The sequence below is a fragment of the Pseudomonas sp. SAS7 genome, assembly GCF_052112345.1.
In the GTDB taxonomy this organism is placed as follows: Bacteria; Pseudomonadota; Gammaproteobacteria; order Pseudomonadales; family Pseudomonadaceae; genus Aquipseudomonas; species Aquipseudomonas putida_Q.
On sequence record NZ_JBEGGO010000022.1, the window covers coordinates 1 to 57,671 of the forward strand.

41 protein-coding genes and 1 pseudogene are annotated in these 57,671 nt (G+C 64.7%); 22 read left to right on the forward strand and 20 right to left on the reverse strand.

Annotation, left to right across the window (positions count from 1 at the left end; all coding sequences use genetic code 11):
* Nucleotides 1–618 (reverse strand): electron transfer flavoprotein subunit beta/FixA family protein (locus tag ABI582_RS26410; RefSeq protein ID WP_442120737.1); only part of this gene is annotated, 618 nt, incomplete at its 3' end.
* A gap of 532 nt (nt 619–1,150) precedes the next feature.
* Here ABI582_RS26410 and ABI582_RS26415 point away from each other — a divergent pair.
* The gene (locus ABI582_RS26415) at nt 1,151–2,833 is read left to right on the forward strand and encodes an electron transfer flavoprotein-ubiquinone oxidoreductase (RefSeq protein WP_442120738.1); all 1,683 of its coding nucleotides are present in this window, start codon (nt 1,151–1,153) and stop codon (nt 2,831–2,833) included.
* 71 nt (nt 2,834–2,904) lie between these two features.
* Here the strand turns inward: ABI582_RS26415 and ABI582_RS26420 are convergent, their stop codons facing one another.
* The 5 genes and pseudogenes from ABI582_RS26420 to ABI582_RS26440 form a co-directional block, all read right to left on the reverse strand.
* Nucleotides 2,905–3,306 (reverse strand): type II TA system antitoxin MqsA family protein, encoded by a 402-nt coding sequence (locus ABI582_RS26420; protein WP_138737678.1) that lies wholly within the window; start codon nt 3,304–3,306, stop codon nt 2,905–2,907.
* A 1-nt stretch (nt 3,307) separates the two neighbouring features.
* Nucleotides 3,308–3,604 (reverse strand): annotated as a pseudogene (locus ABI582_RS26425) (type II toxin-antitoxin system MqsR family toxin).
* A gap of 94 nt (nt 3,605–3,698) precedes the next feature.
* Nucleotides 3,699–5,024: an MFS transporter gene (locus ABI582_RS26430; protein WP_442120739.1), complete on the reverse strand. Its 1,326-nt coding sequence runs from the start codon at nt 5,022–5,024 to the stop codon at nt 3,699–3,701.
* 73 nt (nt 5,025–5,097) lie between these two features.
* Nucleotides 5,098–5,577, reverse strand: coding sequence for a histidine kinase (locus ABI582_RS26435; protein WP_442120740.1), 480 nt, complete (start codon nt 5,575–5,577; stop codon nt 5,098–5,100).
* A 168-nt stretch (nt 5,578–5,745) separates the two neighbouring features.
* Nucleotides 5,746–6,222 (reverse strand): sigma-70 family RNA polymerase sigma factor, encoded by a 477-nt coding sequence (locus ABI582_RS26440; RefSeq protein ID WP_442120741.1) that lies wholly within the window; start codon nt 6,220–6,222, stop codon nt 5,746–5,748.
* A gap of 241 nt (nt 6,223–6,463) precedes the next feature.
* On the opposite strand from ABI582_RS26440, the gene ABI582_RS26445 reads away from it, so the two are divergent.
* The 3 genes from ABI582_RS26445 to ABI582_RS26455 are packed head-to-tail and all read left to right on the forward strand — an operon-like array spanning nt 6,464 to nt 11,020.
* Entirely contained in the window at nt 6,464–7,636 is a 1,173-nt protein-coding gene (locus ABI582_RS26445) for an efflux RND transporter periplasmic adaptor subunit (RefSeq protein WP_442120742.1), read from the forward strand.
* Nucleotides 7,637–9,601: a MacB family efflux pump subunit gene (locus ABI582_RS26450; protein WP_442120743.1), complete on the forward strand. Its 1,965-nt coding sequence runs from the start codon at nt 7,637–7,639 to the stop codon at nt 9,599–9,601.
* A 3-nt stretch (nt 9,602–9,604) separates the two neighbouring features.
* Nucleotides 9,605–11,020 (forward strand): efflux transporter outer membrane subunit, encoded by a 1,416-nt coding sequence (locus ABI582_RS26455; RefSeq protein WP_338744698.1) that lies wholly within the window; start codon nt 9,605–9,607, stop codon nt 11,018–11,020.
* A 35-nt stretch (nt 11,021–11,055) separates the two neighbouring features.
* On the opposite strand, the gene pvdP is transcribed toward ABI582_RS26455, so the two are convergent.
* Nucleotides 11,056–12,675 carry a pyoverdine maturation tyrosinase PvdP gene (gene pvdP, locus ABI582_RS26460; RefSeq protein WP_338744699.1) on the reverse strand — a complete coding sequence of 540 codons (1,620 nt, stop codon included), beginning with the start codon at nt 12,673–12,675 and terminating at the stop codon, nt 11,056–11,058.
* Between the two features lie 186 nt (nt 12,676–12,861).
* Between pvdP and ABI582_RS26465 the strand changes: the two genes are divergently transcribed.
* Nucleotides 12,862–14,208, forward strand: a complete 1,347-nt coding sequence (locus ABI582_RS26465; RefSeq protein ID WP_442120744.1) for a dipeptidase — start codon at nt 12,862–12,864, stop codon at nt 14,206–14,208.
* Between the two features lie 17 nt (nt 14,209–14,225).
* On the forward strand, nt 14,226–15,518 hold the full coding sequence (gene pvdN, locus ABI582_RS26470) for a pyoverdine-tailoring periplasmic protein PvdN (RefSeq protein ID WP_258653432.1): 1,293 nt from the start codon (nt 14,226–14,228) through the stop codon (nt 15,516–15,518).
* A 49-nt stretch (nt 15,519–15,567) separates the two neighbouring features.
* Here pvdN and ABI582_RS26475 read toward each other — a convergent pair whose 3' ends face one another.
* Nucleotides 15,568–16,536: an alpha/beta hydrolase gene (locus ABI582_RS26475; RefSeq protein WP_338744701.1), complete on the reverse strand. Its 969-nt coding sequence runs from the start codon at nt 16,534–16,536 to the stop codon at nt 15,568–15,570.
* A 141-nt stretch (nt 16,537–16,677) separates the two neighbouring features.
* Between ABI582_RS26475 and ABI582_RS26480 the strand changes: the two genes are divergently transcribed.
* Complete coding sequence (locus ABI582_RS26480; RefSeq protein WP_442120745.1) at nt 16,678–17,799, forward strand: cupin-like domain-containing protein; 1,122 nt, start codon at nt 16,678–16,680, stop codon at nt 17,797–17,799.
* 73 nt (nt 17,800–17,872) lie between these two features.
* Nucleotides 17,873–18,841: a siderophore-interacting protein gene (locus tag ABI582_RS26485; protein WP_442120746.1), complete on the forward strand. Its 969-nt coding sequence runs from the start codon at nt 17,873–17,875 to the stop codon at nt 18,839–18,841.
* 40 nt (nt 18,842–18,881) lie between these two features.
* Here ABI582_RS26485 and ABI582_RS26490 read toward each other — a convergent pair whose 3' ends face one another.
* From ABI582_RS26490 to ABI582_RS26525, 8 genes are all read right to left on the reverse strand, one after another.
* Nucleotides 18,882–20,273 (reverse strand): aspartate aminotransferase family protein, encoded by a 1,392-nt coding sequence (locus ABI582_RS26490; protein WP_258908103.1) that lies wholly within the window; start codon nt 20,271–20,273, stop codon nt 18,882–18,884.
* Between the two features lie 214 nt (nt 20,274–20,487).
* Complete coding sequence (locus ABI582_RS26495) at nt 20,488–21,810, reverse strand: ATP-binding protein (protein WP_442120747.1); 1,323 nt, start codon at nt 21,808–21,810, stop codon at nt 20,488–20,490.
* Nucleotides 21,807–22,490, reverse strand: coding sequence for a response regulator (locus ABI582_RS26500; protein WP_258653437.1), 684 nt, complete (start codon nt 22,488–22,490; stop codon nt 21,807–21,809). Before ABI582_RS26500 ends, ABI582_RS26495 begins: the two co-directional genes overlap by 4 nt.
* Nucleotides 22,491–22,892: 402 nt before the next feature.
* Entirely contained in the window at nt 22,893–23,456 is a 564-nt protein-coding gene (locus tag ABI582_RS26505; RefSeq protein WP_442120748.1) for a nucleotidyltransferase family protein, read from the reverse strand.
* Complete coding sequence (locus ABI582_RS26510; protein ID WP_442120749.1) at nt 23,453–24,424, reverse strand: XdhC family protein; 972 nt, start codon at nt 24,422–24,424, stop codon at nt 23,453–23,455. Before ABI582_RS26510 ends, ABI582_RS26505 begins: the two co-directional genes overlap by 4 nt.
* A 2-nt stretch (nt 24,425–24,426) precedes the next feature.
* Nucleotides 24,427–25,653: a c-type cytochrome gene (locus ABI582_RS26515; protein ID WP_442120750.1), complete on the reverse strand. Its 1,227-nt coding sequence runs from the start codon at nt 25,651–25,653 to the stop codon at nt 24,427–24,429.
* Nucleotides 25,654–25,655: 2 nt separating this feature from the next.
* Complete coding sequence (locus tag ABI582_RS26520) at nt 25,656–26,192, reverse strand: (2Fe-2S)-binding protein (RefSeq protein WP_016488319.1); 537 nt, start codon at nt 26,190–26,192, stop codon at nt 25,656–25,658.
* A complete protein-coding gene (locus ABI582_RS26525) occupies nt 26,185–29,016 on the reverse strand; it encodes a xanthine dehydrogenase family protein molybdopterin-binding subunit (protein WP_442120751.1) in 2,832 nt (943 codons plus the stop codon). The genes ABI582_RS26520 and ABI582_RS26525 overlap by 8 nt, the downstream gene beginning before the upstream one ends.
* Nucleotides 29,017–29,265: 249 nt before the next feature.
* On the opposite strand from ABI582_RS26525, the gene dsbD reads away from it, so the two are divergent.
* Genes dsbD through dsbG form a run of 3 tightly spaced genes read left to right on the forward strand, consistent with a single transcriptional unit; the run spans nt 29,266 to nt 32,577 of the window.
* The gene (dsbD, locus tag ABI582_RS26530) at nt 29,266–30,981 is read left to right on the forward strand and encodes a protein-disulfide reductase DsbD (protein ID WP_258653441.1); all 1,716 of its coding nucleotides are present in this window, start codon (nt 29,266–29,268) and stop codon (nt 30,979–30,981) included.
* A complete protein-coding gene (locus tag ABI582_RS26535; RefSeq protein WP_442120752.1) occupies nt 30,981–31,817 on the forward strand; it encodes a prolipoprotein diacylglyceryl transferase family protein in 837 nt (278 codons plus the stop codon). The genes dsbD and ABI582_RS26535 overlap by 1 nt, the downstream gene beginning before the upstream one ends.
* A gap of 1 nt (nt 31,818) precedes the next feature.
* Entirely contained in the window at nt 31,819–32,577 is a 759-nt protein-coding gene (gene dsbG / locus ABI582_RS26540) for a thiol:disulfide interchange protein DsbG (protein ID WP_028613381.1), read from the forward strand.
* 134 nt (nt 32,578–32,711) lie between these two features.
* On the opposite strand, the gene ABI582_RS26545 is transcribed toward dsbG, so the two are convergent.
* A complete protein-coding gene (locus ABI582_RS26545) occupies nt 32,712–45,665 on the reverse strand; it encodes a non-ribosomal peptide synthetase (protein ID WP_442120753.1) in 12,954 nt (4,317 codons plus the stop codon).
* Between the two features lie 304 nt (nt 45,666–45,969).
* Between ABI582_RS26545 and ABI582_RS26550 the strand changes: the two genes are divergently transcribed.
* Nucleotides 45,970–46,500 (forward strand): RNA polymerase factor sigma-70, encoded by a 531-nt coding sequence (locus ABI582_RS26550; RefSeq protein WP_442120754.1) that lies wholly within the window; start codon nt 45,970–45,972, stop codon nt 46,498–46,500.
* A gap of 165 nt (nt 46,501–46,665) precedes the next feature.
* Here the strand turns inward: ABI582_RS26550 and ABI582_RS26555 are convergent, their stop codons facing one another.
* Both ABI582_RS26555 and ABI582_RS26560 read right to left on the reverse strand, forming a co-directional pair.
* Nucleotides 46,666–47,679 (reverse strand): GNAT family N-acetyltransferase, encoded by a 1,014-nt coding sequence (locus ABI582_RS26555; protein ID WP_442120755.1) that lies wholly within the window; start codon nt 47,677–47,679, stop codon nt 46,666–46,668.
* Nucleotides 47,680–47,742: 63 nt separating this feature from the next.
* The gene (locus tag ABI582_RS26560) at nt 47,743–48,543 is read right to left on the reverse strand and encodes a substrate-binding periplasmic protein (protein WP_442120756.1); all 801 of its coding nucleotides are present in this window, start codon (nt 48,541–48,543) and stop codon (nt 47,743–47,745) included.
* A 171-nt stretch (nt 48,544–48,714) separates the two neighbouring features.
* Between ABI582_RS26560 and ABI582_RS26565 the strand changes: the two genes are divergently transcribed.
* Both ABI582_RS26565 and ppnP read left to right on the forward strand, forming a co-directional pair.
* Nucleotides 48,715–49,266, forward strand: coding sequence for an exonuclease domain-containing protein (locus ABI582_RS26565; protein ID WP_338744715.1), 552 nt, complete (start codon nt 48,715–48,717; stop codon nt 49,264–49,266).
* A 74-nt stretch (nt 49,267–49,340) separates the two neighbouring features.
* Nucleotides 49,341–49,625 (forward strand): pyrimidine/purine nucleoside phosphorylase, encoded by a 285-nt coding sequence (ppnP, locus tag ABI582_RS26570; protein WP_016498651.1) that lies wholly within the window; start codon nt 49,341–49,343, stop codon nt 49,623–49,625.
* Nucleotides 49,626–49,767: 142 nt separating this feature from the next.
* Here the strand turns inward: ppnP and ABI582_RS26575 are convergent, their stop codons facing one another.
* Nucleotides 49,768–50,463 carry an alpha/beta family hydrolase gene (locus ABI582_RS26575; RefSeq protein WP_442120757.1) on the reverse strand — a complete coding sequence of 232 codons (696 nt, stop codon included), beginning with the start codon at nt 50,461–50,463 and terminating at the stop codon, nt 49,768–49,770.
* A 50-nt stretch (nt 50,464–50,513) separates the two neighbouring features.
* Here ABI582_RS26575 and ccoN (ABI582_RS26580) point away from each other — a divergent pair, with 50 nt between their 5' ends.
* The 8 genes from ccoN (ABI582_RS26580) (at nt 50,514) to ccoP (ABI582_RS26615) (ending at nt 57,378) form a co-directional block, all read left to right on the forward strand.
* Complete coding sequence (gene ccoN, locus ABI582_RS26580) at nt 50,514–51,938, forward strand: cytochrome-c oxidase, cbb3-type subunit I (protein WP_016498649.1); 1,425 nt, start codon at nt 50,514–50,516, stop codon at nt 51,936–51,938.
* Nucleotides 51,939–51,951: 13 nt separating this feature from the next.
* Nucleotides 51,952–52,560, forward strand: coding sequence for a cytochrome-c oxidase, cbb3-type subunit II (gene ccoO, locus ABI582_RS26585; protein ID WP_016498648.1), 609 nt, complete (start codon nt 51,952–51,954; stop codon nt 52,558–52,560).
* Between the two features lie 5 nt (nt 52,561–52,565).
* Entirely contained in the window at nt 52,566–52,769 is a 204-nt protein-coding gene (locus tag ABI582_RS26590; RefSeq protein WP_442120758.1) for a cbb3-type cytochrome oxidase subunit 3, read from the forward strand.
* Nucleotides 52,766–53,707, forward strand: a complete 942-nt coding sequence (ccoP, locus tag ABI582_RS26595) for a cytochrome-c oxidase, cbb3-type subunit III (protein WP_016498646.1) — start codon at nt 52,766–52,768, stop codon at nt 53,705–53,707. Before ABI582_RS26590 ends, ccoP (ABI582_RS26595) begins: the two co-directional genes overlap by 4 nt.
* A gap of 446 nt (nt 53,708–54,153) precedes the next feature.
* Nucleotides 54,154–55,596, forward strand: coding sequence for a cytochrome-c oxidase, cbb3-type subunit I (ccoN, locus tag ABI582_RS26600; RefSeq protein ID WP_019473374.1), 1,443 nt, complete (start codon nt 54,154–54,156; stop codon nt 55,594–55,596).
* Nucleotides 55,596–56,204 (forward strand): cytochrome-c oxidase, cbb3-type subunit II, encoded by a 609-nt coding sequence (ccoO, locus tag ABI582_RS26605; RefSeq protein ID WP_019473375.1) that lies wholly within the window; start codon nt 55,596–55,598, stop codon nt 56,202–56,204. The genes ccoN (ABI582_RS26600) and ccoO (ABI582_RS26605) overlap by 1 nt, the downstream gene beginning before the upstream one ends.
* A gap of 5 nt (nt 56,205–56,209) precedes the next feature.
* Complete coding sequence (locus ABI582_RS26610) at nt 56,210–56,401, forward strand: CcoQ/FixQ family Cbb3-type cytochrome c oxidase assembly chaperone (RefSeq protein ID WP_024718181.1); 192 nt, start codon at nt 56,210–56,212, stop codon at nt 56,399–56,401.
* On the forward strand, nt 56,398–57,378 hold the full coding sequence (gene ccoP, locus ABI582_RS26615) for a cytochrome-c oxidase, cbb3-type subunit III (protein WP_016498644.1): 981 nt from the start codon (nt 56,398–56,400) through the stop codon (nt 57,376–57,378). Before ABI582_RS26610 ends, ccoP (ABI582_RS26615) begins: the two co-directional genes overlap by 4 nt.
* The last annotated feature ends 293 nt before the right edge of the window (nt 57,379–57,671 follow it).

The window sequence follows — 57,671 nt, forward strand, 5'->3', positions numbered from 1 at the left end:
ATCGTCAGGCTTGACGGTCTCCAGCGGCTTCTTCTTGGCCTTCATGATGTTCGGCAGCGACGCATAGCGTGGCTCGTTCAGGCGCAGGTCGGTGGTGACGATGGCTGGCAGGTTCAGCGACACGGTCTGCAGGCCGCCATCGATTTCACGGGTCACGTTCAGCTTGTCGCCTGCCACTTCGACCTTGGAGGCGAAGGTGCCCTGGGCGTAGCCGGTCAGCGCAGCCAGCATCTGGCCGGTCTGGTTGTTGTCGCTGTCGATGGCCTGCTTGCCAAGGATGACCAGCTGAGGCTGCTCCTTGTCGACAACGGCTTTCAGGGCCTTGGCTACAGCCAGGGAGTTCAGCTCGTCAGCGGCTTCTACCAGGATGGCACGGTCGGCACCCAGGGCCAGGGCGGTACGCAGTTGCTCCTGGGCAGTGGTCGGGCCGACGGAAACGACGACGATCTCGGTCGCAACGCCTTTTTCCTTCAGGCGTACGGCCTCTTCCACGGCGATTTCGCAGAAGGGGTTCATGGACATCTTGACGTTAGCAAGGTCGACGCCGGAGTTGTCCGCCTTGACGCGAACCTTGACGTTGTAGTCGACCACTCGTTTGACAGCTACAAGAACCTTCATGGATTCCTCGTTACTCTCCGGTGAATAGATAGTCGCCTGGGGCTGAGCCCGGCGATGCGCGTGGGTACAAGGGCACCTCTAAAAACGTACCGGGAGCCAGCATCTTCACTGTGACCGAACAGTCTTGTCCGGACTCTTGCGACAAATACTCACGGGTCATTTTCTGTCGTGGCGTGTAAACTCCACTACAAACCGGCCGAAGGCCGCAAAACCCTGCTCCACACCTGGTCTTTAGAGGTGTACCTGCGCCCGGCTGCAAGCCTACGGCGAACGTAAAACCGCTCGTATCTTGACCGTAACACCCCATCCGGTCAATACGGCAAATCGGTCACCCTCCAGCCGTGTTCCTGTGATTTTACTGGCCTGCGGCAAATTCAAACAAACGTTTGTATTGGACCCGCCAAGTGGTGTAGATATAATGCGCGGCCAAGACAAAACGGTGTAGTCCGTCATTTGCGCAGCTACAGTTTCGCTCCCGTGATGAGCCACTGTGCGCAAGCACCCATAAGACAAAGCAACAGCACGAGCCTTGATGAGTAGGAGAGAACCAGTGGAACGCGAATACATGGAATTCGACGTGGTCATCGTCGGCGCCGGCCCGGCAGGCCTGTCCGCCGCCTGCCGCCTGAAGCAGAAGGCCGCCGAAGCCGGTAGCGAAATCAGCGTCTGCGTGGTGGAAAAAGGCTCTGAAGTCGGCGCCCACATCCTCTCTGGTGCGGTGTTCGAACCCCGCGCCCTGAACGAACTGTTTCCCGACTGGAAAGAGCTCGGCGCACCGCTGAACACCGAAGTGAAGCGCGACGACATCTATGTGCTCAAGGATGCTGGCAGCGCCACCAAGGTGCCTGACCTGTTCGTGCCCAAGACCATGCACAACCATGGCAACTACATCATCTCGCTGGGCAACCTGTGCCGCTGGCTGGCCCAGCAGGCCGAGAACCTGGGCGTTGAGATCTACCCGGGCTTCGCCGCCCAGGAAGCGCTGTTCGACGACAACGGCGTGGTCCGCGGCATCGTCACCGGTGACCTGGGTGTCGACCGCGAAGGCAACCCGAAGGACGGCCTGTACACCCCGGGCATGGAACTGCGCGCCAAGTACACCCTGTTTGCCGAAGGCTGCCGCGGCCACATCGGCAAGCAGCTGATCAAGCGCTTCAACCTCGACAACGAGTCCGATGTTCAGCACTACGGCATCGGCCTGAAGGAAATCTGGGAAATCGACCCGGCCAAGCACGAGCAGGGCCTGGTGGTGCACACCGCCGGCTGGCCGCTGGACGTGGTAGCCAAGGACAACACCGGTGGCTCGTTCCTCTATCACCTGGAAAACAACCAGGTGGTGGTCGGCCTGATCGTCGACCTGTCCTACGCCAACCCGTACCTGTCGCCGTTCGACGAATTCCAGCGCCTGAAGCACCACCCGGTGATGAAGCAGTACCTCGAAGGCGGCAAGCGCATCAGCTATGGCGCCCGCGCCATCTGCAAAGGCGGCCTGAACTCTCTGCCGAAAATGGTATTCAACGGCGGCGCACTGATCGGCTGCGACCTGGGCACCCTGAACTTCTCCAAGATCAAGGGCAGCCACACCGCGATGAAGTCCGGCATGCTTGCCGCTGAAGCGGTGGCCGATGCCTTGGCCGCTGGCCGCGAAGGCGGTGACCAGCTCGACGGTTATGTCAGCGCCTTCAAGGCAAGCTGGCTGTATGAGGAGTTGTTTGCCAGCCGTAACTTCGGCCCCGCCCTGCACAAGTTCGGGCCACTGCTGGGCGGTGCGTTCAACTACGTCGACCAGAACTGGTTCGGCGGCAAGCTGCCGTTCACCCTGCACGACACCAAGCCGGACTACGCCTGCCTCAAGCTGGCCGCGGATTCGAAAAAGATCGACTACCCGAAACCGGACGGCAAGCTCAGCTTCGACAAGCTCAGCTCGGTATTCCTCTCCAGCACCAACCACGAAGAAGAACAACCCTGCCACCTGAAGCTGACCGACCCGAACGTACCGATCGCCAGCAACCTGCCGCTGTACGACGAGCCGGCCCAGCGCTACTGCCCGGCGGGCGTGTACGAAGTGGTCACCCAGGAAGACGGCAACAAGCGCTTCCAGATCAACGCGCAGAACTGCGTGCACTGCAAGACCTGCGACATCAAGGACCCGGCCCAGAACATCACCTGGGTCACCCCTGAAGGCGCTGGCGGGCCGAACTACCCGAACATGTAATGGCCCTGCCCTTGTGGTAACCAAAAGCCCCCGGTTCTCATGAGCCGGGGGCTTTTTGTTAGCTGCCAAAATCAGGCAGTACGCACTTCCTCGAAGAGCTCTGGATGGCGATCCAGCAGCTTGAGCAGTTTCACCAACGCCACGGGTGGTGTGGTCTTGCCGTTTTCATATCGGGAGAACGCGTTGACCCCACCACCGAAGATTTCCCCCGCTTCACGCTGGTCGAGGTCGAACTTCCTGCGCATGGCAGCAATGAAACCCGGATCGACAACGGCCGCATTAACTGTGCGCTCGAACGCCGTCATCAGGTCACTCATACGCTGCGCCTCGTCCATGCCCAGCACTGCCTCACCACACGCCGGGCAGTAGTCACCAAAGATGTCCGGGATGACGGTCAACTCACCTTTGTAGCGATACGGCATGTCTCGCGACTGCGCAACCAACTCCGCTCCTCCACACAGGGGACATTTCATTTCAAAGCTCCTTGAAAGATAGTATGAGCAGATCGTCAACCACCGTCAGCTTGAGGTAAACCCTGCCAACGGCGGTTTGCGCCCGATAGACATCCTGCCAAACACGATGATCGTTGTAGCTCGTCATACTTTTATGGAAGTCGCCTGGCGATAGCCCGCGGACAACATCCAACATGTCTTAGGGACCTAGCCCAAGCGACCGCGCTCCCAGGGTCGCCGCCTGGGTAGTACGTACCTTCCCTTGGCTCAATAGCACTTGCAGCCGATGCAAAGGGCAGTGAGGCGTTCTCTTTTCCATGAGAAATTAACCTTCCAGGTTAAATTTGGCCAATAGGTTATTCCAATAACCCCCGCCCGGAAGTCTGCCTCAGCGCCTCAATAGCGTTACCCTCTCATTTGTCACCACACATGATCGGCATCGGCTCTGCCGTAAACGCCAATGGCTCGCGGCGCCCGAAATACAAGGCCGTCAGCAGCCCCACCGTGCCCATGATCAGACAAAACCCGACACACACCCACGGGCTCCACGGCATCAGCGCAATCAGCGCCAGCGGCGTGGTGCTGGCCCACAGCGCATAGGCCACGTTGTAGGTGAAGGAAATGCCCGAAACCCGGATCTCGGCCGGGAACAGCCCGACCATCACCGACGGCACCACCCCCACCACACCGCAACTCAACCCCGCCAGCGCGTAGGCCAGCCAGGTCATGCCCCACTGCCCATTCAGGCTGGCGTACAACGCGCCGATGCCCAGCGGCAGCAGCAAGCTGTAAAGCATCAGCGCACGCCAGGCGCCCACGCGGTCAACCAGCAAGCCGGCGAGCACGCAGCCGATATTGAGGAAGACAATACCCACACTGCTCAGGGCAAAGGTGTGCCCGGCGCTCATGCCGAAGCGCTGCTGCATCACCGTCGGGGTTATCACCACCAACACCACCACGGCAGAAGTCAACACGCAAGTCAGCAGCGCCGCCGGGATCAGCGCACGGCGGTGCTCGCCCAGTACCCGTCGCAGCGGGAACTTCACCGGCTGTTCCTGACGTGCGCGCAAGGCAAGAAACACCGGTGTTTCGCTCAGCCAGCGGCGTAGCCACACGCCAATCACGCCAAACACCCCACCCAACAGGAACGGGTAACGCCAGGCGTAGTCGAGGATTTCCTGCGGTGTGAATACTTGCGCCAGCAAGGTCGCGGTCAGCGCCCCCAGCAGGTAGCCGAAGGTCAGCCCGGCCTGCAGGAAGCCCAAGGCATAACCGCGTCGGCCGGCCGGCGCGTGCTCGGCAACGAAGGTCCAGGCGCTCGGCACTTCGCCCCCAACGGCCGCGCCCTGCAGGATACGCAAGGCCAGCAGAATCAGTGGCGCGGCATAACCGATGTCGGCATAGGTCGGCATCACGCCGATCAGCAGGCACGGCAGGGCCATCATCAGGATGCTCAGGCTGAACACCCGTTTACGCCCCAGGTGGTCCGCAAAGTGCGCCATCAGGATGCCGCCCAGCGGCCGCGCCAGGTAACCGGTGACGAAGATGCCGAAACTTTGCAGCAGGCGCAGCCACTCGGGCATTTCGGGCGGGAAGAACAGCTGGCTGAGGGTCAGCGCAAAGAACACGAAAATGATGAAGTCGTAGATTTCCAGCGCGCCGCCCAGTGCCGCCAGGCCCAGGGTCCGGTGATCGCCGCGGCTGAACCGGGGTGGGCGAGCGGTATCGATGGCAGTCATGGCAGGGGTCCGCAAATCGGCAAAGGGCAAGAGGATACCAAATAGCTGCCCCGTTGCCCTGCCCGCTGCGCCGCTAGCGGTTGAACACCGTGTGCGCGAAGTTGGCCCGCGGCCGTGGGCGCGCCGCGGTAGCCGGCATGCTGCCCGGCAGCGGCAACTTGCCGACCAGCAGTGGCGCGTCGATGATCGCCATGAACGACTCCAGCGCCTCGTTATCAGGCACCTGCGGCAGGCTCAGGCTGACCGCCTGGCGTTCGGTCTGCGGTACTGAAGGCACTTTCAACTGACTGGAGTGGTAAAGCAGGGCGTGCTGGATCTGGGTGCTGACGCGGCAGAAGCGCTCAAGGTCAACCCCTGCATGGTTTGCCAGCTCGATATTGCCCAACAGCAGATGAAAGGGCTGCAAGGCGCAATGCACCAAGCGCTGCAGCTCCTCGAAGCTCTCCACGGGGGCTATCCGGTAATAGCCCAGGCCATTGAGCAACCGTTCCAGCTGCAGGCGCTGGCACGGGTGTGCGTCGGCGATGAGGATGCGCAGGGTCTTGTTTGCCATGGTGGGACCTGGGCAGTTGGGTAATGGGTACGCTCCATGACCATACTGCGCCGGTAAAGGCTACTGCCAAGGCCATGCCTGGCAGCGGTCTTCTTTGATAGAAGTCGGGAAAGGCGCATAAATCAAGTGATTGACTGACGGAATTTGCATTTGCCTTTAAGCCGGCCTTCACGATTCCCACTCGCGCATGCGTAGCCGGCAGTGCTTCATCGCATTGACGATGTGCTTCTCCACCATGCTGCGGGATATGCCCAGGTGCTCGGCAATCTGCGGGTGCGACAGGCCATCGAGCTTGCGCAGCAGGAAGCAGTCGCGACACACCTTGCTCAGCTCATCCAGTGCACGCTGCATCAACGCCAGCCGCTGATCACGCTGCAAATCATGGGCCGGCGCCGCCGTGTGCCAGCGCTCGTCGCTATCCAGTACTTCCAGCGGCTCGGCTTGGCGCACCTGGTATCGCCGGTGGCGGTCAACCACCAGATTGAGCGCCGTGCGGTAGAGGAAGGCGCGCGGGTGCTCGATACGCTCGGTGTCGGTACGCTCCAGCACCCGCAGGTAAGCATCGTGCGCCACATCCTCGGCGGCCTGACGACTGCCCAGGCGTGCGGAGAGGAAACCCACCAGTTCGCGATAGTAATGTTCCACGACGATACCTGAGATGTCCTGCCAGCGTTTGCCAGAAAGCCCTTTCAGGCAGCAACGCAGGACCGAGTGATGTCAACGTGCGATCTTACAAATTATAATTATTCTCAGCAACAAGCGCGGCGGGCCACGTGCTCGCCCGCTCCCCCTCGCTAAATCCCCCGCTACCGCTTTCGTCTATCTGGCACCCGGTCCGCGCCCGCCACTTGTTGCGCGTACCCACACCCCTTGGCTGGATGTCTGCATGAGACCTTTAACCAACACCCGTCGCCGTGCCCTGTTCACTGGCCTGGGCTTGCTCGGCCTCGGCAGCCTGCTGGCCTGGAAGGCCCTGCCCTATGGTGCCCAGCCGTTGAGCACGGTCGCCGTGACCCGCGCTGATATCGAGAGCAGCGTTACCGCGCTGGGCACTTTGCAACCGAGACGTTACGTGGATGTTGGCGCCCAGGCCTCCGGCCAGATCCACAAGCTGCACGTTGAAGTTGGCGACACCGTGCGCAAGGGCCAGCTGCTGGTCGAGATCGACCCCTCCACCCAGCAAGCGCGTCTGGATGCCGGGCGCTTCTCTATCGACAACCTCAAGGCCCAGTTGGCCGAACAACGCGCGCAATACTTGCTGGCCCAGCAGCAGCTCAAGCGCCAGCGCGACCTGGCCGCCGCTGGCGCCACCCGCGATGAAGACGTGCAAACGGCCGCCGCGCAGATGAAGGTCACCCAGGCGCGCATCGACATGTTCCTGGCGCAGATCCGCCAGGCCCAGGCCAGCCTGAGAAGCGACGAAGCCGAATTGGGCTACACGCGCATCTATGCCCCCATGGACGGCACGGTGGTGGCGGTTGATGCCCGCGAAGGGCAAACCCTCAACGCCCAGCAGCAAACCCCGTTGATCCTGCGCATCGCCAGGCTCTCGCCGATGACCGTGTGGGCACAGGTGTCCGAGGCCGACATTGGCAAGGTCAAACCGGGCATGACCGCCTATTTCACCACCCTGGCAGGCGGCAAGCGCCGCTGGACCAGCACCGTGCGGCAAGTGCTGCCAATCCCGCCCAAACCACTGGAGCAGACCAGCCAGGGCGGCGGCAGCCCAGCCAGCGTCAGCAATGGCAGTGCCGGCAGCCAGGTTGTGCAATACAGCGTGCTGCTGGATGTCGACAACCCGGACGGCGCGCTGATGGCCGAGATGACCACGCAGGTGTTCTTCGTCGCTGGCAAGGCCAGCCAGGTGCTGACGGTGCCGCTGGCTGCGCTGGATGACGGTGACGGCCTGCGCCTGGCGCACGTGCTGACGGGGGACGGCAAGGTGGAACAGCGCCAGGTGCGCACCGGGCTCAGCGACCGGCTGCGGGTACAGGTGCTGGACGGCCTCAACGAAGGCGAGCGCCTGGTCATCGGCGCCCCCGCCGTGAGCGGAGGCTGAATGAGCACACCTTTGATCGAGCTGATCGACATCCGCAAGTCCTACGGCGGTGTGGGTACCCCCAAAGTCGATATCCTCCATGGCATCAGCCTCAGCATCCACCCCGGCGAGTTCGTCGCCATCGTCGGAGCCTCAGGCTCGGGCAAGTCGACCTTGATGAACATCCTTGGTTGCCTCGACCGCCCAACCTCTGGCAGCTACCGCTTTGCCGGCAAAGATGTGGCTGAACTGGATAGCGATGAACTGGCCTGGTTGCGCCGCGAAGCATTTGGCTTCGTGTTCCAGGGCTACCACCTGATCCCCTCGGGCTCGGCCCAGGAAAACGTCGAGATGCCGGCCATCTATGCCGGCATTGACGCCAGCGAACGCCACGCCCGCGCCAGCGCCCTGCTCGGCCGTCTGGGCCTGGCCAGCCGCACCGGCAACCGCCCGCACCAGCTGTCCGGCGGCCAGCAGCAACGGGTTTCGATTGCTCGCGCACTGATGAACGGCGGCCATATCATCCTCGCCGACGAACCCACCGGCGCCCTCGACAGCCACAGCAGCACCGAAGTGATGGCACTGCTCGACGAGTTGGCCAGCCAGGGCCATGTGATCATCCTGATTACCCATGATCGCGAAGTAGCCGCGCGGGCGCAGCGGGTGATCGAGATCCGCGACGGCTTGATCATCGGTGACTCGGCCGGCGAACAGCCGGCGATCGACCAGGGCCAAGGCCTGCAAGCCGAACAGTTGCGCCAGCGCCTGGACCGCGGCGCTACCCTGCGCGGGGCATGGAAGGGTGAACTGCTCGAAGCCCTGCAAGCCGCCTGGCGGGTCATGTGGGTCAACCGCTTCCGCACCGCCCTGACCCTGCTGGGTATCGTCATCGGCGTGGCCTCGGTGGTGGTGATGCTGGCCGTGGGCGAAGGCAGCAAGCGTCAGGTCATGGCACAGATGGCCGCCTTCGGCTCCAACATCCTCTACCTCAATGGCAAGCCGGCGACGCTTGGCGAGCCTGCTGGCACCATCACCCTTGATGATGTGGCAGCCATTGGCGAACTGCCGCAGGTCAAGCATGTGATGCCGGTGATTGGCGAAAAGCTGATGGTGCGCCATGGCAACAACAGTCAGAGATTCTACGTGGGCGGCAATAACACCTTTTTCCCGGAGATCTTCAACTGGCCGGCGGCCCAAGGCAGCTTCTACAGCGAAAGCGACGAACCCAATGCGGCCGCCGTGGCAGTGATCGGCCAGAAAGTGCGGGAGAAAATGCTCGACCCAGGGCGCGATCCGCTGGGGCAGTACATCCTGATCGGCAATGTGCCCTTCCAGGTGATCGGCATCCTGGCTGGCAAAGGCGCAAGCTCTGGCGACCAGGACAGCGATGGGCGCATCGCCGTGCCGTACTCTGCCGCCGCTATCCGCCTGTTCGGCCAGCGCGATCCGGACTACATCGCCGTCGCCGCTCTTGACTCTACCCGGGTCAACCAAGCCGAAGCAGCCATCGACCAGCTGCTGCGCCAACGCCACAATGGCCGCCAGGACTTCGAGCTGACCAATGACGCGGCACTGATCCAGGCCGAAGCACGCACGCAGAACAGCCTGTCGCTGATGCTGGGGGCGATCGCCGCGATCTCGCTGCTGGTAGGCGGCATCGGCGTAATGAACATCATGCTGATGACCGTGCGCGAGCGCACCCGGGAAATCGGCATCCGCATGGCCACCGGCGCGCGCCAGCGCGACATTCTGCGCCAGTTCCTCAGCGAGGCGGTGATGCTGTCGATGGTCGGCGGCCTGGCTGGCATCGTACTGGCCCTGGCCATCGGCGGCGGCCTGATGCTGGCCGAGGTGGCAGTAGCCTTTGCCCTGCCAGCCATGCTCGGTGCCTTTGCCTGCGCCGTCATCACCGGCATCGTGTTCGGCTTCATGCCCGCGCGCAAGGCCGCCCGCCTCGATCCGGTCAAAGCCCTTACCAGCGAATAGCCCATGAAATTGCCTAGCCGCATCAGCCTGTTGACGTTGTGCCTACCCCTTTGTGCAACCATTGCCGCCTGCAGCACACCCCCCACGCCTACCAGTGGAATCGTCGCGCCACCTGCCTGGCAAGGCGATGCCGCAGCGCCTTCGGCCCACCTGCCCGCAGCACAGTGGTGGCACAGCTTCGCCAGTCGCGAGCTGGACCGCCTGGTACAGCACGCCCTGGTCAACGCCCACGACCTGGCTGCTGCCACGGCGCGCGTTCGCCAGGCCCAGGCCCGCGCGCTCATTGCAGGCGCACCCTTGTTGCCAGAACTGCAACTGGACCTGAACGGCAGCCGCCAGCGCCTGCTGCATGGCGAAGGCAATGACCAGTTGGACGTAAGCCGTAACGCGCCCACCAGCACATCGTTCGACGCGCAGCTTAGCGCCCGCTACGAAATCGATTTCTGGGGTGGCCTGCGGGCAACCCGCGACAACGCCCTGCGCAGCCTCGACGCCAGCCGCTTCGACCGCCAGACGGTGGAGCTGACCCTGGTCAGCGCAGTCGCCGACAGTTACCTGCAGGGCCTGGCCCTGGAAGAGCAGCTGCGCATTGCCCGGCTCAACCTGCGCAATGCCCAGGACGTGCTAGGCCTGGTTGAGACGCGCCAGCGTAGCGGCTCCGCCACGCGTCTGGAACTGGCCCAGCAGCGCAGTCTGGTGGCCACTCAGCAACGCCAGCTGCCATTGCTGGAACAGAAATGGCAAGACAGCCGGGTTACTCTGGCGACGCTGCTCGGGGACCCCGTGCAGTCGCTGCCCGCCAGCCCGGAAGCGATCGATGCGTTGCAATGGCCGACCATTGGCAGCGGCCTACCCAGCGAACTGCTCACACGCCGCCCGGACATTGCCGCAGCAGAAGCGCGGCTGGCCGCGGCCAGCGCCAATGTGCAGGTCGCCCGCGCTGCCATGCTCCCCAAGCTGACCCTGGGGGCCAATCTGGGCGCTGGCGCCAATACCTTTGCCCACTTGTTCGACAGCTCGTACTACACACTCACCAGCGGCCTGGTCGCGCCGATTTTCAACAACGGCCGACTACGCGCTGCCCGAGAGCTGGCCGAGGCTGAACAGGAAGAATTGCTGGAGACCTACCGCAGCAGCATCCTGGCGGGCTTTGCCGATGTCGAGAAAGCGCTCAATGCGATCCACGGTGTGGACCAGCAGCGGCAGTGGCAGGATGAAGAGGTGCAGCAGGCACGGCTGGCATTCGACCTTGCTCAGCGGCGTTACGGCGCGGGGGCCGAGACCTTGTTGAGCGTGCTCGAAACCCAGCGCACGTTGTATGTCGCGCAGGACCAGCAGGCGCAACTGCGCCTGGCCCGGTTGCAGGGTAGCGTGGCGTTGTACAAGGCATTGGGTGGGGGGTGGCAGGTCGAACGTTAGTCCCAGTCGCCTTGGGGGGGCTGCTGCGCAGCCCGTCAGCCCGACCGCTGCACCACCCTGAGGTTACGCGCATACCAAGGCCGCTTCGGTACTTTGGGTTGCAACTTGTCGAACAGGTCTTCATCGCTGTAAATGATGCGCAACGCCAGCTTCATGGTCTCCGGGTCCATCTCCACGCTGCGCCCGGGCCGTAGCCCCGGTACGGTCGAGCAGCCGTGGGTGTCCGGCCCCAGCCACGGGTCTGCCACCTCGACCCAACGCCCCGGCGCAAACCACTGCACACCGTTGACCTCCAGCCGCCGCACCTCGCCCGGGTGCAGCCGCTCATGGGCACGGAACCAGTCCTCGATACGGTCGTCGATCCAGCCGTGAAAATGCCAGAACACCGGATTCACATGAGAAGAAAACGGGTCTCCGAGGAAGTCGTTGTCCGCCGCGAACCAGCGTTCGGCAAAATCGTCCGGGGTGCGCGCCGTCGGCACCGGCATGCCGTTGGAAGGGTCCCGTGGCACCGATGCCCAGCGCATGTGCAACCAGTCGTGCAGGCCCAGTTCCACCTCCGAGCCGAACTGGCCCAGGGTCAGGCTGCTCAGGTAATCCGGGTCGGTGTAGCGCGACTCCCAGACCTGGAAATTGCCGTGGAAGGTATCCGGTGACTTGATGTCACGCACCCACTGGGTGTACTCCTCGTCACCACTGGCCAGCCAGGTGGGTGGCAGGGCATTGCCGTCGTGGTTGTCGAAGTAGCGGGCAAAGCCTGCACGGTCACGCTCCAGCTCCGGTTGTGGCAGCGGAAAGCGCGGCCAGGAAGGCAGGTCTTGGAGGGCACGTGCGCTGCCAAGCATGTGCCGGTGCATGAAGAAGAAGTCCTCACCCGAACCGTTGCGGTCCTTGTGCCGCCCGCGTGCGTCACGCTCGCGGTCACGCGGCCCCGGTTGCCAGCCAAGGCCACGCAGGGCCTTCTGCTTGCTCTTGTCCAGCTTGTGCCATTTGTCCCGCGAGGAGTGCCACAACTGATGAAAAAGGCGATGCTCCGGCGCAATGAGCCAGGCCAGCAGTCGAGGGTTCAGCGGGGTTCGTTCGCGCGCTTCGGGGAAGGTGCGTTTCAACGCCAGGAAGTGGTTGTCCTCCACCGGCAATGTCAGCGCACGGTCCATGCGCGCAATGTGCCCGTTGAGGGTTGCCGGACCGGCATTGCCGAAGCGCCCCCAGACTTCATCGAGCACGATGTGGCATTCATAGCGCGCCTGGGCCGAAAACAGCCGCCAGCGCACGGTGCCCGGCTTGTCCGCCAGCAGGTCGCCGACCACCCGGTAGCGCGGCTCCTCGTCCCCACGCAGGCGCTCTGGGGTGTCCAGGTAACCGCGCAGTGCACGACCGCTGGCTGCCACGTCCAGGAACAACTCCAGTTCACCTCCCGGCAGGCCATCCAGCCCCGCATCCTTGCCCTGCAGGGTCCAGCGCCAGATGCCGCGCAGGGTATCGCCCAACTGCTGCAAGGCGGTGTCGGCCAGCTCGACCACGGCCTCGCCAGGGGTTTGCGGAAACGCTTCGGCTTCCCGCTGGCGCTGCACATACAGTGCACCCAGCGCGCCAGGTACCACCACACCCGTCAATGCCACACCGGCGATGAAACCGCGTCGGGAAATCGTCATTGCTTACCTGTGCATTCATTGCGGCCATGGAGCACGGCCCGTCCAAGGCTAGAACGTTGCACGGACAGCGAAATTTAACGGCGCATGGCCAAGGACGCTGGCTAAATTTTACGGGTGCGAGCTCGTTCATTGCAGGTAGCGGCGGCCTCTGTGCCCATCCCTGACGGTGAACCTACTGAGACCAAGATGACGACTCCACGCTGGAAGAAAGCCCTGTTTATCAGCCTGGCCACGGCGATTGCCGGCGGTGCCGGGTTTGCCGCCTGGCACTATCTGGCCACCCCAGCCGGCTATTCCCGCGAGGTGACCCGCCAAGCCAACGACCTGCAGGAACGCATCATCTCGTTCGACAGCCACATCACGTTGCCCCTGACCTTCGGGACCGAAGGCAGCGAGGCCGACAAGGATGGCAATGGCCGCTTCGACCTGGCCAAGGCCGCACAGGGGCGTTTGTCCGGCGCCGCCCTGACCATCTTCGCCTGGCCAGAATCCTGGACCGGCAACGATGGCCCGCACCGCCCTACCCCAGGCTTCGTCGAGGCCGCGCGCCACACCCAGGAGGTGCGCTACAACGCCATCACCGCCATGGTCCGGGACTTCCCGCAACAGGTCGGTATTGCCTATACCCCGCAAGACATGCGGCGCCTGCATGGCGAAGGCAAGTTCGCGGTATTTCTCAGCATGCTCAACGCCTATGCCCTGGGTGACGACATCGGCCAGCTCGATCGCTGGGCCGCGCGCGGCGTACGTATGTTCGGCTTCAGTTACGTGGGCAACAACAGCTGGGCCGACTCTTCGCGCCCGCTGCCGTTCTTCAATGACACCGTCGATGCGCTGGAAGGCTTGTCAGCAACCGGCAAGCGCGCCGTGCAACGGCTTAATGACCTGGGCGTGATCATCGACGTGTCGCAGATGTCGAGCAAGGCGCTGGCCCAGGTTGCCGCCCTTAGCCGCGCGCCGCTGGTAGCCTCGCACTCGGCGCCACGGGCGATGGTCGACATCAACCGCAACCTATCCGACAAGGAGCTGCAACTGATCAAGGACAGCGGCGGGGTAATCCAGTTGGTGGCCTTCTCCACCTACCTCAAGCCACTGAGCAGCAAGACCCAGGACAAACTCGACGCCCTGCGTGCCCGCTACGGCCTGCCGCCCTTGGCCAACCTCAACTACGCGCTGATGCCTGGCGACCCGGTGATCGCCGGCTGGCCCGAGCAGAAGGTCGGCCAGTACGCCAACGAGCTGTACGGCATCCTCGACGAAGAACCACCTGCCACGCTCAAGGACTATGGTGACGCCATCGACTACACCGTGCGCAAGGTCGGTATCGACCACGTCGGCCTGAGCTCGGACTTCAACGAAGGCGGCGGCATCGAGGGCTGGCAGAACGCCGGCGAAGCACGCAACGTCACAGCCGAACTGATCAGCCGCGGCTATTCCGAAGCAGATATCGCCAAGCTCTGGGGCGGCAACTTTCTGCGCGTGTGGGAGCAGGTGCAGCGCGCAGCGCAACCCGTCGCCACTTCCTCCCCATGACCCTTGCGAGCACCTTGATGAACGACCGTCGCACATTCCTCAAGCAGGCCGGCCTGCTGGCTGCCGCCTTGCCACTGACCGGCCCCGGCCCGCTGCTGCCTGCCGCCCACGCTGCACCGGCGAAGCCCGCCACGGCCGATGACTGGGCCGCGTTTCGCGGCCTGTTCGAGCTGGACCCGACCTATGCACACTTTGCCAACTTCCTGATCACCTCGCACCCAAGGCCCGTACGCGAAGCCATCGAAGCCCTGCGCGCACAGTTCGACCGCCAACCGGCCTACATGGTCGACTGGGACAGCCAGTCGGAATGGAAGCACGAAGCTGCCGTGCGTGAATGGGCTGCGCGTTACCTTGAAGTGAAACCGCGGCAGATCGCCTTGACCGGTAGCACCACCGAAGGCCTCGGGCTGATCTATGGTGGGCTGAAGATTGCGCCGGGGCAGGAAATTCTTACTACCGTGCACGAGCACTCGGCGGCCCGCCATACCATGGGCTTTCGCACCGCGCGCGATGGCACGGCTGTGCGGCGCCTGCGCCTGTTCGACGACCCTGCCAAGGTTAATACCGACCAGGTGCTGAGCACGATTTCGGCCGCGATCGGGCCGAGAACCCGGGTTCTTGGCATGACCTGGGTGCATTCGGGCAGCGGCGTGAAACTGCCCGTGGGCGAGGTCGGCAAGCTGGTGCGCGAGGTCAATCGCCAGCGTGACGAGCAGGACCGGATCATCTACGTGATCGATGGGGTGCATGGCTTTGGCGTCGAAAATATGCACTTCGCCGATTTCAACTGCGATTACTTCATCGCTGGCACCCACAAGTGGATGTTCGGGCCCCGCGGTACAGGGATCATATGCGCAGCCTCCACCGAGCTGAAACAGCTGACCCCGACCATTGCCACGTTTTCCGAAAATGAAGACTTCGCCACGGTGATGACCCCAGGCGGCTACCATGCGTTCGAGCACCGCTGGGCGTTGGGCAAGGCCTTCGAGTTGCACCTGCAACTGGGCAAGGCAGCCGTACAGGCGCGTATCCACGGGCTTAATGACTTCCTCAAGCAGCGCCTGGAGGCACTGCCGGGGATCGAACTGGTAACACCGCGCAGCGCTCACTATTCGGCGGGCTTCACCTTCTTCAGGGTCAAGGGGCAGGATGCCGATGAGGTGGCCAGGCACCTTAACAGCCAGCGCATTGTGGTGGACGCTGTATCGCGGGATGCGGGGCCCGTGGTGCGCACCGCGCCTGGGTTGTTGAACACCGAGGCCGAGATCGAGCGATTGGTGGATGTCTTGAAGCGCTATCGCCGCGCTTGAGGGCTGGCTTGTCGGCGATGGGGCGCGCGGCGCCCCTGGCAAGCCTGAGTCATGACTGGCCGGCAATCCCTTCCAACCACTGCCCGACATCGCGGTAAATCTCCTCCACCTGCCCCACGATCCCCGACATGCGCAAGAAGTCATGGGTCAGCCCTTGCACTCGCGCAAACGTCACAGCCGTCCCGCCGGCCAGCAACCAGTCACGGTAGGCAATGCCCTCGTCATGCAACGGGTCATACTCGGCCACAAACAGGTAGGCCGGCGCCAGCGGCTCACACAGCGTCGACAGAAGCGGCGACACCCGCCAGTCCCGGCGCTGCTCCGGCTGCGGCGCATAGTGCTGGTAGAACCACTCCAGGGTCGGCGTCTCCAGCAGGTAGCCCTCGGCATGCTCGCGATGCGAGCCCCGCTGGCAGGAAATATCGGTCACCGGGTAGAACAGCAACTGTGCCAGTGGCTTGAACGCCAACACTTCGGGCTGCTCGACCGCCGTAATCGCCAACACCGCTGCCAGGCTGGCGCCCACGCTGTCCCCCGCCAGCACCACGCGGCGGTTGTCCAGGCCCAGGGCCGCTGCCTGTTCGGCCAGCCAGTTGGCAACATCCAGCACATCGTGCAGGGCGACCGGGAACTGCTGTTCCGGTGCCAGCCGATAATCCGCCGCCAGCACCGCGAACTCGCCAAGGGCCGCAAGGCGGCGGCACACCGAGTCGTGGGAGTCGAGGCTGCCAACCACATAGCCGCCACCGTGCAGGTAGAAAATCACTGGTTGCAAGGCTGCGCCCGCTTCGCCCTGGCGATACAGGCGCGCAGCCAGGCTGGCACCGTCGCGCGCGCTAACCTGCAACTCCCTGACCGTGACATTGCCCGGAGGGCTCGGGTCGAGCACCTGCGAGCTGCCGGCGAACTCGGCCCGGGCCTGGGCCACGTCCATCGCGTGCATGGGCAGGCTCCTGCCCGTCAGCCGGCCAAACTCGACCAGTTCCAGAAATGCCGCCAGATCAGGGTGCAGTGCCATGTGGGTTCCTTGGGTAAACAATGTGACTCAAGCATCCCTACGGGACGTAGCAGCACGCCGAAAAATTACCCGCCCTACGGCTAAATCGTTGGCGCAGGCGCTCGTTATCCCTGCACAACGAAACACCGCCCGAGGCACACCGTGGACCTTCAGAGCATCCTCAGCAAACTGTTCGCCAACGCCCATGCCGTCGGCATCGAAGGCGTATTCCAGTTCGTCTTCGCCCAGGACCTGGCCTTCTGGTCGGAGGTACGAGACACCAGCCGCACCGGCCCCGGCCGGCACAGCGCCCCCGATGTCACCATCGAGGTGGCCGAGCGCGACTTTCTCGGCATCATGGGCGGTACGGCCAATGTCGAGGAACTGTTCGCCAGCGCACGATTGAAGATTACCGGCAACATGGGCCTGGCCACCCTGCTGCCGCAGATCATCAGCAACGCCCGTCGGGGTGCCGCAGCGGCCAAGGTGTCGATGAACCAGCGCTACCCGACCCCTGCCCGCCTCAGCGAACGGGTGTCGATCGCGCAGTCAGTGCAGCGTGAGGTGGTACGCATTGCCCACACCGACATGCCAGTGGCACGCTTCAAGAGCGAGTATTTGCAGCACGGCACACCGGTGGTCATCAGCGATGCCTTGCAAAACTGGCCGCTATTCACCATGGGCCGCGAGGCATCACTGGAGCACTTCGCCGAATTGCAGGGCATCACCCGACACGGTGATTACGTGAAGAAGACCTTCTCCACCGACCGCGATTTCCGCTCAACCTCCATGGCCGCGTTCATCGCCTCGCTGGACACCCCGGCCAAACCGGGGGACACCCCGGCCTACATGGGCAACAACATCGTGCCGGAAAAGCTGCTGAAACTGATCAACTACCCGCAATACTTCAGCCGCGACAAATTCATCGCACCGCGCATCTGGATCGGGCCAAAAGGCACCTTGACGCCCCTGCACCGCGACGACACCGACAACCTGTTCGCCCAGGTGTGGGGGCAGAAGTCGTTCATCCTCGCCGCGCCGCATCACCGCCCTGCCCTGGGCACGTGGTCAACCAGCCCCAAAGGCGGCCTCGACGGCTGCGATTTCAATCCTGACGCCCCGGATTACCAGCGCTTCCCCGCAGCGCGCGACGTGCCGTTCTTGCGCGTAGTGCTGCAGGCCGGCGACCTGCTGTTCCTGCCGGAGGGCTGGTTCCACCAGGTGGAGTCGGTGTCTACCTCGCTGTCGGTGAACTTCTGGGTGAACTCCGGGCGCGGCTGGTAATGGCCGATGCGGGGTTAATTTGCAGCGCCAGCGGCTCGTCCCTAGAGGAAACCGCTTGCAAGAGGCCCATCGCATGTCCAGCTCCGCCAGCATCACCCATGCGCTGCAGCAAGGGCTGCGCCGCCTGATCAAAGGCCGCGCCCCCGCCACCGGCGCCTACCGCATCTTCGATCTGGTGCTTGCCCGGCGCATCCACCTCAGCCCCTCGCTGGCTCGCCTGGTATTCACCGGCCCGGATGTCGCCCAGATGGTCACCCTGGCGCCGGACCAGCGCGTCAAGCTGCTGTTTCCCGCCCCCGACGGCTCATTGCCAAACCTGAGCAACGAGCGGCACTGGAAGGCTGCACACAGCGCCTTGCCGACAGACCAGCGCCCGCCCATGCGCACCTACACCATCCGTGCCCTGCGCCGCGAGGCGCTGGAGGTGGATATCGACTTCGTGCTGCATGGCGTCAACGGCCCCGCTTCGGCCTGGGCCACGCACGCGCAAGTGGGTGACAGATTGCAGATGGTCGCGCCCAATCTGGCCCATGAAGGCGACCCCGGCGGGTATGAATGGAAACCGCCGCAGGGTGTACGCAACGTGCTGTTGGTTGGTGACGAGACGGCATTGCCGGCCATTGCCGGCATTCTTGAGCAACTGGCCGACGACCAGCCCGAATTGGCGGTGCAGGCATTCATCGAGGTACCGCTGGAAGCGGACTGCCTGCCTTTGCGCCATGGCAATGCTACCGACCTTCACTGGTTGCCGCGCGAGTTGCTCAATTGCGAGCATGGCCAGGCCATGCAGCAGGCGGTGCGCGAACTGGCCAGCCTGCCGCAGGGGCAAGCCGCGCCGCAGGTAAAGCTGGAAGCGGTGGATATCGACACGCGGATACTCTGGGAGCAGGCCAGTAGCGCCAACAGTGCGTTCCATGCCTGGGTGGCGGGGGAATCGGCGACAGTCATGGATATTCGCCGCTACCTGATCAAGGAGCGCGGGCTGCAGCGCGAGTGCCTGACCTTGATGGGCTATTGGCGGGCCGGGCGGACCTTTGACTGAGTGGAAATAACCGGGGCCGCGTTGCGGCCCCCGCCAGGGTTCAGACCGCCGCGATCAATGCCTCGGCAAAACGCTGCGCCACTTCATCAACCTGCTCGGCGCTGATGATCAATGGCGGCAGGAAGCGCACCACCGCACCATGCCGCCCGCCCAGCTCCAGGATCAGGCCGCGCTTGAGACACTCACGCTGCACCTTGGCCGCCAGCTCGCGGTTGGCCAGCGGGCGACCCAAGGCATCCGTTTTGCCCTGTGGGTCCACCAGTTCGACCCCAAGCATCAAGCCACGCCCGCGCACATCACCCAGTTGCGGATAATCGCGCTGCAACTGCAGCAGGTGCTGGCGCAAGCGCTGCCCCATGGCCTCGGCATGCTCGGCCAGGCGATGCTCGACCAGGTAGTTGATTACCGCCGACCCCGCCGCCATGGCCATCTGGTTGCCACGGAAGGTGCCGGCATGTGCGCCCGGCTTCCAGGTATCCAGCCAGTCGCGGTACACCACCACCGCCAACGGCAGGCTGCCGCCAATGGCCTTGGACAAGGTGACCACGTCCGGCACGATGCCGGCATGCTCGAAGGCGAACATGCGCCCGGTGCGGGCAAAGCCGCTCTGGATCTCGTCGATGATCAGCGCCACACCGGCCTGCTCGGTGATACGGCGTACACCCCTGAGCCATTCGATGTCGGCCGGGATCACCCCACCTTCGCCCTGCACCACCTCAAGGATCACCGCCGCCGGCAGTGGCACGCCGCTTTCCGGGTCGAGCAGCAGGTTTTCCAGGTAATGCAGGTTGGCCTTCACCCCAGCTTCGCCGCCCAAGCCGAACGGGCAGCGGTAGTCGTAGGGGTATGGCATGAACTGCACGCCGTTGCCGAGCAAGGCGCCCAGCGGCTGTTTCGGCCCATTGCTGCCCATCAGGCTCAGCGCGCCCTGGCTCATGCCGTGGTAGGCGCCATGGAAGGCCAGCACCGTGCTGCGGCCGGTAGCCGTGCGTACCAGCTTGAGCGCCGCCTCCACGGCATCGGTGCCGGTCGGGCCGCAGAACTGCACCTTGGCCTCGCGGCGCAGCGCCTCGGGCAGGATGCCGAACAGGTCCTGGACGAAGCGGTCCTTGACCGGCGTGGTCAGATCCAGGGTGTGCAAGGGCAGCTCATCAGCCAGCACACGCTGAATTGCCTCGACCACCACCGGGTGGTTGTGGCCCAACGCGAGCGTACCGGCGCCGGCTAGGCAATCGATGAACTGGCGGCCTTCGACGTCCTCCACGTAGATGCCACGGGCGCGCTTGAGCGCCAGCGGAATGCGCCGCGGGTAGCTGCGGGCGTTGGACTCCTGCTGTTGCTGGCGTTGCAGCAGGGGTGATTCGGTAAACTCGTACAAAGGTTGCGACGCGCTGACCGGTGCAACCTGGGCAAGGCTGGAAGCGGTGGACATGGGTAAATCCTCGCAAGCAAGCGAATGGGCAGTTATCGCTTGGAAAACGCTTGAGTGGCGGGAGGATTTAGCGGTTGTTACTGGATTTTACTTTGCCTGCACCGGCCCTTTCGCGGGTAAACCCGCTCCTACAGGAATCGCACCGCTCTGGAAGCCTGTGCAGTACCTGTGGGAGCGGGTTCACCCGCGAAGAGGCCCGCACAGACGATAAAGATCAATGCCCGGAGCGCGCCGGTACTTGCAAGAGCACCCGCAACCCATCACTACGGCTGTCAAAGCGCAGGCTACCGGCACACCGTTGCACGATCGCCTGGACAATCGCCAACCCCAACCCGCAGCCCCCACTCTGCCCATTGCGCCAGAAGCGCTCGGTCAGGTGCTCCAGGTCGCCTTCGGCAATCCCTGGCCCGTGGTCGCGCACCATGAAGCCCACCTGGCCGTCGTCCATCTGCACCTCCAGCTCTACCGCCTCGTCGCCGCCATGGCGCAGTGCGTTGTCCAGCAGGTTGCGCAGCGCGGCCACCGCCAACGGTGCGGGCATGCCCAGGTAGATCTGCGTGGCTTCTTCAGGCAAACGCAGCACGATGCGGCGGTTGTCACCCCCACCGGCGTCCTGCACCGCTTGGCGGGCCACCTGCTCGGCGCTGCACTGCACGCCGTCCTCGAACGACAGGCTGCCTTCGACCCGCGCCAGCATCAGCAACTGCTCCAGCGTGCGGTGCATGCGGTCGGTGCCCTGCTCGGCATGCTCCAGCGCTTGCTCGCGCACCGCGCCATCGGTCATGCGTGCCACCTGCAGGTGGGTCTTGATCGCGGTCAGCGGGCTGCGCAGTTCGTGGGCGGCATCGTCGGTCAGGCGCCGCTCGCGCTCGATGGTCTGGGCAATGCGCAGGAACAGCTGGTTCTGGGTTTCCAGCAAGGGCTGCAACTCGCTGGGCATGCCCGCCACCTGCAACGGCTCGACACTGTCCGCTCGCCGTCGGCGCAAGGCGTCGCGCATGCGGTTGAGGGGTTCCAGGCCTTTGCCCAGGCCGATCCACAACAGGCCCAGGCTGCCGAGCAAGGCCATCAGCACGGGTGCCGAAGCCGCCAGCAGAATCGACTGGTTAAGCGCCTCGCGCTCCATGTGCCGGTCGGCAGTGGTGATGCGCACATCACCGTGGTTGTAGGTGAAGGTGCGCCACAGGGCATCGTCGATGGTCTGGTCACGGAAGCCGCTGCGCTCGTCGTCCATGGCGCCGTCGTGCTTGTGATTGCTGGCGAGGATCTCGCCACGCAGCGAACTGACCTGGCAGGCCATGCCGTCCGGCACACTGAACTGGTCGGCAGAAAAGTGCGCCTCCCCGCCCTTGGCGGTCAGCGGTTGCGGCAACTGGTCGATCAGCCCGGCGACCATGCGCGCCGATGCCACCAGGCGCTGGTCGAGGGAAAACATCATCTGCTGGCGCAGGTCACGCAGCATCCACGCGGCAGCCAGTACCCAGATGATCACGAAAACACTGCCCAGGATCAGGCTCAGGCGTACCCGCAGGCTCATGATGCGGCCTCCTCCGGTGCCTGCGCGGGGCCCAGCCGGTAACCCAGGCCACGCACGGTCTCGACGATGCCGTTGCCCAGCTTGCGCCGCAGGTGGTGGATATGGACGTTCAGGGCGTTGCTTTCGACTTCGTCGCTGAAGCCGTACACGCAGTCTTTCAGTTGTTCGCTGGACAGCACCCGCCCGGGGTTCTGCAGCAGAGCCTGGAGCAAGGCCTGCTCACGGCGGGACAGGTCGACGGGCTGCCCGGCCAGGCTCGCCTCGCAGCTGCTGGGGTCATACCGCAACGGTCCGTGCTCGATCACATTCACCGCCCGCCCGGCCACCCGCCGCAGCAGGGTATGCAGGCGAGCGGCCAGCTCGCGCAGGTCGAACGGCTTGAGCAGGTAGTCGTCGGCGCCGGCCTGCAGGCCATCGACGCGGTCGGTGACGGCATCGCGGGCAGTGAGCACCAGCACTGGCAGGTCCACCCCCTGCTGGCGCAGGCGACGCAGCAGCTTGAGGCCGTCTTCGTCGGGCAGGCCGAGGTCGAGGATCATCACGTCGAACTGCGCGGCCTGCAGCATCGCCCGCGCATCGGCGGCGTTGCCCACCCGGTCCACGGTCAGGCCCTGGGCGGTGAGGCCGGCGCAGATGCCGGCGGCGATCAGGTCGTCGTCCTCGCAGAGCAGAACGTGCATGGTGGGGCTCCCGGAGTGGTGTGGCTGGCATTGCACCTTGGGCGGATTAAGGGGGCATTATGGACCTTTGTGGGGGGTCAGGGTGCCCGTCTTGGGTGCAGGGGTGGCCCTGATGCTCGCCACAACATTTTCAGCGCCTGGCATATCGAGCGCCGCCCGCGCGGCGCTTCGCAGCACAAGGCTGCTCCTACATCTGTTTCGGGCCAATTTTGTCTGGGAGAGCGGCGCGCGCCCTCTCGGAGCACACCTCTACATCGTGGCGGGTGAAAAAGGCGGTCGCATACCTTGGCACAGGCGTTACTGGCCCGAAACAGATGTAGGAGCAGCCTTGTGCTGCGAAGCGCCGCGCGGGCGGCGCTCGATCTGCCAGGCGCTGAAAATGTTGTGGCAAACCCTTAGGCCCTACATCAACCCCTGTGGCGTATCGACATCCAGCAAGACCCCGGCATCTCCCAGTTCGATTAGCACACAACTGCCCCGATTAGCCCGCACCACCGCCCGCGCCCCTTCATCGCCGCCCAGTTGCCCCAGCGCAGGCCAGAAATCACGCCCGAAAATCACCGGATGCCCCTGCTGCCCCGCATGGCGTGGCAACACGATGGTGGAAGCCGAGGCCGCCGCGGCCAGCTGGCGCAAGGTTGCCGACTCGATCCACGGCATGTCACCCAGCAAGATCGCCACCGCCTGGGCCGGGCTGTCGAGCAACGATCGAGCGCCGGCCGCCAGGCTGTGCCCCATGCCCGAGGCAGCGTCGGGGCTGACGATGACCCGGCAATCGCCTGGCAAGCCAAAATCCTCCCCCCGTTCACCCTCGCGCAACACCACACGCACGTCATCGAACACCGCCCGGGCCCGCTCCACGCTATGCGCCAGCAAGCTGCGGCCATCGGCCAGGGTCGCCCGGCGTTTGTCGGAACCGAAACGCGTGCCGCGCCCAGCCGCCAGCACCAGGGCCACCACGCTCACAGCGCCACCCGCGCAATGCCGTTGCGCACCCGCAGGATATCGGCCAATACCGCCAGCGCGATCTCGGCCGGGGTCTTGCTGCCCAGGTTGAGGCCGATCGGGGCATGGATACGGCCCAATTCCACTTCACCCAGGCCGCCGATGCGCTGCAAGCGCTCGCGGCGCTTGTCGGAGGTTACCCGGGAGCCCATCACACCGATATAGAACGCCTCGGTGCGCACCGCCTCGAGCATGGTCAGGTCATCGATCTTCGGGTCGTGGGTCAGCGCGACCACTGCCGTATCGGCATGGCAACCACCATTGAAGATGAACTCCGACGGCAGCTCGCGGCGCACTTCGATGCCGTCCAGCCGCACGCCATCCAGCACTTCGTCCCGCGGCTCGCAAAGGATGACTTCAAACCCCATGCCCTTGCCGAACTCGGCGCAAAAATGCGCCACGCTGGAATAGCCGGCCAGCAGCAGGCGCTGGGCGGCGCCGACACGCAGGCGAACACGGGCGTTATCCCGCTCGACGCGTGGCCCCTGGCAATGGTCATCGGCCAGCTGGCGGGTACCGTCCGGCAGGCTCACTTCACGCAGCACCCGGCGCTGGCCCAGCAGCGCGCTTTCCAGCGCACGCAGATGCGACTGCACCTCGCACTCGGCCGGCAGGTTCTCCACCAGCACCTCAAGCACGCCACCACACGGCAAGCGGATACTCGAACGCGGGTCGCTGTCGTCACCGTAGCGCACGATGGCAACCGGCTCCGGGAACTCACCCAGGGCCACACGCTCGAGGAAGTCGTCTTCGACGCAGCCACCCGACAGCGACCCCAGCCACTGGCCACTGGCATTGACTGCCAGCAGGGAGCCCGGCGCACGAGGCGCCGAGCCGTAGGTGGCGAGCACCGTGCACAACCACACCCGCTGACCGTTGCACGACCACTGCAAGGCCCGGCGAACCACCTGTAGATCGAGATGCTGCACGTTTACTCCGCCTTCAGCTCGGCGAGCTGCTGTACGTTCAGGTCACCAGGCAATCCACCCCAGGCCTGGCGCAGGTAGTTGACCATATCCGTCACCTGTTGGTCATCGAGCTTGTCGGCAAAACCCGGCATCGGCTGCATGCGCTCGAAGCCGGTGAACTGCTGTTCACGGATGCCTTCGAGGATGACCTTGACCAGGTTGCGCGAGTCACCCTGGCGCAGCACGGTGTTGCCCTGCATGGCCACGGCAATGTGCGGCTTGCCCTCGCCGTCGACACCATGGCAACCGGCGCAAACGTTGAGGTACTGCTGGTGGCCGCGCTTGGCGCTGTCGCTCATCTGCTCCAGGGCAACGGCCTGGATGGCCTTGGCCGGCGGTGGCTGGTCGCCCAGCAGGTAGGTGGCCATGGCCGCCAGGTCGGCATCTTCCAGGTGTTGGGTGCTGTGGTGCACCACCGGGAACATCTCGTTGAACATGCTGCCCTGGGCGCTGATGCCGTGCTTGAGGAAGGTGGTCAGGTCTGGCTGGGTCCAGCCGCGCTCGGCCAGGTCCTGGGCCAGCAAGCTCGGCGCCAGGTAGCCGCCAAGCAGGCCGCCGGTCATGCGCTTGTCCTGCTGCAACGCGCCGATGGGGTTGCGCGGGGTATGGCATTCGCCGCAATGGCCCATGACTTCGACCATGTACTGGCCACGCTGCCAGGCCGGGCTTTTGCCTTCGGTTGGCTGCAGCTGCACGCTCTTGCCATACAGCATGTTCCAGCCACTCAGGCCCATGCGTACATTGAACGGGAAGCGCAACGCGGTTTGCGGTGCCGGGCGGTTGATCGGCGGTATGGTCATCAGGTAGGCGAGGATCGCGTCCGAATCTTCACGCTTGATCAGGTGGTACGAGGTGTAAGGCATCGCCGGATACAGATTGGCGCCGTCCTTGCGCTTGCCCTGGGTGACTGCGGCGAAGAACTCGTCGGCGCTGTAGTTGCCGATGCCGTACTGCTTGTCCGGGGTGATGTTGCTGCCATAAATGGTGCCGAACGGCGAATGAATCGGCAGGCCGCCGGCATACGGCGCGCCGCCTTCGGCGGTATGGCAGGCCATGCAGTCGGCCGCGCGTGCCAGGTACTCACCGCGCTTGACCTGAGCCTCGTCGGCCGCTTGGGCAACCGAGCTGACGGCCAGGGCCATTGAGCTGACGGCCAAGGCCAATGCCAGTGCGTTACGAACGAAGCCCATGCTCACCCCTCCTTGACCAGGCCAAGATCGTTGAGCACCTTGCGGGTGGCGTCGTAATAACGCACGTAGCCGGTGCAGCGGCAGATGTGGTGCCCGAGGCTGGCCTCGATGCGGTCTTCCACTTCGCTCTTCTTCAACGGCTGGCGCTGGGCGGTTTCCACCAGCACGGTAGCGGCGTTGACGAAGCCCGGCGCGCAGTAGCTGCACTGGAAGGCGAACAGGTCGACGAACTTCTGCTGGATCGGGTTCAGCGTGAGGTTGCCGGCCTCGTCCGGTTTGGCGTGGCCCTCGATGGTGCGTACCTTCTTGCCCTCAAAGTAGTGGGCGCCGGTGATGCAGGTGCGCACTTCTTCGCTGGTGCCGTCGGGGTTGTCGACGATCACCACACAGGCATGGCAGATGCCCTGGCCACAGCCCAGGCGCGAGCCGGTGAGGTTCTGGTGTTCGTGCAGGTAGTCGATCATCGCCAGGTCAGCAGGGACCTCGACCGGGCCGACCGGTTGACCGTTGAGGGTCAGTTGCAGTGGACGGTTAGCCATTGAGGGCCTCCTTGATACGGGCTGGGGTGATGGGAAGATCGCGCACGCGCTTGCCGATGGCATGGGCAACGGCATTGCCGATGGCCCCAACGACCGGGATCATCACCACTTCGGCGATGCCCTTGGACGGGTCGGTCGGTGACAGCGGCGGGAGGATTTCGCTGGTCTGCTGCCACACCGCCACGTCGCGCGCATGCGGCAGGCGGTAGCGGTTGAAGTTCCAGTCGCCCTCCCCGGGCCCACCCTCGTACATCGGCATTTCTTCGGTCAGCGCGTGGCCGATGCCCATGGCGATACCGCCCTCAAGCTGGCCCTTGACCAGCTCCGGCACCAACACTCGGCCGCACTCGACCCAGCTGTGGTGGTTGAGCACCTGCACTTCATGGGTGCCCTTGTTGACCTTGACTTCAACGATGGTCGCCACCGGGCTGTAGTAGGTAACCATGGCGTTGTTCAGCTGGGTGTCGGGATAGGCAGCGTTCTGCCGGTCGAGCAGGTGGTAACCGTGGCTGTTCATCTGCGCCTTCTTGGCGTTCACCGCGCCATCGCCGTATTTCACCGCCACGGCGTCAAGCGGGAAGCGCTCGCGCACGCCGTCGATGACGAAGTCGGCCTCGGCCCAGCTCCAACGGTTGAAGCCGTGCACACTGGCGCCGGTAACCAGGCCCATGTCGTGGGCCGTCTGTGCCAGCTGGGCGAACGGGATCGGCTGCAGGCCGTTACCGGTCAGCTCACCATTGACCCACACCGCGTTCTCGCGGCGCACCACCAGCGGGTTGGCCTGGCCGCCATGCGGGCCCTGGCTCCAGATGGCCATGGCCGCCGGCCACAGGCCGTGGTTGAACAGCACGCGCGCCGCTTCGCGGGTGGCATGGCTGAAGTAGAAGGCCGAGTTGGTCGCCGACGATGGCGACGCCAGCTTGCCGACCCAGCGCGGGTTACGCAGCGCAGCGTCCTGCTCGGGCTGGCTGATCAGGTACGGGTTGCCGCTGGTGCTCAGTTGCAGCTCTGGCCATTCGGTAACCGCAGTCCTGACCTCGTCAGCCGAGCGCCCCAGGAAGTCGCTGACCACCAACGCCTGGGAGGTAGACATGCCGGTGCCCAGCTCGGTGCCGATATGGCGCAGGCTGATGCGGCCGTCGCGGCTGAACTCGATGCTGGCCATCGGTGCCTCGGAGCCGGTGCCGAAGTCCTTCTGGCAAATCGCAAAGCCCACGCCGTACCAGTGGTCCTGGTCTTGCGCATCCATCTGCTGCTTGCGTGCGTCGCGGTTGCGCCACCAGTCGTGCACGGCGGCCTTGTCGAGAATCTCGTACAGACGCAGCGCGCCCGCCGGGACCGCGCCCTGGGTGTTCTTCATGCCCGATTTCAGCGCGTTGGCACGGCGCAGGTCGATGGCATCGACGCCCAGGCGGCCTGCGATCTCGTCCACCATCATCTCGGTGGCCGCCATGCTCTGCAAGGTGCCGTAGCCGCGCATGGAGCCGGCCTCGACACCGCGGGAATGGTAGGCGGTGACCGACAGGTCGTTCTGCGGCATGTAATAGATCGACTGCGCGGCGGTGGCGCCTACCGCGGCTACGGACGGGCTGTAGTTGATGCGCCCGCCGCCGTCACAGCTCATGTCGGCGCGGAAGATCTTGAAGCTGTTGTCTTTTTTGTCGACGGCCAGCTGGTAGCGGATATCGAAGGCATGGCGCTTGATACCGCTCTGGAACTGCTCGTAACGGTCGTTGGCCAGGCGGATCGGCACGCCGGCGCCATACAGAGCGGCCACGGCGGCGTAGAAGACGAAGATGTTGTTGTCTTTCGAGCCGTAGCCCACGGTGTAGCCGGGGTGCATGTTCAGCGTGTTCAGGGCGAAACGCGACGGCTTGATCATGTGCACGCATTCCTGCGCCACTTCGAACGGGCACTGGGTGGCAACCACGAAATGCAGCGTGCCGCTGGCCGGGTCGTACCAGCCGTTGCCGTTGTCCGGCTCCAGCGCGGCGGGTTCGATGGACGGCGTCTTGTAGCGCTCGTCGAACACCAGCCAGTCCTCGGGCGGGTTGTCCAGCTGCTCGGCCATGCGATTGGCGTAGAACAGCCCCTGCTCGGTCAGGTCGCCGTGCTGGTTAGGCTGCTTCGACCACACCGGCTTGCGGTTGAGAATGGTCGGGAACAGCATGGAATTCTTCAGGCTGGAGAACTCATCGTCGTCGAACGGCGTGGCCCCGCCCACCCGCACGAAGCGGAAGCTGCCGTAAGGGTCGCGCTGGTACAGCGGCGCCTGGGCGCCGTAACGGATCGCTTGTTCGTTGAACTGCAGCTTGCGCTTGGCCTGGCGGAAGCGCTCGAAGTCTTGCCAGATCAGGATCGCCACCGGGTGGCCGATGAACATCGGCACCTTGCCCGGCGGCAGCAGCGGGTCGGGCGAGTGCGCCTCGGGCCAGGCAATGCCGTCTTTCTCGAGGTCGGCGGCGGTAACGATACGGTCCGGCTGCAGCTCGGCACCGAGCAGGCTGAGGTCGTGACCGGCATAGATACGGTCGGCCTTGGTCGCCTTGAGCAGCAGCGCATGGCCCTGCTGCGTGGGCCAGCCGGGCATGTCCTTGGCGCGGATATCGCGGGCGAACACCTTGTCGCCGCACACCTTGGACAAGGCATCGTTACGGAAGCGCGCCTTGCCGTCATGGTTCATCCACTTCTGCGGCGAGGTGGTGACGCGGTCCTCCATCAGGGCGGCGAATGCCTGGCTGCCAAGTGGCGCCATGGTCACGCCGACACCAGCTATCAGCCCGCCTTGCAAGAAGGCGCGCCTGGAAATATCACGGTTGGACATGCTTGATCCTCTGGGCAGTTGGGGCCTGCCCTATTTTTGATTCTAGTGCTAGCGGGTAAAAGCTGACTTGTGCGTCAACTTTACAGGAAGTGTGTGGGGATTGGCAAAGTCAAGCCGACAATATGTCGCGGTGTGTCTGGGATGATGGGTGGCATTGGGTGGGGCTGGCAGACCAAAAACCAGCGTTAACCTTCATTTAATCAACCCCAGCCAGCATGGCCCCATTCCTAGATCTGCCAAGGCGAAGACATGCGCGTCCTCCTGCTCTTCCTGACACTGCTTCTGGCCGGCCCGTTGCAGGCCAACCCTTTTGATGTAAAACCGGATTTCCTGCCGGTCGACCAGGCCTTTGTACTCACCCACGACCGCCAGGCCGACGGGCAGATGCGCCTGTTCTTCCAGATCAAGCAGGGCTACTACCTGTACCAGAAGCGGCTCAAGTTCGACGGCCTGCCTGCCGAGCAGCACCCGCAATTACCGCCCGCACTCAACCACCATGACGAATTCTTTGGTGACAGTGCGGTGTACCGCGACCAGCTCGAACTGCTGCTGCCGGCCAATGCCCAGGGCCAGTTGCGCCTGGGCTGGCAAGGCTGCGCCGACGCCGGCCTGTGCTACCCCCCGCAGACCACGCTGATTGACCTGGGCGGCAGCGTGGCACCCGCCGCCGAGCAAGCCAGCGACCAGGCCTTGGCCAGTGGCCTGCAACAGGGCCACCTGGCCTGGAGCCTGCTGGCGTTCTTCGGCCTTGGGCTGCTGCTGGCCTTTACCCCCTGCTCGCTCCCGATGCTGCCGATCCTTGCCGGGCTGGTACTGGGCAATGGCGCCAGCGCCCGACGCGGCTGGCTGCTGGCCGGGGTTTATGTGCTGAGCATGGCACTGGTGTACGCAGCCTTGGGCGTGGTCGCCGCACTGCTGGGTGCCAGCCTGCAGGCCTGGCTGCAGCAACCCTGGCTGCTGGGCAGCTTGGCGGGGCTGTTCGTGCTGCTGGCGCTGCCGATGTTCGGTGCCTTCGAGCTGCAACTGCCTGCCGCCCTGCGCGACCGTCTTGATCGCGCCGGCCAAGGTACCCGAGGCGGCAACCTGTATGGCGCGGCGCTGCTCGGGGCGTTGTCCGGCCTACTGCTGGGCCCGTGCATGACCGCGCCATTGGCTGGCGCGCTGCTGTACATCGCCCAGAGCGGCGACGTGCTGCAAGGGGCACTGGTGCTGTTCAGCCTTGGCCTGGGCATGGGCGTGCCGCTGCTGTTGCTGGTGACCCTGGGCAACCGTTACTTGCCGCGCCCGGGCGCCTGGATGGACCGGGTCAAGGGCGTGTTCGGCTTCGTGTTCCTGGCCATGGCCCTGTACACCGTGCGCAGCCTGTTGCCCGCCACGCTGCTGCTGGCACTGAGTGGCGGCTGGTTGGTCGCCCTGGCCTGGGCCACCTGGCCGGCCCTGCAGCGCCTGCCAGCATTGCGCGCCGTACCGCTGCTGGGCGCCCTGTGGGGCGGCCTGTTGCTGGTAGGCGCAGCAGCAGGTGGCGATGACCTTTGGCAGCCGCTGCGCCCGTTCACCGGTGGTGGCGCCGCACCCGTTGCTGGCCAGCATGCCGAAGACAGCTTCGTCACGGTCAGCCGCCCCGAAGACCTGCAACGTGAACTGGATGCGGCCAAGGCCCGCGGCCAATGGGTGATGCTCGACTACTATGCCGACTGGTGCGTGTCGTGCAAGGTCATGGAAAAACAGGTGTTCGCCCGTGGCGACGTCCAGGCCGGCCTGGCCGGCGTGCACCTGTTGCGCCTGGACGTCACCGCTGACACGCCGGCCAGCAAAGCCCTGCTGCAGCGCTACCAGGTACCCGGCCCGCCCAGCATCATCTGGATCGGCCCGGAAGGCGACGAACGCCGCGCGCGGCGCATTACCGGTGAAGTGGATGCCGCCGCGTTCCAGCAACACTGGGCCCAGACCAGGAGCCAAGGCTGATGTTGACCGTAACCCTCGGGCCACTGACCATGGCCCTCAACCACCTGCTGATGCTTACCGCCTTGGTAATCGCCAGCGTGGTCGGCTGGTGGGTCGCCCGACGTGGTGGCGAAAGCCCGGAATCGGCACTGTTCAACCTGTTCCTGATCGGCGTGCTGTGCGCCCGTGCCGGCTTCGTGCTGGCCTACTGGCCGATGTACCGCGATGAGCCGTTGCAGATCATCGACATCCGCGACGGTGGCTTCCTGCTCTGGTCGGGCCTTGCCGGCATCGTCCTCGGTGCGGTATGGCAGGGCTGGCGTCAACCGGGCCTGCGCCGCCCGCTGGGCTGGGCATTGTTCAGTGGCGCACTGTTCTGGGGCCTGGCCAGCTTCGGCGGGCACTTGTACAGCAAAGGCACCGAGCTGCCTGAACTGAGCCTGCGCAACGCCGCCGGCCAACCGGTTGCGCTGCACAGCTACCGCGGCAAGCCATTGGTAATCAACATCTGGGCCACCTGGTGCCCGCCCTGCCGGCGTGAGATGCCAGTGCTGCAACAGGCGCAAAGCGACTACCCGCACGTGACCTTCCTGTTCGTCAACCAGGGCGAGACCCCGGAAAACGTCAGCACCTTCCTCGCCACCACCGGCCTGAGCCTGACCCACGTGCTGTTCGACGGCACCGGCCTGCTGGCCCAGCGCGTCGGCTCCATGGCCTTGCCCACCACCCTGTTCTACGACGCCAACGGGCGGCTGGTCGGCAGCCACCTGGGCGAGCTGTCCCGGGCCAGCCTGCGCCACGCCCTGGAACCTTTCGACCGGGCCATTGCGCCCGCCCCTGCCGCACAAGGAAACTGACATGCGATTGACTGCACTGCTGCCCCTGTCCCTGGCCCTGCTGGCCTCCCCTGCGCTGCAGGCCGAAGAACTGCCCAAGGCAGTTCAGCAGCTGCAAGCCAAGGGCGCCGTGATCAAGGGCAGCTTCGATGCGCCCAACGGCCTGCGCGGTTATGCTGCCGAGTACCAGAACAACGCCCTGGCCCTGTACCTGACCCCTGACGGCAAGCACGTACTGGTCGGCAGCCTGTTCGACGAACAAGGCAAGGACCTTAGCGCCGAGCCACTGGAAAAGCTGGTGTATGGGCCGATGAGCAAGGCTATCTGGGCGAAGCTGGAGAAAACCGCCTGGATCGCCGACGGCAAGGCCGATGCGCCACGCAAGGTGTACCTGTTCAGCGACCCGAACTGCCCGTACTGCAACATGTTCTGGGAGCAGGCACGGCCGTGGGTGGAGTCGGGCAAGGTGCAGTTACGCCATATCATGGTGGGCATCATCCGCGAGGACAGCCCGGGTAAATCGGCGGCCCTGCTGGCAGCGAAAGACCCGGCCAAGGCCCTGCAACAACATGAAAAAGCCGGTAAGGCCAGCACGCTGAAGGCACTGGAACAAGTGCCCGAGGCGGTGCAGCAGAAGCTGGCGGCCAACATGGCGTTGATGGAAGAGATGGGGTTGCAGGCGACCCCGGCGATTTTCTATCAGGATGAGCAGGGTAACCTGCAGAGCCAGCAAGGGGCACCACGGCCGGAAATGCTGGGCAAGATTCTCGGCAAGCGCTGAATATCAGGCTGCCTGCACTGGCCCTTTCGCGGGTAAACCCGCTCCCACAGGTATTGCTCCGGCCCAGAGAGCGGCGCGGTACCTGTGGGAGCGGGTTTACCCGCGAAGAGGCCGGTGCAGGCTAGCCAATCACTTCAAAGCCCCTCGAGCTCGGCCATCAGGTCACTGAGCCGGTCGACCTTGTCGTCATCCAGCGCACTGCCCTGCAACCCCTGCACATACTCGGCCAGCTCCTCCACCGTGCTGCACTCGAACATCGCCCGCAGCGGCACGTTCAGTTGCAGCTGCTTCTGCACCCGCGAGGCGATCTGCGTGGCCAGCAGCGAATGCCCGCCCAGCTCGAAGAAGTTGTCGTGCACCCCCACTCGCTCGGCCTTCAGCACATCGGCCCATATACCGGCCAACACTTCCTCCAGCTCATTGCGCGGCGCCTGATAGGCCTGGCTGTGCTGGCCGCCAATGTCGATGGCCGGCAGCGCCTTGCGGTCGAGCTTGCCGTTGGCGTTGTGCGGCAGGCTGTCGAACCAGCCCCAGTGCAGCGGCACCATGTACTCCGGCAACTCGGCACGCAGGCGTTGCTTGATCTGCTCCAGCAGTGCGCCATCGGCGGCGATACCCTGGTGCGCCACCAGGTAACCGACCAGATGCTTGCCGTTGACGCCTTCCTGCACACCCACCGCAGCATCGCGAATCTCGGCCTGCTCGTGCAGGCGGGCTTCGATCTCGCCAAGCTCGATGCGGTAGCCGCGAATCTTCACTTGGTGGTCGATGCGCCCGACGTACTCCAGCACACCGTCCGGGCGCTGGCGCGCCAGGTCACCGGTGCGGTACAGGCGCTCGCCCGCGGCACCATGGGGGTGCGGGATGAACGCCAGTGCAGTGCGCGCCGGGTCACCAACATAACCACGGCCCACACCGGTACCCGCCACGCACAGCTCGCCCACCGCGCCCAGCGGCACCAGTGCCTGCTCTTCGCCGAACAGGTACAGGCGGTTGTTGTCGGTCGGCGTGCCGATCGGCAGGTAGCTGCCTTGGGTCGATGCAGCATCGACGCGGAAGAACGCCACATCATCGGAGCATTCCGCCGGGCCGTAGGCGTTGACCAGGCCGATTTGCGGGTAACGGTGCAGCCACTGCGCGGCCAGCTCCGGTGGCATGGCCTCGCCGGTCGGCAGCATCCAGCGCAGGCCGTCGAGGGCCTGGTGGTCGTTGGCCAGCATGCCCTGGATCAGCGACGGCACACTTTCCAGCACGGTAATACCGGTGGCTTGCACATGCGCAAGCAGGCCCTGCGGATCATGGGCGATGGCATTCGGCACGATCTCCACCTTGGCGCCGAACAGCGGCGCGGCAAGGAACTGCCACACCGAAATGTCGAAGCTCTGCGAAGCAGTCTGGGCAATGACGTCCTGATTGCTCAACGCCAGGTACGGCACCTTGCTCAACTGGTTGTTGAGCATGCCGCGCTGCTCGACCATCACCCCTTTTGGCAGGCCGGTCGAGCCTGAGGTGTAGATCACATAGGCAAGGTTGCCCGGGCCACTGTGGATGCCTGGGTTGTGGCTGGCAACCTGGCTGGCCTGTGTGTCTTCCCACACCAGCAGCTGTGGCCGCGCCGCAATATCCAGCTCACCCAGCAACTGCCGGCCTTGCTCGGCACAGGCCGCGCTGCACACCAGCACCGGGGTACGGCTGAGCTGGATGATGCTTTGCAGGCGCGCAGCCGGCAGCCCCGGGTCCAGCGGCAGATAGCCGGCGCCCGCCTTGAAGCTGCCGACGATCATGCCCAGCAGCGGCAGCCCACGCTCGGCCAGCAGCGCCACCGGCTGGTCGACCTTTACGCCGGCCGAGATCAGGGCGTGGCCCAGGCGGTTTGCCGCCAGGTTCAGCCCGGCGTAGTCGTAGGAGGCCTCCAGGCAGCGGGCCACGGTACGTTCCGGGTGCGCAGCCACCTGCGCTTCGAACTGCGCGATGTAGCTCTGCTCCAGCGGATAAGCCCGCTCGGTGCGGTTGCAGTCTTCCAGCAGGAAACGCTGTTCTTCTGCCCCCAACAGCGGCAGCGCGCTCACCTCCCCATCGAAGCCCTGCACCAGCGCCAGCAGCAGGCGCTTGAACTCGGCCAGCAGGCGCTCGACGGTCGGGTAGTCGAAGTAACGCTGGTCGAACGACAGGTGCAGGCCCAGGTCATCACCCGGGTAGCACACCGCTGTCAGCGGGAAGTTGGTGTGGGTACGACCCGAGTCGGAGCTGGCGTTCAGGTGCTGGGCGTGGTCGAGCACGGCGGTTTCCACCGGCGCGTTCTCGAACACGAACAGGCTGTCGAACAGCGGCTGGCCCTTGGGCAGCTCGCTGCACTCCTGGATCGCCACCAGCGGCAGGTACTCGTACTCGCGCAGCTCCATGTTGCTTTGCAGCAGGCCCTGCAACCACTGGCGCACACTGCAACGCTCGCCGGCGTCGGGCAACTGCACACGCAGGGCAACGCTGTTGATGAACAGGCCAACGGTGCGCTGCATCTGCGGCATGCTCACCGGGCGCCCGGCCACGGTCACGCCAAAGGCTACGTCGCGCTCGCCGCTGTAGCGTACCAGCACCAGGGCCCAGGCCGCCTGGGCGAAGGTGTTGACGGTAAGCTGGTGGGCCTGGGCCAGTTCGCGCAGGCGCACGCCGTCACTCACCTCCAGGCGGGTGTAGCAATCGCCGACAACCATGCCGCTACCGGCGTGGTCATGGCGCAGCGGGCGGTCGCTGGGGATGGCCGTGGCGCGCTCGAAGCCGGCCAGATTGGCCTGCCACCAGGCGCGTGCGTCGTCCAGGCCCTGGCGCTGCAACCAGCCGATGTAATCGCGGTAACGCGGCGGCACCGGCAACTGGGCCTGACGGCCTTCGCCGAGTGCCTGGTAGACCTCGAAGAAGTCGTTCATCAGCAGCGAGCGGCACCAGGCATCAATCAGGATGTGGTGGTTGCTCATCATGAACCAGTAGCGCTCGTCGGCCACGCGCACCAGGCGCAGGTGGAAGGGTGCTTCACTGAGCAGGGCAAACCCGGCCTCGCGCTCCTGCTTGTGCAGGGCTTGCAGGCGCTGCTCCTGGGCGTCGTCAGCAAGGCCGCGCCAGTCCTGGTAGTCCACCGCGAGGTTGCCCGGTTTGTGGATGATCTGCAGCATCGCCTCGCCGCTGTTCCAGCTGAACGATGCGCGCAACGCTTCGTGGCGCGCCACCACCGCCTGCCAGGCCTGGGCGAAACGCTCAGGGTCCAGGGCGCTGTTGATGCGGTAGCGGTCCTGCATGTAGTAAAGGCCGGTGCCCGGCTCCAGCAGGGTGTGCAGCAGCATGCCTTCCTGCATTGGCGTCAGCGGGTAAACGTCCTCGATCTGCGCAGCCGGTACCGGCAATGCGTCGATCTGCTCCTGGGTCAGATGCGCCAGCGGGAAGTCCGAGGGGGTGAAGCTGCCGCTGCCATCGGCCAGGCAATGCGCGACCAGCGCCAGCAACTCCTGGCGGTAGGCCTCGGCCAGGCGGGCGATGGTCTGCGGGTCATAGCGCTCGGCGCTGAAAGTCCAGCGCAGTTGCAAGGCGCCGCCGTACACCTGGCCATCGACGCTCAGCCAGTTTGGCAGCGGTGCGTCGAGGTCATGCGCCAGACCGGCCGGTGCCTCCAGTGGCTGGAACAGCGCCGCACTGTCAAATTGCTGGTCGAACTGGCCCAGGTAGTTGAAGGTGATACGCGCCTGCGGCAAGGCCGCCATCTGCTCGCGCGCGGCCGTGTCGGCCAGGTAGCGCAGTACGCCGTAGCCCTGGCCCTTGTGCGGCACCTGGCGCAGTTGTTCCTTGATGCGTTTGATGGAACCGGCCCGCGCCGCGTCGTCTTCGCCTGCCAGCGGGCGCAGGCTCAGGGGATAGGCGTTGGTGAACCAGCCGACGCTGCGGGTCAGGTCCATGTCTTCGAACAGCCCGTCACGGCCATGGCCTTCAAGCTGCACCAACACTTCCTCATCGCCGCTCCAGCGGCTCAAGGCACGTGCCAGTGCGGTCAGCAGCAGGTCGTTGACCTGGGTGTGGTAGGCGGCCGGGGCCTGTTGCAGCAGTTGCCGGGTCTGCTCCACGTCCAGGCCGATGGCCAGGGTGTGGGCGTGGCGGTGCAGGTTGCCGCCCTGCGGGTGATCGCACGGCAGTTCACGGCGCACGCCGCCCAGCTGGCCTTGCCACCAGCTCAGTTCGTCGCGCAGCGAATCGCTGCCGGCGTAGCTGGCCAGTCGCGCAGCCCAGTCGCCCATGGCATGGGTCTTGGCCGGCAGCAGCTGGCCACGGTAAAGCGCCTGCAGGTCTTCGAGCAGCACCCGCCAGGACACGCCATCGACCACCAGGTGATGAATCGCCAGCAACAGGCGCTGGCTGCCCTGCCCGTCACTCACCAGCAAGGCACGCAGCAGCGGGCCCTGTTGCAGGTCGAGGCTGCGCTGCAGGTCGGTGTACAGCGCCTGGCAATCGGCGAAATCGGCCACGGTGGCGGTCCACAGCAACTGCCTGGCGTCCGGCTGGGCGTATTCGGCCTGCCAGCGGCCATGGGCCTCGCTGAAGCGCAGGCGCAGGCTGTCGTGGTGCTGCACCAGCGCAGTCAATGCCTGTCCAAGCGCGGCCTCATCCAATGGTTGGCGAGCTTCCAGCAGCACCGCCTGGTTCCAGTGCTGCGGCTGTGGCACTTCACTGTCGAAGAACCAGTGCTGGATCGGCGTCAGGCCGGTATAGCCTTGGCGCAAGCCCTGCTCGATGCTGCTCGCGGCTTCGCTGTACTGAACCACGGCCGCCAGGGTCTGGATGGTCTGGTGCTGGAACAGGTCGCGCGGGGTGAATTGCAAGCCGGCCTGACGGGCCCGGCTGACTACCTGGATCGACAGGATCGAGTCGCCGCCCAGTTCGAAGAAGTTGTCCTGCACACCAACCCGGGCAACATTGAGCACGTCGCGCCAGATCTGCGCCAGTTGCGCTTCCACCTCGTTGCCGGGCGCCTGGTACTGTTGACGCGCCTGTTCCAGGTCCGGCCGTGGCAACGCACGGCGGTCGAGCTTGCCGTTCCCCATCAGCGGCAGGCTGTCGAGCAACACCAGATGCGCCGGCACCATGTAATCCGGCAGGTGCTGGCGGGCATCGGCCTTCACTGCTTCACGCAGCTGGCTTTGCGCCTCGCTGCCAGCCATGGCCTGCTTGCACACCAGGTAGCCCACCAGTTGCTTGCCGCCCGGTAGATCCAAGGCCAGCACCACGGCCTCGTCGACATCGGCATGGGCCTGCAAGCGGCTCTCGATCTCGCCCAGTTCGATGCGGAAACCGCGAATTTTCACCTGCTGGTCGGCACGGCCTACGTACTCGACCAGGCCGTCAGCGCCCAGGCGCACAAGGTCGCCCGTGCGATACAAGCGGCCCCCTTCGGCGCTGAACGGGTCAGCGACGAAGCGCTCGGCGCTAAGGCCCGGCCGGTCGTGATAACCCTGAGCCAGGCCGGCGCCGCCAACGTACAGTTCGCCAATGCCACCTTGCGGCAGCAGGGCAAGGTCTTCGTCGAGGATGTAGGCCGAGCGGCTACCGATGACATGGCCAATCGGCACACTGCCAAGGTCCGCAGGCAACACCTCTGGCGCCAGGCAGGCCAGTGGCATGACCACGGTTTCGGTCGGGCCGTAGGCGTTGAAGAACTGCTGCGGCGCAAAGGCCTGGCGAATACGCTGCAGGTGCTCGCCGGTCAACGCTTCACCCCCGGTAATCACCAGGCGTACAGGCAATTGCTCGCCCTGCCCGCCCAGGTACTGCGCCAACTGGCTGCCGTAGCTGGGGGTAAAGCCCAAAATGCTCACCTGTTGTTCACGCACCAGCTGGCAGATGTCCTCGGCGCCCCACTGCCCCTGGGCGCGCAGCACCACGCGGGCACCGCACAGCAACGGCACCCACAGGCGCTCGCTGGCAGCATCGAAGTTGATCGAATAGAAATGCAGCTCGCAATCATCGCTGCGCATGCCGAACGCGGCGATGACCGCCTGGCAGTGCATGGCGAACTCACCATGGCTGACCACCACGCCCTTGGGCTTGCCGGTGGAGCCGGAGGTGTAGATCAGGTACGCCTGATGCTGCGGCAGGTTGAGGTTGTCCAGCGGCGCATCGCTGTAGGCCGACAGGCTGGCGGCATCGTCCTCCAGGCTCCAGCGGGCCACGCCCTCAGGCAGCTCGCCCAGGGTTTGCAACAGCTCACGCTGGCTGAGCAGCAGGCCGATGCGGCTGTCTTCGATCATGTAGCGCAAGCGGTCGAGCGGGTACTCGGGGTCGAGCGGCACGTAGGCGCCGCCGGCCTTGAGGATGGCCAGCAGGCCAACGACCATTTCCAGCGAGCGCTCCAGTGCCAGGCCCACGCGCACCTGCGGGCCGACGCCACGCTCGCGCAGGGCGCGGGCAAGGCGGTTGGCCCGCTGATCGAGTTCGGCGTACGTCATGTGCTGGCCAGCGAAGGTCAGCGCGCCAGCCTGTGGTGTGCGCGCCGCCTGGGCGGCGAACAGGCCGTGCAGAGTCTGGTCGAGGTCGAAGTGCTGCTCGCCCTGCAACTGGCCCGCCAGCACCTGCTGCTCGGCGCTGCTCAGCATCGGCAGATCGCACAGGCGTTGTTGCGGGTTGTCGAGCAGGCCGACCAGCAGCTGCTGCCAGTGCTCGGCCATACGCGCAATGCGGGGTTCGTCGAACAGGTCGCGGCTGTAGGTCAGGCAGCAACCCAGGCGGCCGTCGAGGTCGGTGACCTCCAGGTACAGGTCGAACTTGGTGGCGCTGGCGTCGTTGACCAGGTAATCCACCTGCATGCCGGCCAGTGTGCGGCTTTGCTGGAAAGCCCAGCGCTGCACGTTGCACATCACCTGGAACAGCGGGTTGTAAGCGCTGCTGCGCGGCGGTTGCAACGCCTCCACCAACTGGTCGAACGGCAGGTCCTGGTGCGACTGGCCTTCGATGGCGGCCTGGCGCATCTGCTCCAGCAACGCGTTGGCGGTCATCTGGCCATCCAGCTCGCAGCGCAGCACCTGGGTATTGAGGAAGGCGCCGATCAGGCCTTCGCTTTCCGGGCGGATGCGGTTGGCCACCGGCGCGCCAATGCGCAGGTCACGCTGGCCGCTGTAGCGGTGCAGCAAGGCGGCCAGGGTGGCGGTCATGGTCATGAACAGGGTCAGGCCGCGCTGGCTGTTGAAGGCATGCACGCGGGCGACCAGCGCCGGGTCGAGTTCAAAGCGGTACAGCTCGCCGCGGTGGCTCTGTACTGCCGGGCGCGGGCGGTCGGCAGGCAACGCCAGCACCGGGTGCTCGTCGCCCAGGCGCGCTTTCCAGTAGGCCAGTTGACGAGCGCCCTCGCCGCTTTCCAGCCATTGCCGTTGCCATACGCTGTAGTCCAGGTATTGCACCGGCAGCGGCGCCAGCGGCGACTCGCGGTCATCGACAAAGGCTTCGTACAGCTCGCCCAGTTCGCGGGCGAAGATGTCCATGGCCCAGCCTTCAGTAACGATGTGGTGCAGGGTCAACACAAAGAAGTGCTCGCGCTCGCCGGCCTTGACCAGGCAGGCGCGCAGCAGCGGGCCGCGCTCCAGGTCGAATGGCTGGTGCGCCTGGTCGTCGGCCAGTTGTTGCAGGCATTGCTGGCGGGCCTCGCCGGGCAATGCGCTGAAGTCTTGCCAGTCGAGGTGCAGGCCGCTGTCTTCAGCCACGCACTGATACGGCACGCCGTCGATGCTGGGGAAGGTGGTACGCAAGGTTTCATGGCGCACGATCAGCGCCTGCAGCGCACGCTCGAAGGCGTCCACATGCAGGGTGCCGCGCAGGCGTGCCATGCCGCCGACGTTGTACGCCGGGCTGTCTGGCTCCATTTGCCAGAGGAACCACATGCGCTGTTGCGAGTACGACAGCGGCACCGCCTGACGGCGGTCAACGCGGGCGATTGCGCCTTGCAGGTTGCGCTCGCCGGCGGCGCGGATGCGTGCGATCTCGGCACAGAAGGCGCCCAGTTCGCTGGCTTCGAACAGCGCCTTGAGCGGCAGCTCGACATCGCAGGCCTGGCGGCTGCGCGAGACGATCTGGGTGGCCAGCAGCGAGTGGCCGCCCAGGGCGAAGAAGTCGTCCTGCAGGCCCACGCGCGGCAGGTTCAGCACCTCGCGCCAGATAGCGGCGACCTGCTGCTGCAACTCGGTTTGTGGCTCGACATGTTCGCGTTGCTGCCACACCGGGGCCGGCAGTGCCTTGCGGTCGACCTTGCCGCTGGGGCCCAGTGGCAGCTGTGCCAATGGGATGAGCTGGGCCGGCACCATGTACCCGGGCAGTTGCTCAGCCAGCACGGCCAGTACTTCGGCTGGCTGCGCACTGCCACTGTAATAACCCACCAGTTGCGCGCCAACGGCGTCCTTGTGAATCAGCACCAGCGCCTGTTCAACACCCGGCTGTGCCAACAGGCAGGCCTGCACTTCTTCTGGCTCGACGCGGAAACCCCGCACCTTTACCTGCTGGTCGAGGCGACCGAGGTATTCCAGTGCCTCAAGCTGCACCTGCCAGCGGGCGCGGTCGCCGCTGCGGTACAGGCGCTCGCCATGGCCGTCGGCCTGGGGCACGAAGCGCTCGGCAGTGAGGCCTGGGCGGCCCAGATAGCCACGGGCCAGGCCCGCGCCACCGAGGTACAGCTCGCCTGGGACGCCGGGGGCGGCCAGTTCAAGCTCATCGTCCAGCACACGGCACAGCACATTGCCCAACGGGCGGCCGATGGGCGAGCGCTCGCCGTCCGCCGCCTGGCAGTGCCAGTGGGTGACGTTGATGGCGGTTTCGGTCGGGCCATAGCGGTTGTGCAACTGCACCTGCGGCAGCACTTGCAGCACCCGGTCACGCAACGCCGCAGACAATGCTTCGCCACCGGAGAACACCCGGCGCAGGCTGCTGCAGGCGCCCACCTGCGGCTCCTGGACAAACATCTGCAACAGTGGCGGCACGAAGTGCAGCGTGGTCACGCCATGGGCCTGCACCAGCGCGGCGATGCGCTGCGGGTCGCGGTGTTCGCCGGGGCCGGCGAGTACCAGCTTGCAGCCGGTTACCAGCGGCCAGAAGCATTCCCACACCGACACGTCGAAGCTGATAGGCGCCTTCTGCATCAGCACATCGCTGTCATCCAGCGCATAGGTCGCCTGCATCCACTGCAAGCGCTCGGCCAGCGCCGCATGGGTATTGCCCACGCCCTTGGGCTGGCCAGTGGAGCCGGAGGTGTAGATCACGTAGGCCAGGTTGTCGCCGTGCAGGTGCAGGCCGGGGGCATGGCTAGGCCAGCTGTCCAGGTGCAACTGGTCGAGGGCAATGGCGCTGACCCCGTCGACTTGCGGCAGCTTGCCCAGCAGGCTGCTGTGGCTTAGCAGCAGGCCGGCGTTGCAGTCGGCCAGCATGTAGGCCAGGCGTTCGGCCGGGTAGTCGACGTCCAGCGGCACGTAGGCGCCGCCGGCCTTGAGGATGGCCAGCAGGCCAACCAGCAACTGTGGCGAACGCTCGATGGCAATGGCTACGCAGGTGTCGGGGCCAACGCCTTTGTCGCGCAGGTAATGGGCCAGGCGGTTGGCCTGCTGGTGCAGTTCGGCATAGTCGAGGCTGCCGCCGTCCCAGGCCAGTGCGGTGCGTTGCGGGGTACGGCGGGCCTGTTCGTTGAGTTGTTCGACCAGCAGGCATGGCGGCGCGGCAGCCGGTGCGCGGCCCCAGCCCAGCAGTTGCGCGCGGCCAGGCTCGTCCAGCAATTGCACTTCGCCCAGCGGCCGCTGCGGTGCGGCGCACGCCTGTTCCAGCAGCGCCAGCAGGTGATGGGCCAGCCGTTTGACGGTGCTGGCTTCGAACAGCTCCGCAGCGTAGTCGAAGGCCAGGCTCAGGCGGCCCTGATGGTCTTCTTCACTGTGCAACTGCAGGTCGAACTTGGCTTCGCGGCTGTGCCACGGCAGCTCCTCGGCCAACAGCCCCGGCAGGCGGCGCAGGGCCGACAAGTCGCGTTGCTGGTGGTTGAACATGACCTGGAACAAGCCTTGCTCACGAGCGTCAGGCAGGGCTTCGACCAGCTGTTCGTACGGCAGGTCCTGGTTAGCCTGCGCCGCAAGGGTGGCCTGGCGCACCTGGGCCAGCAGCTGCGTGAATGGCAGGCGGCCATCAAGCTGTGCGCGCAATACCTGGGTATTGATGAAGAAGCCGACCATGCCTTGGGCTTCCAGGCGCGGGCGGTTGGCGTTGGGCACACCGACGCGGATGTCAGCCTGGCCGCTGTAGCGGTGCAGCAGCGCCTGCCAGCCGGCCAGCAGGACCATGAACAGGCTGGCCTGCTGTTCGCGGGCCAGGCCCCTGAGTGCTTCGGCAAGCTTGGCCGGCACCTTGAGGTTGAACCGCTCAGCACTGTACTCATGCTGGCTGGCGCGGGGGTGGTCGGTGCACAGGTCGAGCACCGGCAGTTCATCGCCCAACTGTGCCTTCCAGTACTGCAGTTGGCGCTCGGCTTCACCGGCGGCCAGCCATTGTCGCTGCCAAGTGCCGTAGTCGGCGTACCCCAAGGTCAGCGGCGCCAGACTGGCCTCCAGGCCCTGGCATCGGGCGGCGTAAAGCTTGGCGAATTCATCCAGCAGGATGTTCAGCGACCAGCCGTCAGCGACGATATGGTGCAGGGTCACCCATAGCTGATGGTGTTCGTCGTCCAGGCGTGCCAGCGTCACGCGCAGCAACGGGCCCTGGGTCAGGTCGAACGGCTGACGGGCTTCGGCTTCACGCTCAGCGCTGACCTGCTCGGGGGTTCGGCCTTCGAGGCCCAGGCGGCGCAGGCTGAACGGCTGTTGCGCCAAGATGCGTTGCAGGGCCTGGCCGTTTTCTTCGCTGAATACGGTGCGCAGGGATTCGTGGCGCGCCACCAGCGCCTGGAAGGCGGCTTCCAGGGCGCTTTCGTCCAGCTCGCCGCGCAGCTGCAGGCCGGCCGGGATGTTGTAGGCCGCCGATTGTGGCGCCAACTGCCACAGCAGCCACAAGCGGTTTTGCGCCAGCGACTGGGGCAACGCCTGGGCGCGTTCCAGCGTTGCGATGGTGGCGGTGCCGGCGGCGCCTTCAGCGATGATCGACGCCACTGCATTACTGTAATCGGCCAGCAGTGGCGCTTCGAACAGGGTGCGCAGGCTCAGGTTGATGCCCAGCTCATCGGCCAGCCGGGCGGTGGCCTGGGTGGCGGCGATGGAGTTGCCGCCCAGCAGCAGGAAGTGGTCATCTGCTGCAACCGCCTCCAGCTTGAGGATGTCGCGCCACACGGCTGCGATGCGTGTTTGCAGTTCATCGCCAGCAGCCGCGCTCGCAGCGGCTTCGCTCACATCAGGGAAGCGGGCGTAGCAGTCCAGGCTGCCATCGTCCATGCGCAGGCGGCAGGCCGAGCGCTGCAGCTTGCCACTGGAGGTCTTGGGCAGCGCGCCCGGGTTCAGCAACAGGACCACAGCCGGGGCCTGGCGGCAGGCGTCGGCGATCACCTGGCGCAGGGTTTTGATCAGGTCCTGGGGCTTGATTGCCTTTTGCACGTTGCGGCTGATCTCCACCGCCACGCCGATGCCCTCCTCGCCCTGCTGCTCGACGGCAAACACTGCCACCCGGCCTTTGCGCAGCACCTCGACCTCGCGTTCGAGGGTTTTTTCCAGGTCCTGCGGGTACAGGTTCTGGCCGCGCACGATCAGCATGTCTTTCAGGCGCCCGGTGACGAACACCTCACCCTCGCGCATGAAGCCCAGGTCGCCGGTGCGCAGCCAGGTCTGGCCGTCCATTTCAACGAAGGTGCGGGCACTGGCTTCGGGGTTGCGCCAGTAACCCAGGGCGATGCTCGGGCCGCCGGCCCAGATTTCGCCGACCTGGTTGTCGCCCAGCACCTGCAGGTGCTGCGGCTCGACGACACGTACCGCGTGACCGGGCTGCGGGTAGCCGCAGCTCATCAGCACGCTGCCTTTGCCCGGCTCGGCACGGTTGGCGGCGAAGGCTTCGGCGTCCAGTTCCAGCGCGGCGATGCCCTGGCCACGGCGGCTGCCGCTGACGAACAGGGTGGCTTCGGCCAGGCCGTAGCTGGCGAAGTAGCTCTGCGGGTCGAAGCCGCAGGCCCGGAACTTGTCGGCGAACGTCGCCAGGCTGTCCTGGCGGATCGGCTCGGAGCCGGAATAGGCCACGCGCCAGCGGCTCAGGTCGAGCCCGGCCAACGAGGCCTCGCTGACCCGCTCGCTGCACAGGCGGTAGGCAAAGTCGGGGCCACCGCTGATGGTGCCGCCATACTCGCTGATAGCCTGCAACCAGCGCTGCGGCCGGGCCAGGAAGTAACCCGGCGACATCAGCACGCATGGCACGCCGCTGAAAATCGGCTGCAGCAGGCCACCAATCAGGCCCATGTCGTGGTACAGCGGCAACCAGCTGACGATCACATCGTCGGGGTTGAGGTCGATGCCGAAGCCCTGGCGGATCAACTGCTCGTTGGCCACCAGGTTGCCGTGGCTGACCTGCACGCCCTTGGGCAGCGCAGTGGAGCCAGAGGTGTACTGCAGGAAGGCGATGTCATCACCTTGCAGCGCGGGCTCGCGCCAGTCTGCGGCCAGCGCCGGGTCCAGGCCGTCCACCGCCAGCAGTTCAGGGCCGTTGTCCGCCGCCAGCGCTTCCAGGCCTTGCAGGCTGCCGTGCAACGCCGCGACCGTCAGCAGCAGGCGCGGCTCGGCATCGTCGATGATCGACAGCAAACGCTCCTGGTGGTGCTGACGCGCAGACTCCGGCGGGTAAGCCGGCACCGCGATCACCCCGGCATACAGGCAACCGAAGAACGCCGCCACGTAGTCCGGACCACTGGGGAACAACAGCACCGCACGGTCGCCGAAGCCGGCACGGGCCTGCAAGGCGGCGGCGATGGTGCGTGCGCGCTGGTCGAGGTCCCGGTAGCTGAGCACGGCCTGCTCGCCGGGGGCGTCGGCCAGAAAGCGCAAGGCGATCTTGTCCGGGGTCTGCGCGGCGCGTTGCGCCAGTGCCTGGACCAGCGAGAGCGGGAGTTCGAAGGCGTCCGTCATGGGGTGTTCCTGCCAGTGTCTGTTGGGGCGTGCCGGCTGCTCCGCGAACGTGGGCGGGCAGCGATTGGCGGCCGGGATGTACACAGGGGAACGGATGGGCGGAGGAAGAAATTACAAGGATTGCGCGGGTGCGGATGGGGCAGGAGGTGAAGCGTTTCACACTCTAGGCTTAGAACTGAAAGATACAGATACTAATTACGTTTCGTATTTGACAATCATTATCATTCTGAATAGCTTGTCGCACGTCGTAGGAAGCTTCCCAGCCTTGGGGGCCTCCTTTCCCCTCTGTGACAAGGTGATTTCCATGGCGGAACAACTATCCACAAGTAAGTGCGATTCACCATTACTGCAGGCCTTCGTCGACAATCGCAGCATCCTGGTCAAGATCGCTGCCCGCATCACCGGTTGCCGTTCGCGCGCCGAAGATGTGGTGCAGGATGCCTTTTTCCGGCTCAACGCCGCCCCGCAGATCACCTCGTCGTTCAAGGCGCAGCTCAGCTACCTGTTCCAGATTGTGCGCAACCTGGCGATTGACCACTACCGCAAGCAGGCGATGGAGCTGAAGTACTCCGGCAGCGAGGAGGAAGGCCTGAACGTGGCCCTCCAGAATGCCTCGCCCGAAGCGACCCACATCAACCTTGCCGCGCTGGACGACATTGCCGAGGCGCTGAACGAACTGCCGCAGCGTACCCGCTATGCGTTCGAGATGTACCGCCTGCATGGCGTACCGCAGAAGGACATTGCCAAGGAGCTGGGGGTGTCGCCGACACTGGTCAACTTCATGATCCGCGATGCGCTGGTGCATTGCCGCAAGACGGCCAACCGGCAGGTTTAAAATCAAGGCTCCTACCTGCAGGCCCGCCCGGCCCGAGGTAGGAGCAGCCTTGTGCTGCGAAGAGGCCGACCCCGACACAACATATCGCTTGTCTTGCCGACCCCTTCGCAGCACAAGGCTGCTCCTACAAAAGACCACCATCTCCTGCAGGAGCCGCCAGAACCCTCAAGCCAGCTTGCAGCGATCGAAAAACCGTTCCCGCCCCAGAATCATCAGCGCCGCACGCTTGTGCGGGAAGTCGAATTCCTTGTCGCAATGGAAGCACTGGTCGTGCATGTAGCCGATCATCTTGCCGTTGTCGGCACGCGGCTCAGCCACCACCCGCTGGGTACGCGGGTCATCCAGGAACAGGTAGTGCACCAGCGCCGATAGCCAGCTGGCCACCTTGTGCGGCCCGCGATGGCTCTCCTCCCCTACCAGCATGTGGATGCCGCGGTCGTAGTCATCGGCCGGGTAGAACGGAGCAATGCGATCTTCCTTGGCCCAGTACGCCTCGAAGTAGGCAAACGGCTCATCATCAAAGCAGCCGATCAACGTCAGGGTATGCGGGTCGGCCTCCAGCTTGCCCAGGTACTCGCGGTGCTGCGCCAGCGTGCCGCCCTCCTGCCAGAACGCATCCACCCGCGGGTTGTTCTGCCAGCGGTTGAAACGCTGCAGGTCGTGCTCGATCTCCAGCGTGCGCAGCGATACCCAGCTACCCAGGCGCGCATCGAAGCGCCGGTACACCTCTCCACGCGGCTTGGGCGCGCGGCGCGGGTGACGCTTGCTGTTGCTGATCTGCATCTGCTGCGGGTACACCGCGGCCAGCGCATCGCCCAGCCATGGCTGTGGCAGCTGCCAGAACAACGCCCGCTCGCACAGATACTGCCCCGGCTGCTCAGCCACCAGCAGCAAGCCACTGGCCAATGCCTGCGGCTGTCCCTCGGGCAAGTGCCAGGCAAGGCGCTGACAGGCCGTGTCACGGGACAACAACCAATAGCAGGCCGCCCACAAGGCTTGATAAGGGCGCTCGGAACACACGCGCTCAAGGTGAACGTGCAGGGTAGCGCCTGCCTCCAGGCGCACCTGGATCAGTGGGCGGCCTTCGAGGGTGAGGCTTAGCCAGCTGTCACCCTCCTCGGCACTGAGGCTGCGCCAGCGTGGCGGTGACTGGGGCTGCGAAGCGGCATCGAACGGCATGGGCTGGACTCACGAAAATGAAGAAAAGGCTCACTGTTGAGAACGTTGCCGCAGTGCGTGAATTTAGTCTTGGGGGACCGAGACGGTGATGCGGTAGGGCTCGAATATCCGTGCCAGTTCTCCGCTGTCACGCAGCTCACGCAGCAGGCCGGCAAACGACTGCTCGCCGATAGGGGCACCCGGGCGCAGCAAGGCGTAGTGGTGATAGACCTGGTCGATGCGTTGCGAAGGCACCAGCTGCGCCTTGCTGGCCGGGTTGCGCGCCAGGAAATCACTGAGGTAGGAGCGCGTGACCAGGGCGATATCGGCGCGGCCGGCCTGCACCATCAGCAGGTTGCTGTCGTGGGAGTAGGTCAGGGTCGCGTCATAGGTTGTGCGCAGGTAGTCCGGGTCGGAATTGAAGCGGGCGAACGCATAGTGATAGCCATTGAACAACGCCAAACGTTTGCCACGCAGGTCATCGAAGTAATGCGGGTCGCTGCCATTGGCCTGGCGGGCAACGAACACTTCGGCATCCTCCAGGCCCATGTCCACGGTCTGGTGGGCAATCTGCTCCCAGCCCCATTGCGGGTTCTCGAAAATCGCCATGTCGGTGCGTCCCTGCTGGAAGTCACCAAAACGCCGCTGGATGGAAGTGGGCACCAGGACAAAGTGATACCCCTGCTGCAAGCGGTTGAGCGCGTCGACCAATTGCGGCAGCAGGCCGGTGTCGGCCCCCTGCTCAGGGCGCACCGTGTAGGGCGGGAAATGCGCCGCGCCAATCTTCACTTCGACGGCGTCGGCAGCCCAGGCTGGCACCGCCAGCCAATACACGGCCAGCAACATCAGGGTGGACAAGGCCTTGAGGCCGGGTGCTGGAGTCAAGACGGACGCTCATCACGGTTCATGCCTGGGTCCGCTTAAGCTAGGCGTTTTCCGGAAGCGGCACAACTGCTGGTGCGCGCTCTTTGTCACAAAGCAGGCGGCAATATGCCAGGGGGTGCCGTATGCGCGGAGTTTGGCTACGCTCTAGCAGGATCTGCAAGGGAGCCTGGTATGGGCCATTGGTTGGTGATCGACCTGGAAGCCACCACCGACGAGGGTGGGTGGCCGGTAACAGAAATGGAAGTCATTGAAATCGGCGCCAGCCTGGTTACCCGCGAAGGCCGCGAGGTCGACCACTTTCAGTGTTTCGTGCGGCCACGGCGGCGGCCACAGCTGACCCCTTTTTGCCGCGAACTGACGCACATAAGCCAGGCCGATGTAGACAGCGCTGCGCCGTTTCGCGAGGTGTGGGCAAGCTTCGAGCGCTGGCTCGGCCCCCACCGTGAGCAGCTTCAGGCTTGGGTCAGCTGGGGCGACTACGACCGCCAGCAACTGCACCAGGAATGGCAGCTGCACGGGTTCGACAGCCTGCTACGGACGTTGCCGCACATCAACCTCAAGCAACGTTTTGCCAAGGCCCGCCACCTGCAGCGCCCCACCGGCCTGAACGGTGCCCTGCACCTGGCCGGCATGCACTTTTGCGGGCAGCAGCACCGGGCCCTTGAAGATGCGCGCAACACCGCGCGGCTATTGCCGTTGACGCTGCCCGCCAGCAGCCCCTGAAAGCAGATGACGAGGCCTGTGGGCTTGGGCATACTGGCCAGCCCTTTTTCCTCCCCCCTTTTCAGGAGTCGCCCATGTTCCAGGTCAACGAGTACTTCAACGGCACCGTCAAGTCGATCGCATTCGCGGGCGAAGAAGGCCCAGCCACTGTCGGCGTCATGGCCCCGGGCGAATACGAGTTCGGCACTGCCAAGCGCGAAATCATGCACGTGGTATCGGGCGCGCTGACCGTGAAACTGCCAGGCAGCGACAACTGGGAAACCTTCAATGCCGGCGACAAGTTCAACGTTGCCGCCAACAGCAAGTTCCAACTGCAAGTGAAGGTGGACACCGCTTACCTGTGCGAGTACCGCGACTAACTGTTCGCTATTGGCACGCTCGATGTAGGAGCGGCCTTGTGCCGCGAAAGGGCCGCACAGCGGCCTCCGCATTTCACGCTGCGAAGCTGAAAACCTGGGGCCGCTTCGCAGCCCTTTCGCGGCACAAGGCCGCTCCTACACGTCATATGCCTGCCAAGAAACTGGCCACACGCTGCGCCGCCGCCTGCATATGCTGCTCATGGCTGAACCCCGAGGCCTTCAACGGCTTCAGGTCATGGTCCCCCGCCACTAGCCAGCTCACTTCGATTGCCGGCGACAACGCATACCCCGCCACCGCCTCGCGGTTACCCAGCGCATCCCGTTCGCCCTGCACGATCAACGTCGGTGTTTTCAACGCCGCCAGGTGCTCCACCCGTGGCTTCTCGGGTTTACCCACCGCATAGAACGGATAGCCCAGGCACACCAGCGCATCCGCGCCCAGTTCGTCGGCCAACAGGCTCGCCATGCGCCCGCCCATGGACTTGCCGCCCACGGCCAGCTTGCCCGCGACCAAAGGTCGCACCTGCCGGTACACCTCGCGCCAGCATTCCAGCAATACCTTCTGCGGGTTCGGCGGCCGTTTGCCGCCAGTAACCCTGCGCTCGGCCATGTACGGGAACTCGAAGCGCACCACCGCTACCCCAAGCGCCGCAAGCCTTTGCGCCATTTCGTCCATGAACCCGCTGTCCATCGGCGCACCTGCGCCGTGGGCCAGGATCAGGCAGCCCTTGTAGCCGTCCTTGCCCTGAGCCTGTGGAGGATCGCAGCGCAAGCCTGGGACATTTCCGACCTTCGCCCATTGATCCCCGTCAATACCGGCACTTTGCCCATTAATCATGCTTGCCTCGCTGTAAAGCCTGCCAAATAACCGTGGATGGGAACCCATACATGAACACAACCAGCAGTACCGCCTATAACTACAAGGTGGTCCGCCAATTCGCCATCATGACGGTGGTGTGGGGAATCGTCGGGATGGGGCTCGGCGTCTTCATCGCCGCCCAGCTTGCCTGGCCTTCCCTCAATTTCGACCTCCCCTGGACCAGCTTCGGCCGCCTGCGCCCCCTGCATACCAATGCGGTGATCTTCGCTTTCGGCGGCTGCGCGCTGTTCGCCACCTCCTATTATTCGGTGCAACGCACCTGCCAGACCACCCTGTTTGCACCGCGCCTGGCCGCGTTCACCTTCTGGGGCTGGCAACTGGTGATCCTGCTGGCGGCCATCAGCCTGCCACTGGGCTACACCAGCTCCAAGGAATACGCCGAACTGGAATGGCCGATCGACATCCTGATCACCATCGTCTGGGTGGGCTACGCCATCGTGTTTTTCGGCACGCTGATGAAGCGCAACACCAAGCACATCTACGTGGGTAACTGGTTCTTTGGTGCCTTCATCCTCACCGTGGCGTTACTGCACATCGTCAACAACCTGGAACTGCCGGTCAGCCTGACCAAGTCGTACTCGGTGTACGCTGGCGCCACCGATGCCATGGTGCAGTGGTGGTACGGCCACAACGCGGTGGGCTTCTTCCTGACCGCGGGCTTCCTGGGGATGATGTACTACTACGTGCCCAAGCAGGCCGAACGCCCGGTGTATTCCTATCGCCTGTCGATCGTGCACTTCTGGGCGCTGATCACCCTGTACATCTGGGCAGGCCCCCACCACCTGCACTACACCGCCCTGCCCGACTGGGCGCAGTCGCTGGGCATGGTGATGTCGCTGATCCTGCTGGCACCGAGCTGGGGCGGCATGATCAACGGCATGATGACCCTGTCGGGGGCCTGGCACAAACTGCGCAGCGACCCGATCCTGCGCTTCCTGGTCGTTTCGCTGGCGTTCTACGGCATGTCCACCTTCGAAGGGCCGATGATGGCCATCAAGACGGTCAACGCCCTGTCCCACTACACCGACTGGACCATCGGCCACGTGCATGCCGGCGCCCTCGGCTGGGTGGCAATGATCTCGATCGGTGCGCTGTACCACACCATCCCGAAAGTGTTCGGCAAGGAACGCATGTACAGCCTTGGCCTGATCAACGCGCACTTCTGGCTGGCCACCATCGGCACCGTGCTGTACATCGCCTCGATGTGGGTCAACGGCATCGCCCAGGGCCTGATGTGGCGCGCAGTCAACAGCGACGGCACGCTCACCTATTCGTTCGTGGAAACCCTGGTGGCCAGCCACCCAGGCTTTGTCGTGCGCTTCGTCGGCGGCGCGATCTTCCTCAGCGGCATGTTCCTGATGGCCTGGAACACCTGGCGCACCGTGCGTTCGCCAGCGCTTGACGTCGCCCCTGCGAACGCCCAGTTGGCTTGAGGAGAAACGCCTGATGAAACATGAAGTCATCGAGAAAAACGTCGGCCTGATGGCCCTGCTGATGGTGTTCGCCGTCAGTATCGGCGGCCTGACCCAGATCGTCCCGCTGTTCTTCCAGGACGTCACCAACAAGCCGGTGGAAGGCATGAAACCCTACACCGCGCTGCAACTGGAAGGCCGCGATATCTACATCCGCGAAGGTTGCGTGGGCTGCCACTCGCAGATGATCCGCCCGTTCCGCGCCGAAACCGAGCGCTACGGCCACTACTCGGTGGCCGGCGAGAGCGTGTGGGACCACCCGTTCCTGTGGGGCTCCAAGCGCACCGGGCCGGACCTGGCCCGTGTTGGCGGCCGTTACTCGGACGACTGGCACCGCGCGCACCTGTACAACCCGCGCAACGTGGTGCCGGAGTCGAAGATGCCGTCATACCCGTGGCTGGTCGCCCAGCAGGTCGACAACAGCCACACCGACGTCAAGATGCGCACCTTGCGCACCCTGGGCGTGCCGTATTCCGACGACGACATTGCCGGCGCCCGCGACGCAGTCAAGGGCAAGACCGAGATGGATGCGCTGGTCGCCTACCTGCAGGTGCTCGGCACCGCGATCAAGAACAAGAGGTGAGTGCGATGGAAATGGACATCGGCATGATCCGCGGCCTGGGCACCCTGGTGGTGATGATCGCCTTCATCGGCCTCTCCCTGTGGGTATTCAACCACCGCCGCGACCGTGATTTCGCCGAAGCGCGCCTGCTGCCCTTCGTCGACGACCGCCTGCCCCCTGCCGGGCAGGAACCTGCTGCCACGACTGCTGCAAGGAGTAACGGGCAATGACCACCTTCTGGAGTACGTACATCAGCGTACTGACCATCGGTAGCCTGATCGGCCTGACCTGGCTGCTGCTGGCCACCCGCAAGGGCGAGAGCAAGAACACCACCGACCAGACCATGGGCCACAGCTTCGACGGCATCGAGGAATACGACAACCCGCTGCCCAAGTGGTGGTTCTGGCTGTTCGTCGGCACCCTGGTGTTCTCGGTCGGCTACCTCATCCTCTACCCAGGCCTGGGCAACTGGAAAGGCATCCTGCCGGGCTATGAAAATGGCTGGACCGGCGTCAACGAATGGCAAAAGGAAATGGACAAGGCTGACGCCAGGTTCGGCCCGATCTTCGCCAAGTACGCCGCCATGCCCGTGGAAGAAGTGGCCAAGGACCCGCAGGCATTGAAAATGGGCGGTCGCCTGTTTGCCTCCAACTGCTCGGTGTGCCACGGCTCGGACGCCAAGGGTGCCTTCGGCTTCCCCAACCTCACCGACAAGGATTGGCGCTGGGGCGGCGAAGCAGAAACCATCAAGGCTTCGATCATGAATGGCCGTCATGGCGTGATGCCAGCCTGGGCCGAGGTGATCGGTGATCAGGGCGTGGCCGATGTGGCCGCATTCGTGCTGACCAACCTTGACGGCCGCAGCCTGCCTGAAGGGAACAAGGCCGACGTGGTCAAGGGCAAAGAGATCTTCGCTGCCAACTGCGTGGCTTGCCACGGCCCTGAAGGCAAGGGTACCCCTGCCATGGGCGCACCCGACCTGACCCACCCGCAGGCGTTCATCTACGGCTCGAGCTTTGCCCAGCTGCAGCAGACCATTCGTTATGGTCGCCAAGGGCAGATGCCGGCGCAGGCCGATATCCAGGGCAACGACAAGGTGCACCTGCTGGCGGCTTATGTGTATAGCCTGTCGCAGGATAGCGCTGCTGAAACGGTGACCTCCAAGTAGTACCCCGGGGCCGCTTTGCGGCCCATTCGCAGCACAAGGCTGCTCCTACAGGGATCGCGTAACAACTGTAGGAGCAGCCTTGTGCTGCGAATGGGCTGCAAAGCAGCCCCTCTCCCCGCTCTACCCCCTCCTTGCACCCCCTCCGAACACAACTAAGCTTGTTGCCTCAGTGGGCTTCGCTCCGAAAGGACTGAAGCAGACGCGGCGCATGGCCTGTCGCCGCCCCAAAAAAAGCTTGACCGATCGATCAGAAAAAGGTGAAAAACGGTACACATTACAAATATTTATTTGTGTACAATCGTCCAGACCCGATCGCTGCGGGACATCAGTGAACGGGCCCGGACACGGGTCGGCGTACCAAAGTTGCGTTGCAGTAGCCTTGCTGGTTATCAATACTGGCGCCGATTTTTCGACCAACAAGAACATCAAAACCGTGGAACCTTAGAATGAGCACAGCAATCAGTCCGACTGCTTATAACTATAAGGTCGTCCGCCAGTTCGCCATCATGACGGTGGTCTGGGGGATCCTTGGCATGGGCCTCGGCGTCTTCATCGCCTCGCAGCTGGTATGGCCGCAACTGAACCTGGACCTGCCCTGGACCAGCTTCGGCCGCCTGCGCCCGCTGCACACCAACTTGGTGATCTTCGCCTTCGGGGGCTGTGCGCTGTTCGGCACCAGCTACTACGTGGTGCAGCGCACCTGCCAGACCCGGCTGATCTCCGACAGCATGGCCGCCTTCACCTTCTGGGGTTGGCAGGCGGTGATCGTCGGCGCGCTGATCACCCTGCCGATGGGCTACACCACCACCAAGGAATACGCCGAGCTCGAATGGCCGCTGGCGATCCTGCTGGCCATCGTCTGGGTTACCTACGGGCTGGTGTTCTTCGGCACCATCGTCAAGCGCAAGACCAAGCACATCTATGTCGGCAACTGGTTCTACGGCGCCTTCATCGTGGTCACCGCGATGCTGCACATCGTCAACCACATCTCGCTGCCGGTGAGCCTGTTCAAGTCGTACTCGGCCTATGCCGGCGCCACCGACGCGATGATCCAGTGGTGGTACGGTCACAACGCCGTAGGCTTCTTCCTCACCACCGGCTTTTTGGGGATGATGTACTACTTTGTGCCCAAGCAGGCCGAGCGGCCGATCTACTCGTATCGCCTGTCGATCGTGCACTTCTGGGCGCTGATCACCCTGTACATCTGGGCCGGCCCGCACCACCTGCACTACACCGCCCTGCCCGACTGGGCGCAGTCGCTGGGCATGGTGATGTCGATCATCCTGCTGGCGCCAAGCTGGGGCGGCATGATCAACGGCATGATGACCCTGTCCGGTGCCTGGCACAAACTGCGCACCGACCCGATCCTGCGCTTTTTGGTCGTTTCGCTGGCGTTCTACGGCATGTCCACCTTCGAAGGCCCGATGATGGCCATCAAGACCGTGAACTCCCTGTCGCACTACACCGACTGGACCATCGGCCACGTCCACGCGGGCGCGCTCGGCTGGGTGGCAATGATCTCGATCGGCGCCGTGTACCACATGATCCCGAAACTCTACGGCCGCGAGCAGATGCACAGCATCGGCCTGATCAACGCGCACTTCTGGCTGGCCACCATCGGCACCGTGCTGTACATCGCCTCGATGTGGGTCAACGGCATTACCCAAGGCCTGATGTGGCGGGCCATCAACGATGACGGCACCCTAACCTACTCCTTCGTCGAAGCCCTGCAGGCCAGCCACCCTGGCTATATCGTCCGCGCCCTGGGCGGTGCGTTCTTCGCCAGCGGCATGCTGCTGATGGCCTATAACGTGTTCCGTACCGTACGTGCCGCCAACCCGGTACAGGCTGAAGAAGCCGCCAAGATCGTCGTTGTGGGAGCGCACTGATGAAGCATGAAGCCGTCGAGAAGAACATAGGCCTGCTGGCCTTCTTCATGGTCATCGCCGTCAGCGTCGGTGGTTTGACCCAGATCGTCCCGCTGTTTTTCCAGGACGTCACCAACAAGCCTGTCGAAGGCATGAAGCCGCGCACCGCCTTGGAGGTGGAAGGCCGCGATATCTACATCCGCGAAGGCTGCGTAGGCTGCCATTCGCAGATGATTCGCCCGTTCCGCGCCGAAACCGAGCGCTACGGCCACTACTCGGTAGCTGGCGAGAGCGTGTGGGACCACCCGTTCCTGTGGGGCTCCAAGCGTACCGGGCCGGACCTGGCCCGCGTTGGCGGCCGCTACTCCGATGACTGGCACCGTGCGCACCTGTACAACCCGCGCAACGTGGTACCGGAGTCGAAGATGCCGTCCTACCCGTGGCTGGTCGAGAACAAGCTCGATGGCAAGGACACCGCGAAGAAGCTGGAAGTGCTGCGCACACTCGGTACCCCGTACACCGATGCCGACATCGCCGGCGCGGCTGACGCGGTCAAGGGCAAGACCGAAATGGACGCCATCGTCGCGTACCTGCAAGGTCTTGGCACCATCATCAAGAGCAAACGGTGACGCTGATGGATATCGGGATGATTCGCGGCCTGGGCACCGTCGTGGTGATGGTGGCCTTCGTGGGCCTTGCGCTGTGGGTGTTCAACCCACGGCGTAAAAAGGACTTCGACGAAGCGACCCAACTGCCCTTCGCGGATGACCCCGAGGCCACCCGGCACGTCGAGCAAGCAAAAGCTTCTGGGAGCAAAAAACAATGACAACCTTCTGGAGTCTGTACGTTACCGTCCTGACCCTGGGCACCATCTTCTCGTTGACCTGGCTGTTGCTATCGACCCGCAAGGGCCAGCGCGAAGAGGTCACCGACGAAACCGTCGGGCATGCCTTCGATGGCATCGAGGAATACGACAACCCGCTGCCAAAATGGTGGTTCTGGCTGTTCGTCGGCACCATCATCTTCGCCCTCGGCTACCTGGTGCTGTACCCGGGCCTGGGCAACTGGAAAGGCATCCTGCCGGGCTACTCGTACCTGGATAACGACAAGCAGACCGAGTTTTCCAACGGCCAGCCGGGCTGGACCGGCGTGCACGAGTGGGAAAAGGAAATGGCCAAGGCCGATGCCCGCTTCGGGCCGATCTTCGCCAAGTTCGCCGCCATGCCCATCGAAGAGGTGGCCAAGGACCCGCAGGCGCTGAAAATGGGCGCACGGCTGTTCGCCTCCAACTGCTCGGTGTGCCACGGCTCCGATGCCAAGGGCGCCTTCGGCTTCCCCAACCTGACCGACAACGACTGGCGCTGGGGCGGCGAGCCGGAAACCATCAAGACCACCATCATGGGCGGCCGCCACGGCGTGATGCCGGCCTGGGCCGAAGTGATCGGTGATCAGGGCGTGGCCGACGTGGCTGCATTCGTGGTCAGCAAGCTCGATGGCCGCACCCTGCCTGAAGGCGCGAAGGCCGACGCCGAGAACGGCCAGAAGATCTTCGCCGCCAACTGCGTGGCCTGCCACGGGCCGGAAGGCAAAGGTACGCCCGCCATGGGCGCACCGAACCTGACCCACCCACAGGCGTTCATCTACGGTTCGAGCTTTGCCCAGCTGCAGCAGACCATTCGCTATGGTCGCCAAGGCCAGATGCCAGCGCAAGAACAGCTGCAGGGTAATGACAAAGTGCACTTGCTGGCGGCTTATGTTTACAGCCTGTCGCAACGGGACCAGGCGCAGGCCAAGGCTGAGTAAGCAGGTCTGACCCTTTCGCGGGTAAACCCGCTCCCACAGGTTCTCCATCAGATTTGAAGTTGGTGCGATCTCTGTGGGAGCGGCTTTAGCCGCGAAGAGGCCGGTACAGCCAGTGCATTTCTGGCAGGCTGATGACCTGGATCAATTGACACCCGCCATAACACGATTCATACCACGAACCCAACGCGACTAAAGGTCGCAGTGCGGCCCCATACCGCCATCAGCGGCGTATCATGGACCGCAGAGCGCTAGCAGATTGCGCGAGACTGCGGCCGGCACGCACTGGCCGCGGC

What these genes read in the sequence shown, in the direction of transcription:
- ABI582_RS26415 (WP_442120738.1), top strand. Translation starts at nt 1,151, where the DNA reads ATGAGTAGGAGAGAACCAGTGGAACGCGAATACATGGAATTCGACGTG.
- ABI582_RS26420 (WP_138737678.1), bottom strand. Translation starts at nt 3,306, where the DNA reads ATGAAATGTCCCCTGTGTGGAGGAGCGGAGTTGGTTGCGCAGTCGCGA.
- ABI582_RS26430 (WP_442120739.1), bottom strand. Translation starts at nt 5,024, where the DNA reads ATGACTGCCATCGATACCGCTCGCCCACCCCGGTTCAGCCGCGGCGAT.
- ABI582_RS26435 (WP_442120740.1), bottom strand. Translation starts at nt 5,577, where the DNA reads ATGGCAAACAAGACCCTGCGCATCCTCATCGCCGACGCACACCCGTGC.
- ABI582_RS26445 (WP_442120742.1), top strand. Translation starts at nt 6,464, where the DNA reads ATGAGACCTTTAACCAACACCCGTCGCCGTGCCCTGTTCACTGGCCTG.
- ABI582_RS26450 (WP_442120743.1), top strand. Translation starts at nt 7,637, where the DNA reads ATGAGCACACCTTTGATCGAGCTGATCGACATCCGCAAGTCCTACGGC.
- ABI582_RS26455 (WP_338744698.1), top strand. Translation starts at nt 9,605, where the DNA reads ATGAAATTGCCTAGCCGCATCAGCCTGTTGACGTTGTGCCTACCCCTT.
- pvdP (WP_338744699.1), bottom strand. Translation starts at nt 12,675, where the DNA reads ATGACGATTTCCCGACGCGGTTTCATCGCCGGTGTGGCATTGACGGGT.
- ABI582_RS26465 (WP_442120744.1), top strand. Translation starts at nt 12,862, where the DNA reads ATGACGACTCCACGCTGGAAGAAAGCCCTGTTTATCAGCCTGGCCACG.
- pvdN (WP_258653432.1), top strand. Translation starts at nt 14,226, where the DNA reads ATGAACGACCGTCGCACATTCCTCAAGCAGGCCGGCCTGCTGGCTGCC.
- ABI582_RS26475 (WP_338744701.1), bottom strand. Translation starts at nt 16,536, where the DNA reads ATGGCACTGCACCCTGATCTGGCGGCATTTCTGGAACTGGTCGAGTTT.
- ABI582_RS26485 (WP_442120746.1), top strand. Translation starts at nt 17,873, where the DNA reads ATGTCCAGCTCCGCCAGCATCACCCATGCGCTGCAGCAAGGGCTGCGC.
- ABI582_RS26490 (WP_258908103.1), bottom strand. Translation starts at nt 20,273, where the DNA reads ATGTCCACCGCTTCCAGCCTTGCCCAGGTTGCACCGGTCAGCGCGTCG.
- ABI582_RS26495 (WP_442120747.1), bottom strand. Translation starts at nt 21,810, where the DNA reads ATGAGCCTGCGGGTACGCCTGAGCCTGATCCTGGGCAGTGTTTTCGTG.
- ABI582_RS26500 (WP_258653437.1), bottom strand. Translation starts at nt 22,490, where the DNA reads ATGCACGTTCTGCTCTGCGAGGACGACGACCTGATCGCCGCCGGCATC.
- ABI582_RS26515 (WP_442120750.1), bottom strand. Translation starts at nt 25,653, where the DNA reads ATGGGCTTCGTTCGTAACGCACTGGCATTGGCCTTGGCCGTCAGCTCA.
- ABI582_RS26520 (WP_016488319.1), bottom strand. Translation starts at nt 26,192, where the DNA reads ATGGCTAACCGTCCACTGCAACTGACCCTCAACGGTCAACCGGTCGGC.
- ABI582_RS26525 (WP_442120751.1), bottom strand. Translation starts at nt 29,016, where the DNA reads ATGTCCAACCGTGATATTTCCAGGCGCGCCTTCTTGCAAGGCGGGCTG.
- dsbD (WP_258653441.1), top strand. Translation starts at nt 29,266, where the DNA reads ATGCGCGTCCTCCTGCTCTTCCTGACACTGCTTCTGGCCGGCCCGTTG.
- ABI582_RS26535 (WP_442120752.1), top strand. Translation starts at nt 30,981, where the DNA reads ATGTTGACCGTAACCCTCGGGCCACTGACCATGGCCCTCAACCACCTG.
- dsbG (WP_028613381.1), top strand. Translation starts at nt 31,819, where the DNA reads ATGCGATTGACTGCACTGCTGCCCCTGTCCCTGGCCCTGCTGGCCTCC.
- ABI582_RS26545 (WP_442120753.1), bottom strand. Translation starts at nt 45,665, where the DNA reads ATGACGGACGCCTTCGAACTCCCGCTCTCGCTGGTCCAGGCACTGGCG.
- ABI582_RS26550 (WP_442120754.1), top strand. Translation starts at nt 45,970, where the DNA reads ATGGCGGAACAACTATCCACAAGTAAGTGCGATTCACCATTACTGCAG.
- ABI582_RS26555 (WP_442120755.1), bottom strand. Translation starts at nt 47,679, where the DNA reads ATGCCGTTCGATGCCGCTTCGCAGCCCCAGTCACCGCCACGCTGGCGC.
- ABI582_RS26565 (WP_338744715.1), top strand. Translation starts at nt 48,715, where the DNA reads ATGGGCCATTGGTTGGTGATCGACCTGGAAGCCACCACCGACGAGGGT.
- ppnP (WP_016498651.1), top strand. Translation starts at nt 49,341, where the DNA reads ATGTTCCAGGTCAACGAGTACTTCAACGGCACCGTCAAGTCGATCGCA.
- ABI582_RS26575 (WP_442120757.1), bottom strand. Translation starts at nt 50,463, where the DNA reads ATGATTAATGGGCAAAGTGCCGGTATTGACGGGGATCAATGGGCGAAG.
- ccoN (WP_016498649.1), top strand. Translation starts at nt 50,514, where the DNA reads ATGAACACAACCAGCAGTACCGCCTATAACTACAAGGTGGTCCGCCAA.
- ccoO (WP_016498648.1), top strand. Translation starts at nt 51,952, where the DNA reads ATGAAACATGAAGTCATCGAGAAAAACGTCGGCCTGATGGCCCTGCTG.
- ABI582_RS26590 (WP_442120758.1), top strand. Translation starts at nt 52,566, where the DNA reads ATGGAAATGGACATCGGCATGATCCGCGGCCTGGGCACCCTGGTGGTG.
- ccoP (WP_016498646.1), top strand. Translation starts at nt 52,766, where the DNA reads ATGACCACCTTCTGGAGTACGTACATCAGCGTACTGACCATCGGTAGC.
- ccoN (WP_019473374.1), top strand. Translation starts at nt 54,154, where the DNA reads ATGAGCACAGCAATCAGTCCGACTGCTTATAACTATAAGGTCGTCCGC.
- ccoO (WP_019473375.1), top strand. Translation starts at nt 55,596, where the DNA reads ATGAAGCATGAAGCCGTCGAGAAGAACATAGGCCTGCTGGCCTTCTTC.
- ABI582_RS26610 (WP_024718181.1), top strand. Translation starts at nt 56,210, where the DNA reads ATGGATATCGGGATGATTCGCGGCCTGGGCACCGTCGTGGTGATGGTG.
- ccoP (WP_016498644.1), top strand. Translation starts at nt 56,398, where the DNA reads ATGACAACCTTCTGGAGTCTGTACGTTACCGTCCTGACCCTGGGCACC.